Annotated in this window: 47 protein-coding genes (1 of these 47 running past the window's edge); 38 read left to right on the top strand and 9 right to left on the bottom strand. The window is 65.2% G+C overall.

All coding sequences use genetic code 11. The features are described from left to right. A protein-coding gene (gene gcvT, locus GNK13_RS12725) for a glycine cleavage system aminomethyltransferase GcvT (RefSeq protein WP_164102910.1) crosses the window boundary here: on the bottom strand, positions 1-30 show its start. The gene continues 1,104 nt to the left of window position 1, outside the view; the window shows 30 of its 1,134 coding nt (coding positions 1-30); the start codon lies at positions 28-30; its stop codon lies beyond the left edge, outside the window. A gap of 284 nt (positions 31-314) precedes the next feature. On the opposite strand from gcvT, the gene GNK13_RS12720 reads away from it, so the two are divergent. Then, positions 315-1,343 (top strand): zinc-dependent alcohol dehydrogenase family protein, encoded by a 1,029-nt coding sequence (locus tag GNK13_RS12720; RefSeq protein WP_164102909.1) that lies wholly within the window; start codon positions 315-317, stop codon positions 1,341-1,343. On the opposite strand, the gene GNK13_RS12715 is transcribed toward GNK13_RS12720, so the two are convergent. The 3 genes from GNK13_RS12715 to GNK13_RS12705 form a co-directional block, all read right to left on the bottom strand. Then, positions 1,330-1,842 carry a CbtA family protein gene (locus GNK13_RS12715; protein ID WP_164102908.1) on the bottom strand — a complete coding sequence of 171 codons (513 nt, stop codon included), beginning with the start codon at positions 1,840-1,842 and terminating at the stop codon, positions 1,330-1,332. The two genes, GNK13_RS12720 and GNK13_RS12715, sit on opposite strands and share 14 nt — an antisense overlap. Positions 1,843-1,925: 83 nt before the next feature. Next, the gene (locus tag GNK13_RS12710; RefSeq protein WP_164102907.1) at positions 1,926-3,539 is read right to left on the bottom strand and encodes an OprO/OprP family phosphate-selective porin; all 1,614 of its coding nucleotides are present in this window, start codon (positions 3,537-3,539) and stop codon (positions 1,926-1,928) included. Positions 3,540-3,864: 325 nt separating this feature from the next. Continuing rightward, on the bottom strand, positions 3,865-4,863 hold the full coding sequence (locus tag GNK13_RS12705) for a ZIP family metal transporter (protein ID WP_164102906.1): 999 nt from the start codon (positions 4,861-4,863) through the stop codon (positions 3,865-3,867). 315 nt (positions 4,864-5,178) lie between these two features. Here GNK13_RS12705 and GNK13_RS12700 point away from each other — a divergent pair, with 315 nt between their 5' ends. Continuing rightward, complete coding sequence (locus tag GNK13_RS12700) at positions 5,179-5,655, top strand: Fur family transcriptional regulator (protein WP_164102905.1); 477 nt, start codon at positions 5,179-5,181, stop codon at positions 5,653-5,655. Positions 5,656-6,047: 392 nt separating this feature from the next. Beyond that, on the top strand, positions 6,048-7,538 hold the full coding sequence (locus GNK13_RS12695; RefSeq protein WP_164102904.1) for a phospholipase D-like domain-containing protein: 1,491 nt from the start codon (positions 6,048-6,050) through the stop codon (positions 7,536-7,538). Positions 7,539-7,727: 189 nt separating this feature from the next. On the opposite strand, the gene GNK13_RS12690 is transcribed toward GNK13_RS12695, so the two are convergent. Continuing rightward, on the bottom strand, positions 7,728-8,267 hold the full coding sequence (locus GNK13_RS12690) for a fused DSP-PTPase phosphatase/NAD kinase-like protein (protein ID WP_164102903.1): 540 nt from the start codon (positions 8,265-8,267) through the stop codon (positions 7,728-7,730). A gap of 96 nt (positions 8,268-8,363) precedes the next feature. On the opposite strand from GNK13_RS12690, the gene GNK13_RS12685 reads away from it, so the two are divergent. The 7 genes from GNK13_RS12685 (at position 8,364) to GNK13_RS12655 (ending at position 17,095) form a co-directional block, all read left to right on the top strand. Next, complete coding sequence (locus GNK13_RS12685) at positions 8,364-9,203, top strand: NYN domain-containing protein (RefSeq protein WP_164102902.1); 840 nt, start codon at positions 8,364-8,366, stop codon at positions 9,201-9,203. 118 nt (positions 9,204-9,321) lie between these two features. After that, positions 9,322-9,969 (top strand): HAD family hydrolase, encoded by a 648-nt coding sequence (locus tag GNK13_RS12680; RefSeq protein ID WP_164102901.1) that lies wholly within the window; start codon positions 9,322-9,324, stop codon positions 9,967-9,969. A gap of 30 nt (positions 9,970-9,999) precedes the next feature. Then, on the top strand, positions 10,000-11,592 hold the full coding sequence (locus GNK13_RS12675) for a Ppx/GppA phosphatase family protein (protein ID WP_164102900.1): 1,593 nt from the start codon (positions 10,000-10,002) through the stop codon (positions 11,590-11,592). 423 nt (positions 11,593-12,015) lie between these two features. Beyond that, positions 12,016-13,266 carry a protein-L-isoaspartate(D-aspartate) O-methyltransferase gene (locus tag GNK13_RS12670; RefSeq protein ID WP_164102899.1) on the top strand — a complete coding sequence of 417 codons (1,251 nt, stop codon included), beginning with the start codon at positions 12,016-12,018 and terminating at the stop codon, positions 13,264-13,266. A 198-nt stretch (positions 13,267-13,464) separates the two neighbouring features. Further along, entirely contained in the window at positions 13,465-14,757 is a 1,293-nt protein-coding gene (locus GNK13_RS12665) for a TIGR03000 domain-containing protein (RefSeq protein WP_203329044.1), read from the top strand. A 566-nt stretch (positions 14,758-15,323) separates the two neighbouring features. Further along, the gene (locus GNK13_RS12660; RefSeq protein ID WP_164102897.1) at positions 15,324-16,076 is read left to right on the top strand and encodes a hypothetical protein; all 753 of its coding nucleotides are present in this window, start codon (positions 15,324-15,326) and stop codon (positions 16,074-16,076) included. Further along, entirely contained in the window at positions 16,073-17,095 is a 1,023-nt protein-coding gene (locus GNK13_RS12655) for an HTTM domain-containing protein (protein ID WP_164102896.1), read from the top strand. Before GNK13_RS12660 ends, GNK13_RS12655 begins: the two co-directional genes overlap by 4 nt. A gap of 242 nt (positions 17,096-17,337) precedes the next feature. Here the strand turns inward: GNK13_RS12655 and GNK13_RS12650 are convergent, their stop codons facing one another. Then, positions 17,338-18,543 (bottom strand): 2,3-bisphosphoglycerate-independent phosphoglycerate mutase, encoded by a 1,206-nt coding sequence (locus GNK13_RS12650; protein WP_164102895.1) that lies wholly within the window; start codon positions 18,541-18,543, stop codon positions 17,338-17,340. Positions 18,544-18,788: 245 nt separating this feature from the next. Here GNK13_RS12650 and GNK13_RS12645 point away from each other — a divergent pair, with 245 nt between their 5' ends. Genes GNK13_RS12645 through GNK13_RS12635 form a run of 3 tightly spaced genes read left to right on the top strand, consistent with a single transcriptional unit; the run spans position 18,789 to position 21,572 of the window. Continuing rightward, on the top strand, positions 18,789-20,207 hold the full coding sequence (locus GNK13_RS12645; RefSeq protein ID WP_164102894.1) for a glucose-6-phosphate isomerase: 1,419 nt from the start codon (positions 18,789-18,791) through the stop codon (positions 20,205-20,207). A gap of 4 nt (positions 20,208-20,211) precedes the next feature. Then, positions 20,212-20,883 (top strand): tetratricopeptide repeat protein, encoded by a 672-nt coding sequence (locus GNK13_RS12640; RefSeq protein WP_164102893.1) that lies wholly within the window; start codon positions 20,212-20,214, stop codon positions 20,881-20,883. Then, the gene (locus GNK13_RS12635) at positions 20,880-21,572 is read left to right on the top strand and encodes a metal-dependent hydrolase (protein WP_164102892.1); all 693 of its coding nucleotides are present in this window, start codon (positions 20,880-20,882) and stop codon (positions 21,570-21,572) included. Before GNK13_RS12640 ends, GNK13_RS12635 begins: the two co-directional genes overlap by 4 nt. 166 nt (positions 21,573-21,738) lie before the next feature. On the opposite strand, the gene GNK13_RS12630 is transcribed toward GNK13_RS12635, so the two are convergent. Further along, complete coding sequence (locus GNK13_RS12630) at positions 21,739-22,050, bottom strand: Rieske (2Fe-2S) protein (protein ID WP_164102891.1); 312 nt, start codon at positions 22,048-22,050, stop codon at positions 21,739-21,741. Positions 22,051-22,140: 90 nt separating this feature from the next. Here GNK13_RS12630 and GNK13_RS12625 point away from each other — a divergent pair, with 90 nt between their 5' ends. From GNK13_RS12625 to proS, 21 genes are all read left to right on the top strand, one after another. Beyond that, complete coding sequence (locus tag GNK13_RS12625; protein WP_164102890.1) at positions 22,141-23,976, top strand: TIGR03960 family B12-binding radical SAM protein; 1,836 nt, start codon at positions 22,141-22,143, stop codon at positions 23,974-23,976. Then, positions 23,973-24,926 carry a cation diffusion facilitator family transporter gene (locus GNK13_RS12620; protein WP_164102889.1) on the top strand — a complete coding sequence of 318 codons (954 nt, stop codon included), beginning with the start codon at positions 23,973-23,975 and terminating at the stop codon, positions 24,924-24,926. The genes GNK13_RS12625 and GNK13_RS12620 overlap by 4 nt, the downstream gene beginning before the upstream one ends. Positions 24,927-25,241: 315 nt before the next feature. Beyond that, positions 25,242-27,824, top strand: a complete 2,583-nt coding sequence (locus tag GNK13_RS12615; RefSeq protein ID WP_164102888.1) for a tetratricopeptide repeat protein — start codon at positions 25,242-25,244, stop codon at positions 27,822-27,824. A 33-nt stretch (positions 27,825-27,857) separates the two neighbouring features. After that, positions 27,858-28,400, top strand: a complete 543-nt coding sequence (locus tag GNK13_RS12610) for a hypothetical protein (RefSeq protein ID WP_164102887.1) — start codon at positions 27,858-27,860, stop codon at positions 28,398-28,400. A gap of 80 nt (positions 28,401-28,480) precedes the next feature. After that, the gene (locus tag GNK13_RS12605) at positions 28,481-28,936 is read left to right on the top strand and encodes a HAMP domain-containing histidine kinase (protein ID WP_164102886.1); all 456 of its coding nucleotides are present in this window, start codon (positions 28,481-28,483) and stop codon (positions 28,934-28,936) included. A gap of 7 nt (positions 28,937-28,943) precedes the next feature. Beyond that, the gene (locus tag GNK13_RS12600) at positions 28,944-29,357 is read left to right on the top strand and encodes a flagellar basal body rod protein FlgB (RefSeq protein WP_164102885.1); all 414 of its coding nucleotides are present in this window, start codon (positions 28,944-28,946) and stop codon (positions 29,355-29,357) included. A gap of 58 nt (positions 29,358-29,415) precedes the next feature. Continuing rightward, positions 29,416-29,841: a flagellar basal body rod protein FlgC gene (flgC, locus tag GNK13_RS12595; protein WP_164102884.1), complete on the top strand. Its 426-nt coding sequence runs from the start codon at positions 29,416-29,418 to the stop codon at positions 29,839-29,841. Between the two features lie 5 nt (positions 29,842-29,846). Beyond that, positions 29,847-30,224, top strand: a complete 378-nt coding sequence (fliE, locus tag GNK13_RS12590; RefSeq protein WP_164102883.1) for a flagellar hook-basal body complex protein FliE — start codon at positions 29,847-29,849, stop codon at positions 30,222-30,224. A 5-nt stretch (positions 30,225-30,229) separates the two neighbouring features. Further along, positions 30,230-31,882 (top strand): beta-cystathionase, encoded by a 1,653-nt coding sequence (locus GNK13_RS12585; protein WP_164102882.1) that lies wholly within the window; start codon positions 30,230-30,232, stop codon positions 31,880-31,882. A 104-nt stretch (positions 31,883-31,986) separates the two neighbouring features. Beyond that, positions 31,987-33,285 carry a FliG C-terminal domain-containing protein gene (locus tag GNK13_RS12580; RefSeq protein ID WP_164102881.1) on the top strand — a complete coding sequence of 433 codons (1,299 nt, stop codon included), beginning with the start codon at positions 31,987-31,989 and terminating at the stop codon, positions 33,283-33,285. Between the two features lie 117 nt (positions 33,286-33,402). Beyond that, positions 33,403-34,023 (top strand): FliH/SctL family protein, encoded by a 621-nt coding sequence (locus GNK13_RS12575; protein ID WP_164102880.1) that lies wholly within the window; start codon positions 33,403-33,405, stop codon positions 34,021-34,023. Next, a complete protein-coding gene (locus GNK13_RS12570; RefSeq protein ID WP_164102879.1) occupies positions 34,020-35,378 on the top strand; it encodes a FliI/YscN family ATPase in 1,359 nt (452 codons plus the stop codon). Before GNK13_RS12575 ends, GNK13_RS12570 begins: the two co-directional genes overlap by 4 nt. Positions 35,379-35,380: 2 nt before the next feature. Next, the gene (fliJ, locus tag GNK13_RS12565; protein ID WP_164102878.1) at positions 35,381-35,860 is read left to right on the top strand and encodes a flagellar export protein FliJ; all 480 of its coding nucleotides are present in this window, start codon (positions 35,381-35,383) and stop codon (positions 35,858-35,860) included. Continuing rightward, complete coding sequence (locus GNK13_RS12560; protein ID WP_164102877.1) at positions 35,857-36,522, top strand: hypothetical protein; 666 nt, start codon at positions 35,857-35,859, stop codon at positions 36,520-36,522. Before fliJ ends, GNK13_RS12560 begins: the two co-directional genes overlap by 4 nt. 81 nt (positions 36,523-36,603) lie before the next feature. Next, positions 36,604-38,490 (top strand): flagellar hook-length control protein FliK, encoded by a 1,887-nt coding sequence (locus tag GNK13_RS12555; protein ID WP_164102876.1) that lies wholly within the window; start codon positions 36,604-36,606, stop codon positions 38,488-38,490. 184 nt (positions 38,491-38,674) lie between these two features. Continuing rightward, positions 38,675-39,109 carry a flagellar hook assembly protein FlgD gene (locus tag GNK13_RS12550; RefSeq protein ID WP_164102875.1) on the top strand — a complete coding sequence of 145 codons (435 nt, stop codon included), beginning with the start codon at positions 38,675-38,677 and terminating at the stop codon, positions 39,107-39,109. 71 nt (positions 39,110-39,180) lie between these two features. Next, a complete protein-coding gene (locus GNK13_RS12545; protein WP_164102874.1) occupies positions 39,181-41,619 on the top strand; it encodes a flagellar hook-basal body complex protein in 2,439 nt (812 codons plus the stop codon). Between the two features lie 163 nt (positions 41,620-41,782). Beyond that, positions 41,783-42,157 carry a GntR family transcriptional regulator gene (locus tag GNK13_RS12540; protein ID WP_164102873.1) on the top strand — a complete coding sequence of 125 codons (375 nt, stop codon included), beginning with the start codon at positions 41,783-41,785 and terminating at the stop codon, positions 42,155-42,157. A gap of 13 nt (positions 42,158-42,170) precedes the next feature. Beyond that, on the top strand, positions 42,171-43,100 hold the full coding sequence (locus tag GNK13_RS12535; RefSeq protein ID WP_164102872.1) for an ABC transporter ATP-binding protein: 930 nt from the start codon (positions 42,171-42,173) through the stop codon (positions 43,098-43,100). Between the two features lie 264 nt (positions 43,101-43,364). Then, positions 43,365-45,791 (top strand): hypothetical protein, encoded by a 2,427-nt coding sequence (locus tag GNK13_RS12530; protein WP_164102871.1) that lies wholly within the window; start codon positions 43,365-43,367, stop codon positions 45,789-45,791. 85 nt (positions 45,792-45,876) lie between these two features. Continuing rightward, positions 45,877-47,394 (top strand): proline--tRNA ligase, encoded by a 1,518-nt coding sequence (gene proS / locus GNK13_RS12525; protein WP_164102870.1) that lies wholly within the window; start codon positions 45,877-45,879, stop codon positions 47,392-47,394. A gap of 277 nt (positions 47,395-47,671) precedes the next feature. On the opposite strand, the gene holA is transcribed toward proS, so the two are convergent. Together holA and GNK13_RS12515 are read right to left on the bottom strand one after the other, a co-directional pair. Further along, positions 47,672-48,712 (bottom strand): DNA polymerase III subunit delta, encoded by a 1,041-nt coding sequence (gene holA / locus GNK13_RS12520; protein ID WP_164102869.1) that lies wholly within the window; start codon positions 48,710-48,712, stop codon positions 47,672-47,674. 259 nt (positions 48,713-48,971) lie between these two features. After that, the gene (locus GNK13_RS12515) at positions 48,972-51,035 is read right to left on the bottom strand and encodes a hypothetical protein (RefSeq protein ID WP_164102868.1); all 2,064 of its coding nucleotides are present in this window, start codon (positions 51,033-51,035) and stop codon (positions 48,972-48,974) included. Between the two features lie 307 nt (positions 51,036-51,342). Between GNK13_RS12515 and mnmG the strand changes: the two genes are divergently transcribed. The 4 genes from mnmG to GNK13_RS12495 all read left to right on the top strand — a co-directional run bounded on the left by mnmG (position 51,343) and on the right by GNK13_RS12495 (position 57,562). Next, a complete protein-coding gene (gene mnmG / locus GNK13_RS12510; RefSeq protein ID WP_164102867.1) occupies positions 51,343-53,211 on the top strand; it encodes a tRNA uridine-5-carboxymethylaminomethyl(34) synthesis enzyme MnmG in 1,869 nt (622 codons plus the stop codon). A gap of 486 nt (positions 53,212-53,697) precedes the next feature. Beyond that, positions 53,698-54,285, top strand: coding sequence for a response regulator (locus GNK13_RS12505; protein WP_164102866.1), 588 nt, complete (start codon positions 53,698-53,700; stop codon positions 54,283-54,285). 23 nt (positions 54,286-54,308) lie between these two features. Then, entirely contained in the window at positions 54,309-55,862 is a 1,554-nt protein-coding gene (locus tag GNK13_RS12500; RefSeq protein WP_164102865.1) for a sensor histidine kinase, read from the top strand. Positions 55,863-55,894: 32 nt separating this feature from the next. Further along, positions 55,895-57,562: a Na+/H+ antiporter NhaC family protein gene (locus GNK13_RS12495; RefSeq protein WP_235935105.1), complete on the top strand. Its 1,668-nt coding sequence runs from the start codon at positions 55,895-55,897 to the stop codon at positions 57,560-57,562. Positions 57,563-57,671 lie beyond the last annotated feature (109 nt).

The following is a 57,671-nucleotide window of genomic DNA, read 5'->3' as shown; positions in this document are numbered from 1 at the left end:
GAGCGGCGTCTCGGAGAGAGTCTCGGTCATAACCGGCCAAATTGCATGAGTGGGGCGCGCAGATTGCTCCGGGAGGCCACTCGGAGGGATCCACCCGGAGGGCCCCTGCACGGCCCAGGAGAGATGCTGACTTGTCAACGATCGGTGCTCGTCGGGCCGGTCCCCGATCGGGGCCGCTTCAGGAAATGCCCGCGGCGCCCCCATCTTAACAATCGTGCGATCCGCTGAAAGGCGTCAGCAGCCCCGCCCTCCGGAGCCCCTCCAGAGGCGTCTCCCCTCTCGCTCAACCTTCCTCACACCCCCAGGGCCGCCCCATGTTTCGCTACGAACTCGCCTCGGCGACCGGACTCGACGGACTCCGCAAAGTCGACTTCGAGCCCGCTCCCCTGGGGCCGACCGAGGTGCGAATCGCACCGCGGGCGTGGTCGCTGAACTTCCGCGACTTGGCGATGCCCCGCGGCGGCTATCCGGGAAACCGAAAAATTCAAACCGATCCACCGCTGGTCCCGCTCTCCGATGCAGCGGGCGAAGTGGTCGAAGTCGGCGCTGCGGTTCGGCGGTTCGCGGTCGGCGATCGCGTCTGTCCCTGCTTCTTTCCCGACTGGGTCGACGGGGAGTTGGAGGAATCGCAGCTCGCTTCGGCACTCGGTGGCGCGGCCGACGGCGTGTTGGCGGAAACCGTGCGTCTGCCCGAGCATGGACTGGTGCGGATGCCCGCGAACCTCTCCTTCGAAGAAGCCGCTTGCCTTCCCTGTGCCGCGGTGACTGCCTGGCAGGCCTTGATGCTGGCTCGCCTAACTCCGGGGCAAACCATCCTGACCCTCGGCACCGGGGGCGTTTCGATCTTCGCCCTCCAGATCGCCAAGCTGGCCGGAGCCCGCGTGATCATCACCAGCAGCAGCGACGAGAAGCTCGAGCGGGCCCGCGAGCTCGGCGCCGACGCCTGCATCAACTACGCCACCCATCCCGACTGGGACGTGCCGGCGCGAGAGTGGACCGGGGGGGTCGGAGTCGACAACGTGATTGAAGTCGGCGGGGCCGGGACGCTCGAGCGGTCCCTGCGAGCGGCTCGCGTCAGTGGAGCGGTCAGCCTGATCGGGATCCTGACCTCGCCCGAGCAGAACCCCTCGCCGATGCTGGCCCTCTTCAAAAGGCTGACGATCCAAGGCATCTATGTCGGCAGCCGAGTGATGTTTGAGGCCCTCTGCCGGGCGATCGAAGCGGGCGACCTGCATCCGGTGATCGACAAGACCTTCGGATGCGAATCGGTCGACGACGTCCGCGCAGCGTATCAGTACCTCAAGAGCGGCTCCCATTTCGGCAAAATCGTCATCGCCCGTTAGCGGCGGTCGGTTCCGCTTCTTCCAGGACTTGCATCCCCGGCGCCAATTCGCACCCCGCCTCCCGCAGCGCATCGCGACAGCGGGGACAGATCACCACCACGTCCCATTTGTACTCGCAGACCTGCCGCTCCCGCGTCTCGGTGGTCAGGACGTTGACGGTCCGGATCCGGCCACACTTCTTGGGGCGGCACTGCCAGGGAAACGTCACTGGCGGAATGCAGATGTCCTTGCACTCCACGTCAAAACATTCCGTCTCCTCGGTCTCGGTGCTGACGGTCAACTGGCAGCGCTTCGGTGCACAGCAGGCACAGGAGGGTTTGGCGGGGCGGTGGGTCAATCCGTGATGGGCCAATCCGTGATGGGCGAATCCGTGATGGGCGAATCCGTGATGGGCGAATCCGTGATGGGCTAGGGCGTGGGGACTGCCCGCCAGCGTTTGCTGGGCGAATACAAATCCGCACAGAAGGAGCATGCCCGAAGCGAGGATGCGAAGCGTCATGGTCGTGGACTCCCGTCGAAGGAGAGGCGTCGAGTCGTGGGGGGAAGGATGAAGCGAAGGACCGCGGTCGTGGCACCGGCGGCTCACCAGTCGAGCATGAACCGCGAGCCGAAGATCGCGTAATCGCCACCGCTGAAGGTCTCGCCCAGCACCGGATCGAAGACCGGTTCGCGGCTGTCGATCGTGCCGAGGACCAGGTTCGTCTGGACTTTCGAGTACGGCGTCCAGTGCCAGTTCAAGCCGAACGTGACGTTGTGGCCGATCCCGCCTTCGATGTTGCTGTCGGTCAAATCGAGATAGCTGTACCGGGCGGCCACTTGCCACGCTCCCCAGCCCTTCCCGGTGCCCCCGCGGCAACGGTCGACGAGGAAGAAGTTCTCGTGCGGGACGACCCGCTCGATCGTGCCGCTCTGGCGGTCGTAGGGGATGAACTCGCCGGTCAGGAAGTAGGAGGCATAGATGTAGCCGCCATGGAACGCGAGATCATCCGCCGGGCCGGCAACCGGGTCGCGCTGCAGGAACGTCGCCAGGTACTCGCCGGTGACCTGCAAGCTGCCGATGTTGGTGATCGATTCAAAGCCGACTTGCTCGAACCACTCGGCCCCGGCGATCCGGCCGGTGTCGAGCCAGCGGGCGTCGGACCGCGCCTCGGGACGCGTCCGAAAACGGGCTTCGTTCTCATTGCTGTCGGCATCGGTGGCATCGCCATCGGGACGCGCGACGGAGCCGGCGAACCCCAGGTGCTGGTATCCCCGGCCGCCGCTGATCTCGTCGTACCAGGGAACGAGCACCAGCCGCCCATAGCCGCCCATCTGCATCGAATCGCCGATCAGCCGGCCGGTGACTGCGGTGTTCTCGAGGCTAAAGATCCCGTACTGCCAGTTCACCGTCTCCGCATCGTTGTACCCATACATGCAGAGCCCGATGCGGCGGGCGTCTTCGTTGAATGCTTCGACAGCCATCGGCCGCTCGGCAAAGACGTTGAAGCGGCTGCTATTGAGGTGGTCGAGGCCGATCGGACGCTTTTGATTGCCCAGCAGCAACATGTGGTTGTTGGGCAGATCTTGCCAGCCGATGTAGACGTCTTTGTATTCGGGCTCGGAAGGCTCGTTGAAGTCGATTTGAAGCCGGAACAACATATTGGCGGGGACTTCGCCGTAGAACTCCAGCCGGACTCGGCGGAACGCCCAGCGGTCTTCTGGATCGGTCCCAAAATCGTCCGCCGCTGGATCGCGGTTCTCCAGGTAGTTCACTCCCTGGCTGTCGTCGGCAAAGTTCCAGTAATCGAGGTGGATGCGACCGGTCATCCCCCACGACGATTTCTTCGCCGCCGCGGCCGCCGCCTCTTCCTCGGCTTCGTCCAGTTCGCTCCACCGCTCTTCCATCTCGCGGAGCCGCTCGCTTAGCGACTCGAGCGTCTCGGCGTCGTCATCCTCGCCCGGCTGGCCACCGAGTTCCAGTTCGGGCCGCTCACCCAAGCCCGCACCCCCTTCCTCCTCAAGGGCTTCTTCGGTCGGAGGCGTTTGCACGGGTGCGGGGGATTGCAGCCGCGCTGCGGCGCGGACGACCGGCACCGAGCGATCCGACTCGATCAGCCCGTCGGTCCACGGCGACGGTTGGTCGGCGAAGGCCGCCGAGCCGCTGGCCACGCACAGTAGCGCGAGCGCCATTCGACGCACGCGGGTGCGCCCGAACATATACGACATCCTTGTCTTCCAATGCGATCCGAGTTGACGTCGCCGCGCCCGCATCCTTGCGAGTGCGCGTGAACATTGACTGGCGGAGATTCCGACCGCGACAAATTTCTCCGGAGGCCTCGCGATCGAAAAAGTCTATCGGCGAGCCGCCAGAGTCAGTGGCGGAGGATTTGCCAGAGGACGAGTCGCGGTGCCGGTTGGAGTCGCTCTGGAGCGGTCCTGACGATTGTGCCACCGGGCCTCCTGCGACCATCGGCTTTCACGCCACACGACTCAATGAAGATTGCGTGAAGATGCCGATTCCACTCGTTCGTGCAGTCAGTACTCAGTGATGCTCGTGCCCCGCATGGTCGTGGGCTTCGTGCGAGTGGGGGCCATGGGAGTGCTGATGACCCGGGAGATTCTCGATCCCCACGGCCAGGGCCACGCCGAGCAGCAACGCGGCGGTCAGCTTGCCGCGGTCGTGATCGTGGAAGTGGACTTCCGGGAGGAGGTCGGCCAGGGCGATGCAGATGAAGAACCCGGCCGAGACGCCCAGTCCCAATCCGAGCACGATCCCGTCGAGGTGGAACTGCGTCGCCCCGAACCAAAACAGCAGCGCGCCGGCCGGGCAGGCCAAAGCGAAGATGGCATTGACCACGCCCCGCTGCCGCGGCGACCAGCCGTGCGTCTGCATCACCGAGGTGATCGCAAAGGCGTCGAGCGGCTTGTGGAGCGCGACCGCCAGGAACGTGCCCAGCCCGGCCAGCCCCAGCCAGTCGCCATGCTCGGCGTCGGCCGTCACGCTGGCCCCCAGCGCCACGCCATCCATCAACGTGTGGAGGCTGAGCCCGAACACGAGCCCCATCCAGCCGAGCGGCCGGCCCGCATGCCCGTGTCCGTGTCCGTGCCCGTGTTCGTGCCCGTGTTCGTGCCCGTGGTGATCGTCGTGCCCGTGCCCGTGCCCTTCGAGTTCGCAGAGGTGCCGGTGCTGCTCTTCGGCTGCCAGCGCCGGATCCTCCGGGGCCTCGGCAATCGTCGCCGCCGGGTCGACCGCCAGCGGCGCGTCGCCATGGTGGTGCACATGGAACGCGCGGAGCAGCAAGAACATGAAGATCATCCCCGAGAGCACCGAGCCGCCCGACCAGGCCGCCGAGCCGAGAGTCTCAAAGGCGTGCGGCATCAAGTGCAGCATCGAGATGCCCAGCATCAACCCGGCTACGAAACTCATCAGCAGCTGCGTGCGGAGGTGGGTCATCCGCACCAGGGCCGGCAACCAGCCTCCCGCCATCGAAGCGGCAGCCACGAGCAGGCAGTATCCAATCAGCAGCGCGACAATCCACATGGGTCTGGTCGAAATTCGGAGGAGCGGGAAGTGAAGATGCAAAGCGTACGTATTTGCAGAACGATTGCAAGAAGGCGCAGCGGCGATTAGAGTGGAGCCAGGCGCCTTTCGCTCCGCATCGTTGACTGTTATCAGCCGCCACGCGCTAGCGTCTGGTTCTTGCCGCGTAATTGAAAACCGGGGGCCAGGCTCTGTTAGAAAACCCTGAGCCGACGGCGCTAGCCGCGGGTTCCTGCAGCGGAACGTCCGGGGCTGCGAGGCCGGAGGCTAGCGCCTACGGCTCAAAAGCGGGTTCCTGCCGTGAGGATCGATTCCATGAATGACGCCAACGCCGCCGGCGGCCGACAGCCAGCCAGTCCCTCCGAAGCCCGCTCCGCTGCCCGCGAAGACATCCGGGCCCGTGGGCTCCGGGCGACCCCGGCTCGGATCGCCGCCCTGGTCGAAATCCGCCGAGCGGCCGCGCCGCTGACTCACGCCGAGCTGGCCGAGCGGCTGGCGGCGAGCGGCGTCGATAAAGCCACCGCGTTTCGCAATCTCAACGACCTGGCCGGAGCCGGGTTGCTCCGCCGCTCCGAGCTGGGGGATCACCTGTGGCGGTTCGAGGCGACCGATCCGCAGCAGGAAGAAGGGGAGGGGCATCCGCATTTCCTGTGCGTCGATTGCGGCAGCGTCACCTGTCTGGGCGACGTGCAATTGACCGCTGGCAGCCGCCGACGGAGCGCAGCGGTGGGGACGATCACCGAGATCCTGCTGCGGGGATACTGCCACGACTGCGGCCCAGCCGCCGGGTAGCGCAGTCGCCTTTCGCTCTGACGCCACTTTGGATTCGTTTGCAGCAAACCGGGTCGCGGAAAAATCGTTTAACGGCAAGCCGAAGGCGACTGTGTTTAAAAAGCAGTCGCCTTCGGCTTGCCGTTAAACGACTTTGGGATCAACTGCTCGGCACTGCTGAGGTTATGACGATTCCGTATGAGAGCGTGGCGCTATCCAACTAGGGCGGCGCAATCGGCGGAAGCCGCACGACCCGGGTGGAAGTGGCGAAAATGGCTCGGCCGCCTGCGGCTTTGCACGATTCGCGTGGTGGCCGTGGCCGATCTCCCCTGCTGGCTCCTCAGCATGAACGAAGCCCGGAGACACGGATGGGGCGAGCGGCGAGAATCGGCGCGGCAGGGCAAAGCGGAGAAGTGACACTCCGGTGCCGCTCGGCCGCGGGTTGCCTGCTGCAAGTCGCTCGGTCCCTGCTGTTTGCCGGACTCTGGCTGGCCGGGGTGTGGCTGGCCGCGGTTCCCGGCTCCGCCCGCGCCGACGCCTTTCGCGTGTTGCCCGAAAACCGCCAGGCGCTGCAGAGCCGCATCGATCTGATCCAGCAGGCCGAGCGGGAGATCGTCTGCGTCTACTACGCCGTCGACACTGGCCGCGTTCCGGCAGCGATTTTGGCGCTGCTCCGCGACGCCGCCCAGCGGGGCGTCCGCGTGCGGCTGCTCGTCGACGGGCTGATCTCGCGCGTCCCGTATGAGCTCGAAACCTATTTGATCTCCACCGGCGTGGAGATTCGTCGCTACCATCCCCCTCGCGTGCTGCGGCCACTCTGGCTGAACCGACGGCTGCACGACAAGCTGCTGATCGTCGACGGCGAGCAGATGATCATTGGTAGCCGCAACTTGAAGGACGAGCACTTTGGGCTGAACGAAGTGAACTACGTCGACTGCGACGCCTATGTCCGCGGGTCGGCGGCCGCCCATGCCCAGCGTTACTTTGAGTGGCTCTGGCAAACACCTGACGTGCTCCCGGCGAGCCCCCGCGATAGATGGGGGCTTTCGACCGTCGACGATTTGCCGATCCTCAATGGGCGGTCGCCACAGGAGGATCGAGCGACACTTGTGGGTCGAAGGGGAGAACATGACGCGTGGTCGGCGCGGTGGCGAGCCGCCCGCACCCCGGACGATTTTCGCCGCCTGCTCGACCTCGCGGTGGAAACGCTCGTCGTCTGCCACGGCGTCGGTCTGCACACCGGTTATGACTGGTCGCGTTCCGAAGGGTGGGGGATGGGCGGGGCGGTCCACGGCGTGGCGATCGCCGTGCTGCACGACACCGACACGCAAAAGTGCGGATTCGGGATTCAGCAAGCGATGCTGGAGCTAATCGCGCAGGCGCAGCGCTCGATCTGGATCGAGACCCCTTATCCGGTCTTCACCCCGCCGATCCTCGAAGCGCTGCTGGCGGCCCGAGAGCGGGGCGTGCAGGTGGTGTTGCTGACCGGATCGCTGTCGAGCACCGATCGCCCGGCGACCTATGCGGCCTACCAAAATCTGAAGGGCACGTTGCTGCGGGCCGGCGTCGAGATTTGGGAGTATTTGGGGACCGACCACCTGCATAGCAAATCGATGGTCATCGACGACTGCATCGCGGTCATCGGCAGCTACAACTTTGACCCCCGCTCGGAGTACCTCAACCTCGAAGTCTCGATCGCGGCCTACGACCCGGCTGCCGCTGCGGCGCTCAAGGCGACGATCCGCGAAGAGCTGCTTCAGGCGACGCCGGTCGAGAAGGCTCGCGCGTTGCCGCAAACCACTCGGCAGCCCACCGATCCGTACGACTCGCTGCAGCTGGCTGCCGAGCGAGCGAAGATGGAACTGACGCGGCTGTTCGTCCCCGCGTTCCGCTGGATGCTGTAGGGCGGGGGGCGTCAGGTCGGTCAGAAAACTTGAACGTCACCCTCCCCCCGGGAGGGTCGCGAGGAACGAGCGGGGAGGGTGATGCGAGACTGGGGGCCTCCACGTGGCGAGATTCAGCGAGCCCTCCCCGGGCCTGAGAGCCCGACCCTCCCGGGGGGAGGGTGCGGGTGGAGACCTACTCTGACGGCTCTAGAAGCAGCGGACGCTCCGCCAGAAGTAGCGGTCGAGGTCGCGGAGCAGGGGATTGAATTCTTGCTGTTCCATCGCGGCATAGGCGGCCTCGGGACTCCAGCCCAGATGGCGGACGCGGTAGAGGGCGATGATCAATCCGGTGCGGTCGCGTCCCAGTTGGCAGTGGAGGTAGACCGGACGGTCGGCGCAGGCAGCCAGCAGCTGGAGGACGCGCTGCGGGGCATCGTCGTGGGTCGGATAGAAGCCGAGCGGGATTGCGTGGTAAGCGATCCCGTACTGGGCGGCGAGCGCCTGCTCGCGGCGGCTGTCGCGGGGGCGGAATTTCCGCATGTCGACGATCGTCTGAACCCCGAGACACCGCAGTTGCTCGAAATCTTCGGCCGCGGTCGGTGCGGTGCCGGTGTAGATCCCGGGGGCTTGCTCCTGGGCATCCAGCTCCGCGCGTGCCGGCGTGGCCAGCCCCCAGGCGACGAGGCCCACGAGGCAAGCGGTGATCGAGAGGGGGCGAGTTGTGGCGAGGGGGCCGTTGCGTCTCACGGTTCTTTACCCGATCAAGGCATTTCTGGAACATGGGCGAAGCGACTGCGGTCGAGAAACTCTAGGACACCCTTCACGCACAGGAAATTTTCCAAGATGTCATCCGAGCCGCTGATCGCCGTTTTCGTCGACTTTGAGAATCTCGCGATCGGAGCTCGCGAGATGCGGGGCGGCGATTTTCAGATCCGCTTGGTTCTCAAACGCCTACTCGAAAAAGGGCGCATCGTCTTCAAGCGGGCCTACTGCGATTGGCGGAACTACGCCGACGCGGTGCGCGATTTTCATTCCCAGGGGATCGAGCTGATCGATATCCCGCAGACAAAAATGAGCGGCAAGAACAGCGCCGACATTCGGATGGTCGTCGACGCCCTCGACCTCTGCTACTCGAAGCAGCACATCGACGTCTTCGCCTTGGTCTCGGGTGACAGCGATTTTTCGCCGCTCGTTTCCAAGCTCAAGGAGAACAACAAGCGGGTCCTCGGCTGCGGGATCAAAAGCTCGACGTCGAACCTGCTGATCGCCAACTGCGACGAGTTCATTTACTACGACGACTTGGTCCGCGTGGCGTCGAAGAGTCGAGCCGCCCAGAGTCGGGCGGCCCAAAGCCAAACGCCCTCCGCTCCGGCGACTTCGGCAGCGTCCGAGCGCGGGGCCACCGAGCGGCCTGCCAAAAAGGAGCCTCCCAAGCGACCCAAGAAGCAGCAGGCGGTCGACCAATTGCTCGAAGTCCTGCAATCGGTCGAACAGGATTACGACATCGTCTGGGGGTCAGCGCTGAAGCAGGCGGTTCGCCGTGTCTTTCCGGGGTTCAACGAAGGTTATTACGACTACGCCAATTTTTCCGAGTTGCTCGAGGACATGGCCGCCGACGGTCTGATCGACATCGACTACGACGCCAGTCGGGGAAATTACCAAGTCCGCAGCCGGCTGCGGTGAAGCGGTCGCGGCTGGGGGAGAGCGCGCCGTGGCTGGGGAGAAGTGGCGGGGTGCGGTATAACACCGCTCGGCCCGGCGCGTCGCCGCCCGTGGGGGCCCCTGCAGGAACCAGTTCGGAATGACGATGGAGAGTTGCATGAGCGGTCCGGCGATCGAGTACGTTTTTTTCGACCTCGGCAATGTGCTGGTGCATTTCGATGCGGCCATTGCGTGTCGGAATATTGCGGCCCTGGTCGAGCGCGACGAACGGCAAGTTTTCGAGGCGCTCTACGGCTCGGGTCTGGAGCTCGGCTATGAGCGGGGGGAGCTGGACGACGAAGGGCTGGCCGAAGCGTTTCGGCGGTCGCTCGGCGTCCGCTGCGAGACGGCCGATCTGCTGCGGGCGATGAGCGATATGTTCACGCCCAACACGGCGATCGAGCCGGTGATCGCGAGCCTCGAAGCGGCCGACGTCCCGGCCGGGATCCTCTCCAATACGTGCGCCGCCCATTGGCAGTGGATCCTCAGCCGGCGTTGGCCGGTTGCCCAGAGCTGGTTTCGCGATGCGGTGCTGAGCTATGAGATCATGCACATGAAGCCCGAGCCGGAGATCTATCGAGCGGCCGCCGAGGTGGCTGGGGTTCCGCCGGAGTCGATCTTCTTCACCGACGACCGTCCCGAGAATGTCGCTGGAGCACGCCGGGCAGGGTGGCGGGCGGAGCTCTTCGTCGACGTCCCTCGCTTGACCCGGTCGCTTGCCGAAGCGGGGCTATCGCTCTTCGTCTGATGGTCCCTTTCCTTCGACGCTCCGTGAATCATGGCTGAACTGTCTCCCCCCGCCGCTGGCGCCGCCAACCGCGACGCGTCCCCCGAACTGCCCCCGCGGACCGTGGGCGTGATCGATATCGGGGCGACCAGCATGCGAATGGCGATCGCCGAGATCCGCGGCGACGGGAGCGTCCATCCGCTCGACGCCCTCGTGCAGCCGGTCAGCCTCGGCAAAGACGCCTTCACGACCCGCCGCTTTCGCCGCAGTTCGATCGAGGAGTGCGCGCGCGTCCTGCAGTCCTACCAACGCGTGCTCCGCGAGTATGGGATCGCCGCCGATCAGCTCCGCGTCGTGGCGACCAGCGCGGTCCGCGAAGCCACCAACCGGCTGTCGTTCCTCGACCGGATGTACATCGCCACCGGGATCCAAGTCGAAGCGATCGACGAAGCCGAAGTCCACCGGATCACCTACATGGGGATCCAGCCCCATCTGGACCGCGATCCGGCCCTGGCTTCGGCCAAGGGAGTGGTCGTCGAGGTCGGCGGGGGGAGCACCGAGATGCTGGTCATCCGCGGCGGCAACGTGCTGTTCTCCGATACCTACCGCCTGGGCTCGCTGCGGTTGGCTCAGACCCTCCGCTCGCTCGGCGCTCCGGCGAGCAAGCGGCGGGCGTTGATGGAGAGTCAAATCCGCCGGACCGTCGCCCGGATCCGCGAGGAAGTCCGCGTCGACACGCGGATCGAACTGATTGCGATCGGCGGCGACATCCGCTTCGCCGCCCGCCAATTGCTCGGCGACTGGGATCCCGACACGCTCGCGCGGCTCGACGTGGCCGGACTGCAAACGCTGGTTCCGCAGGTGCTGCGGCGGAGCGTCGACGAGCTGGTCCAGCGGTACGGGATCAGCTTCGCCGAAGCCGAGACGCTCGGCCCGGCGCTGCTGACGTACTTGATGCTGGCCCGCGGCTTCGAGCTGGACCAGATTCTCGTCTCGGGGACCAATCTCCGCGACGGACTGCTGCACGATATGGCGGCCCGCGAGGGCTGGACGGCCGAGTTCCGCAACCAGATCGTGCGGAGCGCGATCAGCCTCGGCCGCAAGTTCGAATTCGACGAGACGCACGCCCGGCACGTCGCCCATCTGGCCAGCAAGCTGTTCTTCGAACTCAGCGACGAACACCAACTCGACCACCGCTACGAGGTCATCCTGTTCGTCGCCGCGCTGCTGCACGAAGTCGGATTGTTCGTCAACGTGCGGAGCAATCACAAGCACGCGATGTATCTGATTCGCAACAGCGAAATCTTTGGGCTCAGCCGCCAGGATCTGCTGATCGTCGCCCTCCTGGCCCGCTACCATCGCCGCGCGTTTCCCCAGCCGAGTCACGAAGGGTACGGCACGCTCGACCGCGACCAGCGGGTGGTCGTGGCCAAATTGGCCGCCATCCTGCGGCTGGCCATCGCGCTCGATGAATCGCGAAGCGGCCGCGTCAAAGAAGTCCGCTGCCGCCGCGAACGCGAGCGGATGGTGATCCAGATCCCCGCGGTCGACGACGTCTCGCTCGAACAGCTGGCGATGCGGCAAAACGCCGGCCTGTTCGAAGAAGTCTTCGGCGTCGCCATCCTCCTCCGCTCCGGGAAATGAGAGCCGGGAGCCGGTTTCCGGTTTCCGGTGTCCGGTGTCCGGGCGCCGGTAATTGAGATCTGAGATTTGAGATTCTGAACCCAGGCATCCGCGCTCTCTGCGCCATCGGCGGTTTAATCTCCCCGGCTCCCGGCTCCCGGCTCCCGGCTTCCGGCTTCCGGCTCCCGGCTTCCGGCTCCCGGCTCCCGGCTCCCGGCTTCCGGCTTCCGGCTCCCGGCTCCCGGCTCCCGGCTCCCGGCTCCCGGCTTCCGGCTCCCGGCTTCCGGCTTCCGGCTCCCGGCTTCCGCCTCTCGCTTCTCGCCGCTCCCCAAACTTTTCCCGCTCCGGTCGCTTGCGCGGGTGGTAGGCTTAGCGAAAGGTTGCCGGTGAACCGCGAGCTGCGCGGTCGGCGGAAGTCTGCCTGGCAGAGCGAGGGTAACGACGATGGCAGTGAGTCGCATTTTGTGGGCGATCGGAATGGCGGGATTGATTTTGCCTTGGGGTTCGGCGGCAGGGGACGAGTTCGCCGCGGCTCGTGAGCGGTTGGTCCGCGAGCAGATTGAGCCGGCCGGAGTCCGTGATTCGCGGGTCCTCGAGGCGATCCGAACCACGCCCCGCCACGAGTTCATTCCCCGCCGGTTCTGGGACCGAGCGTACTACGACATGGCCTTGCCGATCGGTGACGCGCAGACGATCAGCAGCCCTTTTACAGTCGCCTCGATGACCGAGGCGATCGACCCGCAGCCGACCGACAAGGTGCTCGAGATCGGTACCGGCAGCGGATATCAGGCGGCGGTTCTCAGCCCGCTCGTCGCCGAGGTCTACACGATCGAGATCGTCGAAGCGCTCGGGCGGCAAGCGGAACGCGATCTGGAGCGGCTCGGCTACGCGAACGTCCACGTCCGCATCGGCGATGGATTTCAGGGCTGGCCCGAAGCGGCACCGTTCGACGCGATCATCGTCACCTGCAGCCCCGAGGCGGTTCCCCAGCCCCTGGTCGACCAGCTCCGCGAAGGAGGCCAAATGGTGATCCCGGTCGGCGAGCGGTACCAGCAGACGCTGTATCTGCTGACCAAACAGAATGGCGAAATGGTGCGGACCGCCCTCCGCCCCACGCTGTTCGTGCCGATGACCGGTTCGGCCGAGGCGGCTCGCACCAAGCTGCCCGATCCGGCCAATCCCGAAATCGTCAACGGCGACTTCGAGTCCCGCGGCGGCTCGAGCGACGCGATCCCCGGCTGGTACTACGGGCGGCAGTTCACCCTGGTCGCTGAATCGGAGCGGGCGGCCGGGGAGCGGGCGGCCGCCGGCAAAGCGAACGCGCGGGAAGCGAATCAGTTCGTGCGGTTCGAGAACGAGACTCCGGGCCGCAACGCGCACCTCCTCCAAGGGCTGGCCCTCGACGGGCGAGCGGTCTCCCGCGTGCGGCTCGAAGCGCGGGTGCGGACCCACGAGGTGGCCGCCGGCGACACAACGGACCAACTCCCCACGCTCGCGATCAGCCTCTATGACGCGCAGCGACGTGAGCTCGGGATGTACTGGATTGGCACATTTCGCGGCACACGTGACTGGCGCACCCAGGACCGGGTGTTCCGCATTCCTCCGCAAACCCGCGAGGCGATCGTCCGCATCGGGCTGTTTGGAGCCACCGGAAAAGCGGATTTCGACGACGTTCGGCTGACCCCACTCCGCTAGCAGCATGGCCGCCCGGCGGCGGGTCCTAGTGGGGGGAACGCTCTTTGCAGTACTACAATCCCATTCCCCGCCCCGTATTACCGGAACTTCGCAGCTTGCCTGATCGACAGAAATTGCCCAGGCTAGTTGATCGGCCGCTGCCGTCCGCTATCTTTAATTTCGGTTCAGCACAGTCGCTTTCAATGCAAGCAAGGAGAGATGGCAACAATGGTTCGACAACAGGTGGTCGCGTTCGGCATGGCGCTGGTCCTCGGGGCCACGGCCGGAACGTCTGAAGCAGGCTGGGGCTCCCTCGGCAGTTACGGCTCCTTCGGGGGAAGTCACGGTTCCTCTGGGGGAGGGTACGGATCTTCAGGATATGGTTCTTCGGGGGGGTGGCACAGCTCGAAGTACAGCGCCTACAGCTCCTATGGCAGCAGCGGTGGGTATGCCTCGAGCGGCTACAGCTCCTACTACGGCAGCAGCGGCGGTTCGCATGGCAGCAGCGGCTACACGCAGGGTCGGCGGCACCACGGGCTGTTCGCCCGGCTGCACGCTCGCAAGGCGGCTCGCCGGGCAGCGCGAGCTTACGCCAGCAGCGGCGGGTCCTACGGCAGCAGCGGGTACAGCTCCTACGCGAGCAGCGGCGGGTCCTACGGCAGCAGCGGTTACAGCAGCTACTCGGTTAGCTATGGCTCCTCGGGCGGTTACGGCTCCTCGGGCGGTTACGGCTCCTCGGGCGGCTACATGAGCTACTCGCACGGCAGCTCGGGCGGTAGCTCCGGTGGCGGCGTCTACTACGGCAGCGGCATGCCGGTCTACGACTCGGCTCCGGTCTACGACTCGGCGCCGGTTTACGAAGCGGCTCCGGGCTACGAAGCGGCTCCGGGTGGCCAGCGCGATTCCGATCTGGCTCCGGTCCCGGCCGATGAGCCGGCCGAGGGTGAAGCGGCTGCGGACGGCCAGATCGAAGCGCGCGTTCATGGCGACGCGGCGATCCTGACCGTTTCGGTTCCCGCCGAAGCTCGCGTTTTCGTCAATGGCGAAGCGACCGAGAGCACCGGTGAAGTTCGCCAGTTCCTCTCCCGCGGACTGCGGGAAGGGTACTCCTACACCTACGTCGTGCGGGTCGAGCAGACCGTCGATGGCGAAACGATCTCGGACGTCAAGAGCGTGCGGATGCGGGCCGGCTCGGAAGAGCGGATCGCGTTCGATCTTCCCGCCGCCGAGGAGAAAATCGCGGCCTCGACCGATGAAACGATCCTGACGGTGAACGTTCCCGAAGACGCTGAAGTCACTTTGGCGGGGAACAAGACCAACATCGATGGCGCTGTCCGCACCTACCGGACTGCCCAGTTGGCTCCCGGCCAAGTCTGGGATAACTACACCGTCCGCGTCTCGGTTCGCCGCAACGGTCGCGAGCTGAGCAAAGAACAGACGATCGCCCTGCGTGGCGGCAGCCGCGAGAACCTAACGTTCGAATTCAGCGAAGCCGAGTTGGCCAGCCGCTAACTCCGCTCCCGTCACTCCGCTCTTGGGGACATCCCCGCAGCGGAACCATGCTGGTTACGACCCAAATCCCCGCGATGGAATCTTCCTTCGCGGGGATTTTTTATGGTTCGGAACCCCCCTCGCCGCCGAGTCCCTTTGAGTGGTCCGGGACCGATTGGGCTTGCTGGACAGCGCCACTTTGGATTGGTACGGCTTGCGGAAAAATCGTTTAACGGCAAGCCGCAGGCGACTGCTTTTTAAAACACAGTCGCCTTCGGCTTGCCGTTAAACGACTTGGTAGCCAACTGCTGGGCACTGCTGACTTGATGGCAATTCAGCGTGAGAAAGTGACGCTGACCAGCTAGGCTTTGTCAGAAAACCCTGAGCCGACGGCGCTAGCCGCGGGGGCTGCAGCGGAAATCCTGGGGCTGCGAGGCCCGAGGCTAGCGCCTACGGCTCACCCGAGGCTAGCGCCTGCGGCTCACCCGAGGCTAGCGCCTACGGCTCACCCGAGGCTAGCGCCTACGGCTCAAACGATTGAAATCACGGCCCTCCCAGGGGGGAGGTTGTGGGGTGTGGAAAGACCGATGCCTCTCGAGAAACGTTCCGATGGTACGCACCCCACGCGGTGGTGGCGGCTCGCCCTCAGCGTCTTGATCATCGGCCATCTATGGGCGGTGATCGGACGACCGATCGAATTCGCCACGCAAGGCCCGACCGGTCCGAGTCCGGCTGGGTCGCTGTTTTATGCTCCGGTCCGCGGGTACAGCGAGGCGGCGTTTCTCAATCACGGCTACGCCTTCTTCGCACCGAACCCCGGGCCGAGTCATCTGATCCGCGTCGAAGTTCCAAGCGAGGAAGGGGAGCCGCGGAGCTACCTGTATCCCGATCTGAGTCGCCAGTGGCCGCGGCTGCTGTACCACCGTCATTTCATGCTGACGGAATTCTTTCACAATACCTATCAGCCGGCTCAGATCCCGCCCGAGTTGGCCGAGGACCCAATCGTGGTCGAGCGGTGGGCGCTCGACCGCCAGCGGCACGAGGCGATTCGAGGTTCGATCCGCCGGCATCTGCAACGCGCTCACGAGAGCAACGAGCTGACGTTCCACCGCGTCGAACACCAATTGGCGGGCCTGCCCGAATTTCTGTCCCAGCAATTGCGGCTGGACGACCCGCAGCTGTACATCGATCTTCCCGATGACGAGCCGGAGTTCCGCCTCCGGCTGCGGAGGGACGAGCCGACAGAGCCCCAGGCTGGATCGCTGCCTCGTTTTGGAGCTCCGCCCCAAGGTGACGAGGCCCGCCCGATGCGCGGCAATTTTCCAGGGAGTGGTCGATGAACGCCGTCGCTCAATGGTTTCGCGACAGCATTGCGAGCTGGGACCGGTTTTGGTTCACGCCGCGGTTGCCCCACACGCTGGCGGTGATTCGCATCGCCACCGGCGCGATGTTGCTCTACACCCATCTGGTGTTGGCCAGCGATCTGCTGTCGTTTTTGGGCCCTGAGGCGTGGATCGACAACGCGACCGCCCGCAGTCTGCATGACGGAACGTTTGGTCCGGACGATGCCGGTTGGAGCTATCTGTGGTCGATCGATTCGGCCGCTGGGCTTTGGCTGCACCAGCTGCTCGCGATTCTCGTCTCGGCCTGCCTGATGCTCGGGTTGGCGACTCGCCTCACCGCGCCCCTGGCGTGGTTCATCCAGTTGATGATCGTGCACCGGCTGACCGGTGCGCTGTTTGGGCTCGACCAGCTCACGACGATGCTGGCGATGTACTTGATGCTGGCACCGTGCGGCGCGGTGTATTCGCTCGATGCCGTGATTCGCCGCCGGATGCTAAAGCGGCGGGGCACGCTTTCACCGCGTCTCGGGTGGTGGTTTCCCGAGCCGCGTCCCACGGTGGCGGTCTGCGTCGCCACGCGGCTGGGGCAGCTGCACCTGTGCGTGATCTATCTGTTCGGCGGGCTTTGGAAAGCTCGCGGCGAGATGTGGTGGGATGGCACGGCGCTGTGGTTTTCGGCGGCGAATTACGAGTACCAGTCGCTCGACCTGACCTGGGTCGCGCACTATCCGGTGCTCTTCGCCGCAGCGACGCACCTGACGATTTTCTGGGAGACTTTTTACTGCGCCCTGGTCTGGCCGCGGCTGACCCGTCCGTTCGTGTTGGCCACGGCGGTCGCCATCCACGGCGGGATCGCTCTGTTTTTGGGCATGATCACGTTTGGACTGATCATGATCGTCGCCAACGGGATGTTCCTCGAGCCGGAGTGGACCCGCCGCCTGCTCCGCCGCCGGGGAGGGGGGAGCGAGGAAGCGTCGCCGGAGGAACGACGCGTCGCACACAGCCCGAGGGGCTGAAACAAACCAGCCCAGGGCAGAGCAACGCGGCGAAGCCGCATCGCGCCGCCCTGGGTTTTAAGACGCGTATCCAACGCAAAGCCCTGCAAGGGCGAAACAGGGTTTGTCGGTGCGCGGAGGCTTGTGGCGCCCCGTTGGGGCAGACGACGGGGGTGGGGAATCCTGGACCCAGGGCGTCGCTCTGCGGCTCCGCCGCGGCGCTGTGCCCTGGGCTGGATTGTCGAGGCCCCTTCGGGGCAATTCTACGCCCCGTACTTTCCCAACCGGTCGGCGTTGGCGAGGGCCAGCGGCATCAGGTATTTGGCTTCGAAATGCCCCAGCCCGCCGGTGATGCAGGTCGCTTCGCCGAACGTGGTGTGGGGATCGGGCCGGCAGCAATCGCTGACCAGAAGGGTCGGCACCGGGTGCCAGGAGTGGCTCTTGAGGAACGCCGGCGTGCTGTGGTCACCGGTGACGATCAGCACTTGGGGGCCGAGCGCTTCGATCTGCGGGATGACTTCGTCGAGCTGTTCGATCCGCTTGACTTTCTCGTCGAAGTTGCCGTCTTCGCCGGTGCTGTCGACATACTTGAAGTGGATGAAGAAGAAGTCGTAGTCGTCCCAGTTCTGCTTGAGCACATCGATCTGGTCTTGCAGGGTCTGGGCCTGGCCGACGATCTCCATCCCGACGAGTCGGGCGAGGCCTTTGTACATCGGGTAGACGGCGATCGCCGCGGCCCGCAAACCGTAGACGACTTCGTAGCTCGGCAGGTGCGGTTTGGCCGCAAAGCCCCGCATGGTGTGGAAGTTGGCTTTGGGCTGGTCCTTGAGGATCTCGCGGGCCTGGCGGAGGAATTCTTTGGCGACCTTGGCGGTCTTTTCGCTTTCCTTGTTGCGGGCCACCGGGGTCAGCGGAGCGACGCCAGTCGCTTGCGGATCGGTATCTTCGACGTCGCCGCCGAGTCCTTCGCCGCGGAAGACGACCACGAAGCGGTGTTCCTTGACCGGCTCGACAAAAATTTCGACGCCGGGGATCTGGATTTGGCGGAGGCTGATCGCCACCGGCGCGCTCTCTTCGGTGGGGATCCGTCCGGCGCGGCGATCGGAGATTTTGCCTTCGCTGTCGAGCGTACAGAAATTGCAGCGGACGGCGACGTCCCCTTGCTGCAGCTCAAAACCGATCCCGGTCGCTTCGAGCGCTCCGCGGCCGATCTGGTACTGGATCGGGTCATAGCCGAACAAGCCGAGGTGGCCTGGTCCGCTACCCGGCGCGATGCCCGGTTTGACCGGAATGCTGGCTCCTTGGACGCCGCGAGTGGCCAAGGCATCGAGATTCGGCGTCTTGGCGGTTTCCAGTTCGGTCTTGCCGCCGGGCGTCATCGGCAAACCGCCCAGGCCATCGGCGACCAGCATCACGATTTTCGAATCGTTCTTGATCATCAGCTGGCGAGTCAGATCGTGCATGTCCATCAGAATGACACTCGGTGGATTGGAGGGTTCGATTGGGGAGAGAGTTGGCAGCGCTGAATGATAGGTAGCGCTCGGTTTAGCAAATTGGCGACTCTCTCAACAGGGTCTAAGGGAGCGAACGTGTTCAGCCGGGGGAAGGTTCGCTATCCTTCACCCGGCGGCCCTTGACCCCGAGGCGGTGCATCTCTTGGGGCAGAATTCCCGCGACTCCACACACCTTCCCTCCTGATAGAAGCGGCGAAACGATGGAATTGCTGAGGTTTGATCCTTCTGGAGCAATCAACGCGGACTACGGCGTGAGCGAAGCGGAACTCGGGGAACTCCATCCCCGCTTGGCGGAAATCCGCGACGACGTGGTCGAGTTGGATCCCGAGCAATACGTCTCCGGCAATATCCCGCTCGACAAGCAACCGCTCGACGCCCGTTTCAGCTGGTTGCCGAGCGAGATCCTGCGGCAGTACCGGGAAGACCCGCAGGGGAGTGAGCTGGCACGCATCTTCAAAGTCGCCAACGGGTTGCACGACCGCGTCGACGCGGTGGCAGTGCTCGGGATCGGTGGCTCGTACATGGGCGCCCGAGCGTTGATGGATGCGCTCTGCCATCCCTACCACAACGAACTCTCGCGAGGCAGCCGGGGCAGCAAACCGCGGATGTACTTTGAGGGCAACAACGTCGACAACGACGCATCGCGAGCCCTGCTCGAGCGGCTGGCCGCCGGCGGCTACGGCGACGATCCGGCCGAGCAGCGGTGGGCGATCTGCGTGATCAGCAAGAGCGGCGGAACGATGGAGACGGCCGTCGCATTCCGCCAGTACCTGGCGGCGCTGGAGTCGGAGCTGGGCGGTGCGGCTGCCGAGCTGCTGCCCCAGCTGGTCGTTCCGGTGACCGGCGAGAGCGGCAAGCTGCACGATCTGGCCACGGCGATTGGCTGTGAAGAGATCTTCTCGGTTCCCGATGGCGTCGGGGGGCGGTTCAGCGTGCTCTCGGCCGTGGGACTGCTGCCAGCCGCGATGCTCGGAGTCGACTGCGTGCAGCTGCTTGAGGGAGCGATCGCGATGAACGAGCACTTCGCCTCGGCGGCTCCCGAAGAGAACGTGGTTCTGCAGTACGTCGCGGTCAACCATCTGCTCGAGAAGAACCGCGGGGCGACGATCCGTGTGCTCAGCACGTGGAGCAAATCGCTCGAGTCGATCGGGCTTTGGTACGATCAGTTGCTCGCCGAATCGCTCGGCAAGGAAGGGCTCGGGGCAACGCCGCTGACGACCGTCAACACTCGCGATCTGCACTCCCGTCACCAGCAGCACCAGCAGGGTCGCAGCGACAAGGTCTTCAACAACTTGATCACCCGCGATTATCGCAGCGACCCGCTCGCCGTCGGCAAGAGCGAGCGGAATCAGGACACGCTCAACGACATCGCCGACAAATCGCTGCCAGATATCATGTCGGCGGCGATCCAGGGCACCAACGATGCGCTCCACGAAGATCAGCGGCCGACGACCAATCTGGTCCTGCCGTCGATCAATCCCCACACGATCGGCCAACTGCTGCAAATGCTGATGCTGGCCACGGTCGTCGAAGGTCGTCTGCTGGGGATCAATCCCTACGGACAACCGGGCGTCGAGCAGTACAAGAAAAATATGAACAAGAACCTCGGCCGGAGCTAATTCCATGCGGCGGCAAGCAGCATTCGTTCTGTTCTGCGGACTGGCCCCACTCCTCGTTGCTGGACCAGGAGCAGGCGGCGTGCAGGCCGCCGAGCCTCCCTCGGTCGACGCGTTGCTCGATCAGGGTGTGGCCGAGCTCAGAGCAGGGCGGGTCGAAGCAGCAGTCGCGGCGCTCGACCGCGTCGCCGAGCTCGATCCGCCCTCGATGCCGTACCTCTGGCAACGTGGGATCGCCCAGTATCTGGCGGGGCAGTATCGCGAAGGCCGCGCGCAGTTCGAAGCGCACCGCCGAGTGAATCCGCGGGATGTCGAGAACGCCACCTGGCACTTTATCTGCGTCGCCGCGGTGGACGGATTCGAGGCGGCGCGGAAGGGGATCTTGCCGGCACCGGGAGACCGCCGGGTGCCGATGCGCGAGATCCACGCCCTCTACGCCGGCACGGGAGACCGAGCGGCGGTCGAGGCAGCCGTCGATGCGCTTCCGGCTGGCTCGGCGGGGCGTCGCTCGGCCCGCTTCTACGCCGACCTGTATCTCGGATTGTTGGAGCACGCCGAAGGGAACGCTGACGCAGCGGCAAAGCATCTCAAGGCGGCAGCGGCGGTCCCCGAACAACACGTGATGGCCGATGTCGCTCGCGTCACCTACCAGCGATTGGTCGAAAAGGACTCAAAATGAAATTGACTTGGCTCTCCCACGGCAGTTGGCTGATCGAGATCAATCACCACCGCGTGCTCCTCGATCCGTTTCTGACCGACAATCCGGCTGCGGAGATCGCGGCCGACGAGATCGAGAACATCAGCCACATCCTGGTCTCGCACGGACACCTCGACCATGTGGCCGACGTCGCGTCGATCGCTCGGCGCTGCGATGCGACGGTCGTGGCCAATTTTGAAATCGCCAACTGGTTCGCCAAGCACCACAAGGTCGAAAGAACGCAGCCGATGAATCTCGGCGGCTCAGTGGCGCTCCCCTTTGGCCGCGTGCAGCTGACGCCGGCCCTGCACAGCAGCGGTTTGCCCGACGGATCGTATGGCGGCACCGCCGGCGGGTTCTTGATCGAGACCCCTGAGGTGCGGGCATACTTCGCCTGCGACACGGCGCTGTTCAGCGACATGCGGCTGATCACGCGGGGCGAGATCGACGTCGCGGTGCTCCCGATCGGGGACCTGTTCACGATGGGCCCGGTCGAGAGCATCGAGGCGATCCAGATGATCGAGCCCAAACAAGTGATTCCGGCGCACTACAACACCTGGCCCCCGATCGAACAGGATGCCGAGCACTGGGCCGAGCGCGTGCGGGAGTCGACCGAAGCCGAACCGGTGGTTTTGGCGGTCGGCGAGTCGATCACAATCGCAGGGAGTTAGGGCCCCTGCTGCGTCACCCTCCCCCCCGGGAGGTCAAATCAGCCGCCGGACGCTAGCCCCCGGTTTCCACAGACGCGGCAGAAACCGGACGCTAGCGCGTGGCGGCTGATTGAAACAACGGTCGGCGAGAATCGCTGGTTGACCCGCCCAGAGACGCCCCCCTCTTTCAATCTTTCGCGCGGACTTGCACTTCGTCGCCGACGACGCGGACTTCGAAGACGTCGACCTTGGTCCGCGGGTTGTCTTCCCAGGTGCCGTCTTTGATGCAGAACCGCCAGGCATGCCAGGGACAGGTGACCGTGTCGTCGTCAACGTGCCCCTCGGCCAGCGACGCTCCCATGTGGGGACAGAGGTCGTCGATCGCAAAAAACTCCTCGCCGCGACGAAAGACGGCGACCATTCGCCCGTCCACGGCGAACGCCTGCCCGCGACCTTCGACGAAGTCGCTGACTTTGCCGACGGTTTCGAAATCACTCATACTTGCCTCTTGGTAGGATCGGTCTATTCCGCGAGGATAGCGTACCGGTAAGAGGAGAGGCGAGAAGCCCCAGCGACCCGGAGAAGCAGGATGATCAATCACCAACGACTCGAGCTGCTGCAGCGTAAAGTCTTGGCCAAGGTGCAAACGCCCGCCCAGTACGTCGGTGGCGAACGGAACATCGTTGTCAAGGATCACCGCGAGGTCCGCGGCAAGCTCTGTTTGGGCTTTCCCGACGCCTACACGATCGGGATGAGCCACCATGGATTGCAGGTCCTCTACTCGCTGATGAACCGCCGTTCGGACTGGGCCGCCGAGCGCGTCTTCTGCCCGTGGCCGGACATGGAGGCTCAGCTCCGCGAGCACCAGATTCCGCTCTACAGCCTCGAGACCTTTACCGCCCTCTCGGAGTTCGACCTCCTCGGACTCTCTTTGCAGTACGAGATCAGCAGCCCCAATGTGCTGACGATGCTCGACCTCGGAGGGATTCCGCTGCACAGCACCGACCGCACGCTCCGCGATCCGTTGGTCGTCGCCGGTGGTCCTTGCTGTCAGAACCCCGAGCCGATGGCCGACTTCTTTGATGTGATGGTCTTTGGCGACGGCGAGCCGGCGCTGCCCGAGCTGTGCGATCTGTGGCTCGACGTGCGGGAGCGGCGGCGAGCGGCCGACGGCGGCTATTTGGAAGGCGAGGCGGGGCGGCGGCAGCGTGAAGAAGCGGTCTTCGAAGTCGCCCAGCGGCTCGAGTACGCTTACGTGCCGCGGTTTTATTCGCCCGAGTACCAGAACGATCGCGTGGTGGCGCTCAACCGGACCCGCAGCGGCGTCCCGGCCACGATCGCCCCGAGCGTGATCCGCGACCTCGACGGCATGCGGCTGCCGACCCGTCCGATCGTTCCCTACGTCGAATGCGTCCACGACCGGATCGCGATCGAGATCATGCGGGGCTGCCCCCACCTCTGCCGCTTCTGCCAGAGCACGGCAATCAAGCGGCCGCTGCGAATCCGGGAAGTCGACACGATCGTCGATGCGGCGCTGGAGAGCTACGAGAACAGCGGGTTCAACGAGATCAGCATCCTCTCGCTCTCGAGCAGCGATTACCCGCACTTCGAGCCGCTCGTCCGCCGGTTGCACGAGGTCTTCAAGCCGCTCGGCGTGAACATCAGCGTCCCCAGCCTGCGGGTCAACGATCAACTCCGCTCGTTGCCCCAGTTGCTCGGCAGCGAGCGTCGCCGCTCCCTGACGCTCGCTCCGGAGGTCGCCCGCGACGACATGCGGGAACAGATCCGCAAGAAGATCAAGAACGAAGACTTGATCGAGGGCTGCCGGTCGGCGTTCGCGAACGGATTCGACTCGGTCAAGCTGTACTTCATGTGCGGGCTGCCGGGCGAACGGCAAGTCGACCTCGAGGGGATCGTCGATCTGGCCGAAGCGATCGCGACGGTCGGTAAGGAAACCACCGGCCGCTACGCCCGCGTCACGGCCAGCGTCTCGAACTTCGTCCCCAAGGCGCATACGCCGTATCAGTGGAACGCGATGCAGCGCCGCGAGTATTTTCGCTGGGCGCACCAGTTCATGCGGGACCGACGCCGGATCCGCAGCGTCTCGGTCAAATGCCATGACGTCGAGACCAGCCTGCTCGAAGGCGTGCTCAGCCGCGGCGACCGGCGGACCGGACGGGCCATCGAGTTGGCTTGGCAGCGGGGAGCACGGATGGATGGCTGGACCGAACACCTCGATCCGCAGCGGTGGTGGCAAGCGGTCGCCGACGCGGGGATCGACGTCGAGCGGCAAGTCCACGAACCGTACCAGTTGATGGACAAGCTCCCCTGGGACCACGTGAACGTCAAATACGGCCGGGGATACCTGGAGAAGGAGCAGGAGCGGGCGACCGTCCAGTTGGCCGACCTCGCGTCAGCCAAGTGAGCTCGCCACCAGCCGGCGACCCCGCAGCTGGTGACCCAGGAGGTGGGGGCCGCTGCGAGGTCTCGCTCGCCAACCGGCGGCGGGTGTATCGCGATGCGACCCGCGCGGCCGGGGTCGGGCTGGCCGCCAACGTCCTGCTGCTGGTCGCCAAGCTCGCCGGAGGCCTGTTCACCGGATCGGCGGCGCTGCTGGCCGATGCGGTCAACTCGCTCGGCGACGTCGCCAGTTCGCTCGTCGTTCGCGGGGGGCTGTGGGTGGCGCAGCGCGAGGAGGACGAGGACCATCCCTATGGTCACACCAAAGCGGAATCGATTGCCGGGTTGAGCGTCGCACTGCTGGTCACCTTTTCGGCCGTCGTGCTGGCGGTCGAGACGCTGCGGCAGTTCACCTTGCACGTCGCCCCGCCGCGATCTTCGGCGATCTGGATCGCCGCGGCTTGCGCGGTGACCAAGGAATCGCTCTACCACTACACTCGCCGCGCCGCCGCACGGCTTGGCTCCTCAGCCCTCGCCGCCGCCGCCTGGGATCATCGCAGCGACGCCCTCTCCTCCGCCGCGATCGCGCTCGCCCTGTTCGTCGGCTATCGCCTCGGGCCGCAGGGCTGGGCGGTCGATCCGCTGGCGGCGCTCGTGATGTGCCTGCTGCTGGTCTACGTGGGGCTGAAGATCTATTCGCGGACCGCTGCTGAATTGATGGATCAGCAGGCCGACGCCACGACCGTTGCAGCGATCGAGACCGCGGCGAAGGGACCTCGCGAGGTCTGTGGCGTCGAGAAGCTGCGGGTGCGAAAGAGCGGATTGGAGTTCTTCGTCGAGATTCATGTCGAGGTCGACGGGCATCTGACGGTCGACGAAGGGCATCGCGTGGGGCACGAAGTCAAAGACGCCGTGCTCCGCCAGTTCCCCCGGGTCCGCGATGTCCACGTCCACATCGAACCGTTTCACCCCTGAGCTCTTTACGCCGAAGCGCCTTTTGTGCTAGCTGGTTTGACTGGGTGGTTCTGCTTCTGAGCCGTAGGCGCTAGCCTCGGGCCTTTGAGCGGTTTAGCCGACGGCGCTACTCCGCTAATTCCGTCACGCTGTTGAACGGATCGAGCCTGGCGGGACGCCCCTGCGGCACAGCGTCATCCCGCGGTACGCACCGGAATGAGCCCGAGGCTAGCGCCTACGGCTCAAGGGACACGAGAAATATGGGCGATGGATAAACAGTCCCCGAAGATAGCGACAGAGTCGCGGGGCGGCTCTCGGCTCGCGCGGGCACTCACCATGGCCTGCTTGGGAGCGATTGGGATTGCCGCTGCGGTCGGAACGGTCGGAGTGCTCTACCGCTGGTTGCAAAGCGGGCCGGTCGATGCTGCCGATCGGGTTCGACTCGGATTTGCCGAATACGTTGCCGGCCACTACGACGTGGCGCGGCGGCTGGTCGAGTCGCTCGAGGTCTCTCCGGAGGAAGCCCCAGAAGTTGCCCAAATGTGGCGGTTCTTGGTGGGTGCTACCGGCGTGCGGCTGGCGAGCGAAGCCCCCGAGCCCGACCTCGTGCGACGCGAAACGGCCCTCGCAGTGCCTCATCTCGAGTGGAATGTCGAACATGGCTTTCCGCCGGGGCGGAAGGCCGAGGGCCAGCGTCTGCTCGGCCTCGGGCTGAGCACCCTCGGCCGCTTTGCCGAAGCGGTTTCGCCGCTGAGCGAAGCGATCGCGGCAGACCCAACGCTGGCCCGCGAGCTGTTGTTGCCGCTGGCCGAAGCCAAGCTCCGCAGTCCCGCAATCGACGCCAGCGACGCCCTGCCCGACATCGATCGCTTGCTCGCGCTGCCCAACCTCGAAGGCGATCCCGAAGCGCAGGCTCAGCTCCTGCGAGCTCGAGTCCTCACCGCCATGGGCCGCTGGAAAGACGCCGATGCGACACTCGAGGCTCTGGCCGAGCGAATCGCGAGCGAGCGGGCTCTGGGCGAAGGAACTGCGGAGGGGGAAAGCCAGAATCAAGGGGCCGCGGGCGATCGAGAATTCGCCGACGCGGTCGAGCAGGCGAAGGCCGAGCGGCTGATGGCCGAAGCCGCCTCGCTAGCGGGCGGCGGAATATCGGGCGGCGGAACACTGGGCGGCGGAATATCGGGCGGCGGAATATCGGGCGGCGGGGGTCCTCCTCCAGCGGCGGTCGAATTGTGGAACCGGGCGATCGCGATCCTCGAGGAGATGGACCGCCGGGGGGATGACGAGCGAGGAGCCGAAGCCCGCTATCTGGCCGGCTGCGCGCTCCGCAGTGCTGGGCGGGCCGCCGAGGCGCTGGAGCTGTTCAACAGTCTCCGCTTGAATCGCCACCAGACGGCCGAAGCGGTCAGCTCGGGAGTCGAGGAACTGGAGATGTTGGCCGAAGCAGGCCGGTTCGCCGAGGCGGTCGAGGTCGCGGAGAACATCGTCCGCGAGATCGGCGACCCGCTGACCTACGACACCAAATGGCTGACCCTGCCGGTGCTCAAAAATCGGATCACCGTCGTCGTGGATCAGATGCGGGCGGCCGGTGCCTATGCCGAAGCCATCGAGATCGCGCGCGAGCTTCCTCCGGTGTTCGAGGAATCGGAATCGCTTCGGATCCAGGGAGATGCCTATCGCGAATGGGGCGAAGCGGCTCTGGCCCGGTCGACCGCGCGCGCCGCCGACGACGAGCAGGAACGCTCGGAGGGCCGCGAGGCCCGCGAGCATTTGCGGCTGGCCGGCGAGGCGTACGCCAAAGCGGCCGAGCTGCACTTTCTCGATCGGTCCTACGTCGATCTTCTCTGGGAGGCGATCGAATCGTATCAGGCTGGCCGCGAGTTCAAGCGTTCGCTGGAGTTGCTCGAAGACTACTTGCGGTACGAACAGCGAACTCGGAAAGCTCGGGGGCTGATCGCTCAGGGGCGGGCACTGCTGGCGCTCGATCAACCGCAGGAGGCACTCCGTCCGCTGGAGGCTTGCATCGGCGAGTATCCCCGCGATCCGCTTCGTTACGAAGCCCGCTTGCTCGCCGCCGTCGCCCAGTTGGCCAACGGCGCAACCGCCGCGGCTCGCCAATCGCTCGAACAGAACCTGTTCGACGGCCAGCTCGCGCCGAGCAGCCCCGTCTACCGCGACGCGCTCTTCATTCTTGGCGAGTCGCTGTATCGGCAGGCCCATCGCGAGTACCTCGAGTTGACCACACCGACGCTGGTCGGCAGCCGTTTGAGGCCCGGCGACCAGCCGAATCCGGACACCATCGCTCGGTTCACCGCCAACCAACAGTTGCTTGAGGATGCGATTCTGCGGCTCGATCAGGCTGCCTATCGCGATCACAGTTATGAAAATCTCAAGCGGAGTCGACGGGCGACCTATCTGGCCGCCGAGGCGCGGCGGATGGCGGCGTTTTGGCCGAGCATCGTCGCCGGGGATCCCGAGACGCTCGAATCGGCCCGCCGGATCCTGAACCAACAGCGGGCGGCGCATTTGAGCGAAGCGCAGCAGCGGTACCGGGAGCTCCGCCAGCAACTGAGCATCCTCGACCAGCGGGAGGAGCTGGAACCGTGGGAGCGATCGATGCTTCGCAATTGCTTCCTCGCCGAAGCCGACATGTGGTACGAGCTGGGGAAGTTCAGCGAAGCGGCCGAGGCCTACCAAAACATCTCCCAGCAGTTCATGAACGAGCCGGTCGCCCTCGAGGCGCTGCTGCGGCAGCGGCAGTGTTATGAGGAGCTCGGACGCGGTGCCGATGCCGCGCGCGTGCTGCAGCAAGCGACCCGATTGCTCCAGCGAATCCCGCCGGAAGAAGACCAACAGTTGGCCGAAACGACGCGGTACGACCGCGACGATTGGCAAGCCTTGCTCCAGTGGCTGCAATAGTCCAGCCGCTGCACAAACTCGAGAGGATGCACGATGTCCACGTTTGAACACCCAGCCCCCGCTTCAGCCCCCACGGCGGGCGGCCAATCGGAGCGGTCGATGACGGCGGCCGAAACCGAGCGGATGGCCAGGCTCGTCGGCGAGCGACGCGACTTGCTGGCTGAGATCCTTGCGGTCACCGGCCGCCAGGAAGCAGCGATCGAATCGGGGTTGGTCGAGAGTCTGATGGGGACGCTCAACGAAAAGCAAACCCTGGTCGACCGGCTGCGCGTGCTCCAAGAGCAACTCAAGCCGATGGCCGAAGTCCCCGCCGAGTGCCGCCAGTGGTCCAACCCGGAGGCTCGCCAGCGGACCCGAGACGCGATCGCCGATTCCGAACGGCTGCAAGCGGAAATCCTGGCGATCGACCAACGCTGCGAGCAAGCGATGCTCCAGCGGCGGGATGAATTGTTCGCGGCGATCGGTCGGACCACCGGGGCGGCGACCGCGGCCCGGGCCTACGCCGCAGGCGGGAGATCGGCCGCTGCGCACCGCTCCGGGAGCAGCGGTGGCTCGCTCGACTTGGCCAGCGGCTGACGGATTCCTCTTGCCACCAGCGGCCCGGAGCGAGTACAGCCATCCCTGATGGTCTTACTCGGTTGTGGAGCCGCCTCGGCATGAACCAAAATTCGAAGAATTCGAAATCGTCCCGTCCCGTCCCGCTGGGTAAGCCTGCCCCGCTGGGCAAGCCCGTCCCGCTTCGCGAGCTGCTGAGTCAAGCGGCCCGGACGGCGATCCTCGACGCTCCAGTCCAGCTGGAGGTCGACGTTCCGGCCGGCGCTCAGTTTTCGGTCGACGCGGGGCGGCTGACCGAGCTGGTCACCGCGATGGTCCGCGGCTCGCTCGCCTGTCTTCCGGCTGGCGGCGAAATCACGCTGACGCTCTGGCAGACCGCCGGGAGCTGCGAGATCGAAGTCGCCGACAACGGCCCGCCGATCGAGTCGCGCCCGCGGCGGTTGCCGATGGTCGCCGCCTCGCTCGGCGCCGAATTGCTCTGGCAAAACTGCCCCCAGGGAGGCGCCGCCGTCACGGCCACCCTCCGCCGCCCGCAAGCCCTCCGCGAAGCGGCGTAGAGGCGAGATGATCCAGGGACTGTTTCAATCGACGACGCTTCCGGCGCTCGAGCAGACGACCGCATTTGCGGCGCGGCGGCACGAGTTGCTCGCCGGGAACATCGCCAACGTCGACACTCCCGACTATCGGGCCCGCGATCTCTCGGTCTCGAACTTCGAACAGTCGCTGGCCGCCGCCATCGATGCCCAGCGGAATCCGGGGGAGCTGCCACCGCTCGCGTCGCCCGGCGGGGCCGCGGACGATCCGATGGCAGGCCCTCGCGCGGCGATGGAGACGCTGGTCTACCACGATGGCAGCGACGTCAACCTTGAGCGGCAAGTGACCGAGATGTCCAAGAACCAGTCGCTGCACAACATGGCGATCTCGCTGATGCGCCACCAGTTCAGCGTCCTCCGCGCGGCGATCAGCGAGCGCGTGTGACGCCCCTTTTCAGCTTCGTTTCTCGTGTCCGTTCCGTTTCTCGTAAGGGATTTCTGCGATGACGATTCGAGCGATCGATATCAGCACGTCGGCGCTGATCGCCCAACGCACGCGGCTCAACACGCTCTCGGGAAACATCGCCAACATGTCGTCGCTCGTCAACGAAGCGGGCGAGGCCAAGCCGTATCAGGCTCGCCAAGTCGTGCTCCGCACCGACGACGTCAACCGCACCGCTTCGGGGGCTGCGGGCGTCCGCGTCGACGAGATCGTGACCGATCAGTCCGATCCGCTCTATCGCTATCAGCCGGAGCATCCGCTGGCGATCAAGGAGGGCCAGTGGAAGGGGTATGTGGCGTATCCCAACATCGATCTCAGCACGCAGATGGTCGACGCGCTTGAGGCGACGCGGGCCTACGAGGCGAATGTGGGCGTGATGGAGATCACGAAGAACTTGGGCCGTGAAACCCTCAGCATCATTGCCTAAGCCGCATGCTCCGACCGATCCAGTTCCCTTCGACGCTCCGCCCACCGCAGCCGCCCGGTTTTCGCGGCGAGGGGGGGCTCCGCAGCCAGTTGGGGCTGGAACTCGGTCCGACCGCTCGCGTTGGCGGAGCGGAAGCGACGGGCAAGTCGGGTGCGCCGACTGCCCCTTCGATGCTGGACTTGCTGGTCGATCAGGCGAGCCAAGTCAACGAGATGCAGCACGACGCCGACAGCATGGTCCACGAGATGTTGACCGGCGGGAACGTGCAATCGGCCGAGGTGCTGACCGCCGTTCAGAAGGCCGACATGGCGTTTCGAACCATGCTCCAGGTCCGCAACAAGTTGCTTGAAGCGTACCGTGAAATCATGCAGATGCAGGTCTGATCCCGATGAATCAGTGGCAAGAAACCGTCAACAAACTCCGCGACTCCTTCCTGCAAATGCCGCTGCCGACGCGGGTCATCGGCGTCGCCATGGTGGCGGTGATCGCGATCGGCCTGTGGATGCTCTCGGCCAGCATCGGGAGCGAAGACTCCTTGGAGCGGCTGTTCGGGGGTGAAGTCCTGACCGACGACGAGATCACCAAGATTCAGGCGGCGCTGAGTGCGGCGGAGCTTCGCGATTGGCAGGTCGAACACAACCGAATCTCCGTCCCAAGCCAGTACAAAGACCGCTACATTCGGGCGATCAGCGAAGCCGACGCACTGCCGCTGCACACCCGCACGTTCGTCGATGATGTTCAGAAATCAACGGGCCCTTGGGAGCTGAACTCCCACCGCTTGGACCGCCAAGCGCACGCCAAGGAACGCGATCTCGGTCGCCGCATCGCGGAATTTCCCTCGGTCCTGCGGGCGTCGGTCGAACACAGCGTGCTCGACAAGGGGTTCGCGGGCAACCACCGGCAATCGGCCAGCGTCGTGGTCAATCCGGTCGGGAGCGATCCCTTGCCCCCGCACATGATTCGCAAGATCAAGGAGATGGTCCGCGCCAGCTATGCCGGGATGGAGGCCGACGACGTCGTCGTGACCGACGTCAATGCCCATGGCGTGGGCGAGGAGGACTCCGACAGCCCGCTCTTTCAGGCCCGCGTTCGTTGGGAGCAGTTTTACTTTCGCAAAGCCCATCAGGTGCTGGCCGGTTTTGGTCCGCTGAGCATCGATGCGACCGTCGAGATCGATCCGACGATGGATTCCGAAACCGCTTCGCTGCAGTACGACGCCCAGCCCACGACGCTGCAGGAGCAATCGGCCCAGCTGAGCATCGAGAGCTCGCGTCCGCTCCCCGGAGGCGTTCCGGGGGTGGCCAGCAACGCCTACGGCAACCGACCGGCGGCGATCGATCCCGCACCGCCGCAGACGAGCAAAACGACGCAGCGCAACGAGGCGCTCAAAAAAGTTGCCGGTGAACAGTACGAGATCTCCCGCACCGCGTCGCTGCAGCCCAAGCGCCTTTCGTTCTCGGTCGGTGTTCCGGAGAGCTACTACGAGAAGATTTGGCGCGACGATTTCTTCCGCTCCAATCCCGAGGCTTCGGCCGCAGACCTCAAACCGATGACGCCCGAGGACCGCGGCCGCTTGAAGCTGGCCACGGTCGAGGAGATCAAGACCGCGCTCTCGCCGATGCTGCTTTCGGTCTCGGCGGGCGAAGATCCCTTTCCGCTGATCGAAGTCTGGGACCACCGCGATCTTCCCGAGCCGGCGGTGGAGGCTCCCACGACGGCTGCCCAGACGCTCACCTGGCTGGCCAATTCGTGGCAGACGCTGGCCCTGTTCGGGCTGGGCGTGCTGGCGTTGTTGGTGGCCCGCGGGGTGGCCAAAGCCGGTCCGGGGCTGCCGCGTCCCGACTTCGAGGAAGGGTTTGGACTGGAGATTCCCAAGCCGGCTCCGGCCGAAGAGAATCCGCTCCCGGTCGACATGCCGCCGAGTCCACGGCTGACCGTCACCGGCCAGCACCTCAAGGACGAATTGAGCCAAGTGGTGGGGGCTAACCCCGAGGCGGCCGCGAGCGTGCTCCGCTCCTGGTTGGATGCGTCGGCCGCCTGATTCATCTTCGCGCCGCGGGCTCCCCCGGCGTATAAGGAGGCGGGCCTGTCGCCATCACGGAGGATGGCAACGCCCCCGGTTCCACCGCTCCGTGCTGTGTCGCGATGGTCGCTACGCAACGAACTTCCGAAACCTCGCTCCGTCGAGCGGCGATTTTGCTGAGCAATTTGGACGCTGAAAATCGGCGACGATTGCTGGCCCATCTGCCCCCGCAAGAGGCGGCCCGAATCCGCGCTGCGGCTGCCGCACTCGCGGATGTCGATCCGCTGGAAGTCCGTCGCACCGTCTCCGCGTTCGTCGGCCGCGTCTCCGCCACCCAGTCGCCCCCAGCGCAGCCCGCTCAAGCGGCCGCGCCACCGCACTCCGAGAACGCTTCCCGAGAACCATCCGAAGCTGCTTCGGAAAGCTCCGCCGGATCCGCCTCCGCAGGATCGCCCACCGCGGACTCGGGTGGAGGTTTGAAGTTTCTCAACGATGTCTCCGACGCGACGCTGCTCCGCGCGATCGGGGCCGAACATCCGCAGACGATCGCCGTCGTGCTCGCTTCGCTCGATCCCCGCCAGGCGGCTCGCTTGCTGCGACAGCTCGCTCCGGAGCCGAGGGGCGAAGCGATTCGCCGGCTGAGTCGCTTGGAAGAAGTCCCTCAAGATGTGATCGACGACATCGGCCGACACTTGCGCGGTTTGATCGGCACGGTCGACCAGGTGGGCCGTGGCGAAGGGCACCGCTTGCTAACCTCGATCTTCAGCGCCCTCGACGCCGAGGACCGCCAAGCCCTTGGCGCGGGCTTGGGCGACGCCGATCCGACCGTCGCCGCCGCCTTGGCCGAAGCCGCCAAGCGGAACCCGGCGGCGAGGCCACCCGCTTCGGACTCGCTGAACCGAACCGCCGCGGCCAGACTGCAACCGGAGAGCCCGCAACCGGAGAGCCCGCAACCGGAAAGTCCGGCGGCCGACTCGGAACGGGCCGTTGATGCTGAGCGTGGGGCTGCTGACCGTGGGGCAGGGGAGGGCGACGACTCGGCACCGCGGATCCTGCCGCTCGCCAACCACCGCCCCCCCGACTCACGCCAGTTGCCCGACTCACGCCAGTTGCGGGACGGCTCCGCTGAGTGGCCCGAGATCGCCGAGGCCAACGCGCTGCTGGAACGTCTTCCTCCGGAGCAGCTGCGGCAAACGCTGGCCGAACTGACGGCCCGCGAAGCGCTGCTGACGCTCTGCGGCTTGCCCCCCCGGAGCGTGCGTCGGCTGCTCCGCACGATGCCCCGCCGTTCGGCCAAGGAAGTCCGCCAGCGGCTCCGCGCGATCGGCCCGTTGGAGCTGAGCGAGATCGACCAAGCGAAGCGGAAAGCGGCTGCGGTCGCCGCTGGCTCGGCTTACCCCACCCCCGCAAAGGCTGCCTAGCAAAGGTGTCCTGACCTCCTTTCCTCGGACCTTCCTTTTTCGGAAACGGCTGTGGCGAGCGTTTTAAAATCATCGGACCCTCAGGACGCAGCCCGCTCGACGCGGGAATGTTCGGGGGTGGCCAATTTCAACCTGGATGATTTTGCCGCTGCCGGTGCCCGCCATCTGCGCGCGGCCGAAGCCGAAGCGGCTCGGCTGTTGGAGGTCGCTCGGACGGAAGCCGAAGCGATCAAGAAGCGGGCGCATGCCGAAGGTCGGGCCGCCGGATTGGCCGCCGGGGCCAAGGAAGCTGACGCGAAAGTCGCTGCCGCGGTCAAACGCGAAGTCGCAACGCGGATGCCGGTGCTCGAACAGACCGCTCAGCAGATCGGCACGCTCGAAGAATCGTTCTTGGAGGAGTTTCGCGCGACGCTCGTCGCCACCGCGCTGGCGGCCGCCGAGCGGGTCGTCCGAGCTCGGCTTGAGTCCGAACCGGCCGTGGTCGTCCGCTGGGCCGCCGAAGCCGTCCAGGCCGCGAAGACAGCCCGGCGGCTGGTGATTGCCGTCCACCCCGAGACGCTGGCCGCCCACGGCGAAGCGCTCGAGCAACTTCTCTCCTCCCCGGGGTTGCCGGAGGATTCACGGATCGAGCCCGATGAGTCGGTTGAGCCGGCCGGAGTCGTCGTCCGCCGCGACGGGGGAACGGTCGATCTGCAACTGAACGAACAACTCACTCGACTCGCGGAACTCCTCGCATGACCACCTCCGCTTCGGTTTCGTCGCATCGCTTGCCCACGGCCGCGGCGCTTGCCCGCTCGATGGCTGCCGGACCGCTGGCGCGGATCCGCGGCCGGGTTGCTGGTGTGGCGGGGGGCTCGATCGAAGTCGAGGGACTGAGCGCGGCGGTCGGCGCGCTGTGCCGCGTCGAGGCTTCCGGTGGCGAGCGGTATCTGGCCAAGGTGATCGGCTTTCGCGGCGACCGTCCGGTGCTGGCGATGCTCGACGAAGCTCGTGGGTTGGCCGCTGGCGACGGCGTCGAAGTGGTCACCGATGGAGTCACCGTCGCGGTCGGGCCGAGCCTCTGTGGACGGGTGATCGATGCCCTGGGACGGCCGCTCGATCGCCTGCCGCTGCCGAGCGGGCTGACGCGGACGCAGGTCGATGGCGACGCGCCTTCGTCCCTGGACCGGCCGACGATTCGCGAACCGCTCGAGACGGGCGTCCGCGTGATCGATTCGATGCTGACCTGTGGCATCGGCCAGCGGCTGGGGATCTTTGCCGGCTCGGGGGTCGGCAAAAGTTCGCTGCTGGGGATGCTGGCCCGGGGTTCTTCGGCCGACGCGATCGTGATCGCGCTGGTCGGCGAACGGGGACGCGAGGTCCGCGAATTCATGGAGGAAGCGCTCGGGGAAGAAGGTTTGCGGCGGAGCGTGTTGGTCGTCGCGACCAGCGACCAGCCGGCGACGATGCGACTGCAGGCGGCGTGGACCGCGACGGCCGTGGCTGAATCGCTCCGGGACCAAGGCAAACACGTGATGCTGTTGATCGACTCGGTGACGCGGTTCGCGATGGCCCAGCGGGAGTTGGGGTTGGCGGCGGGCGAGCCTCCGACGACGCGTGGCTACCCACCGAGCGTGTTTGCGATGATGCCCCGCTTGGTCGAACGGGCCGGCCGCACCGAGCGCGGCGCGATCACCGCTTTCTATTCGGTGCTGGTCGAAGGGGACGACACCAATGAGCCGATCGCCGACACGCTCCGCGGATTGCTCGACGGCCACATCGTGCTCTCTCGACGGCTCGCGGGCCAATCCCACTGGCCGGCAATCGATCTGCTCGAGAGCCTCAGCCGACTGCAGCCGCAGCTCGTCTCGCCCGAGCATCGGCAGGCGGCGACAACCATCCGCCGCTGGATCGCCGAGTACGAGAAGCACGCCGATCTGATCGCCATCGGTGCCTACCGCTCGGGCTCCAACGCCGAGCTCGATAAGGCGATTGCGATGCGGGGAGCGATCCGCGAGTTCCTGACCCAGCAGGCCGAGCAGCGGCATCCGGCGAAGTTGACCGGTCAGCTGCTGCTCCGCTTGGCTGCCGGCAACACCGACGGGATCGCCTGAACATGGCTCGCTTTGCCTTCCGCTTCGAAGCGATCTTGAAGCTCCGGCACAACGAGCGGGATGCGGCCCGGCTGTACGTCGCCGAGGCGCAGCGGGCGCTGGACATCCTGGATGAGCGCATCGCCGAGCTGCAGCAGGACCGTCAACGGACTCGGGAGGAAGCGGGCCGAGCGATGGTCGGCCACGTGACGGTCGAGCAACTGCTCAGCCGCGGGCGCTACGATCTGCAGCTCGACGCCGAGCAGCGCGATCTGGTGATGCAGCGGCGACAGATCGAGGTCGAGGTCGAACGCCGCCGGCAGCGGCTGACGGTCGCCGAACAGGAATGTCGCAAGCTGGAACGGCTCCGCGAGATCACGGCCGAACGTTTTGAGGCCGAACAACTTCGCGTTCAACAAGACGCGCTCGACGAGCTCGCAACCCTTCGCGCGGCTCGCCGCGGCACGGCCGGCTCAGGCTCCACCTGGGAGAAAGAATCATGATTTGGAGAGTTTTGACCGGCTTCTGCGTGGCAACCGTGCTGACCCAGATGCTCGTGCTCGGAGTGCTCGCCGCCCGCGGTGCCCTGAATTCCGAATCCGGCTTGAAGATCGTCGCCTTGGCCAATGGGATCGATATCAGCGGCGACCAGTTGCGGACCCTGCTCGAAGAATCGCAAACGGTCGAGACGCCGAGCTTCGAAGAAGTGCTCGAAAAACGGGCTCAGCTGAGTTTCGATAGCGACGTTCGCTTGCAGTCGCAAATGAGCTTTCATCAGGAGCTGCAGCGGATGCTGCGTGAACTGCAGGAGAAGGAGCAGCGGTTCGATATCCGCCGCGAGGCTTTCAACAAAAAGCTCGCGGAACTCGAGCAAGGGGCCCGCGACGAGGGCATGCAGGAAGTCCAGCGGACGCTCGAGGTCCTCGACCCGGCCCAGGCCAAAGCTCAACTCGTGATGATGTACGACGACGGAGAAATCGATACAGTCGTCAATATCGTTCAAGCCATGCCAGCCGATAAACGAAAGAAGATACTGGGCGAGTTTGCCGGTCCGGACGAAACCGAGAAACTCTACGAAGTGCTTCGCCGTTTGGGCGAAGGCGACCCCAAGCAATCGTTGATCGAGCAAGCACGCCAGGATCCGGAGGGACAGCCCACCGGCTAAATCCTCCCGCGGCGCCCCACCGGTCGACAGTGCTGGGGGCCCAACGACGTTGGGGCGGGGCGATTCCTAAGGGGGGCGTGGGTGGACGTTCAACGCAATCGAGACGCAGCCGGTTGGACGGCCCAGTCCGCTCGGCCGCGGCTGAGTGCTTCTCCGGGAGCAGGCTTCGCGACGGCTTCGTCTTCGCTGGTCGGTGGAGCGTCCGAGGGCGGCCTGCTGGCCACGTTCGACGCGATCTTCCGCCAGACCCTTGGCCCTGAGCCCGCGTCGCTCGACGCCGCGACTCCCGCCCCGTCGAGCGTCCCTGCGGCACCTGCCGACTACGCCGCTCCCAAGCCTTCCGGTCCATCGGCCGCCTCGTCATCGCCCACCGCTGCGGCGAGCGACGATGAGGAGCAGGACGACGACCGGCGAGCCGAACCTTCGGCCGCGACGCTCGATCCTCAGGCACTGCCGCCCAGCGAAGCCGCGGAACACGCCGCCGCCGACGACGACGAGCAACTCGAAGCCGCTGACGTGGACCCCGCCGCGGCCAAGTCAGAACCGGCGAAGCAGGGGGAGCTAGAACGGAAGGGCGCGCTGGGATCGAAGGGCGAGCCGGAGCTGAAGGGCGAGCCGGAATCGAACGACGAGCCGGAGCTGGCGAAGGGTTCGGTCGCTCCACTTGAGGCTGAGGCGGCGGAATCGGCTGGGGATGGCTCGGAACCGTCCGCCCACTCGCCACAGGACCCCGACGCCGCGGAGGAGGAGGTCGTCGCCGCCGCGCAGACCTCGCCGCTTGCCGGCGCTACCCCACCGCCGACTCCCACTGGAGATGCTCCGCCGCAGGAGCCGGCGGTCGACCAGCCATCCGCGGCGCTCGAGGCAACAGGCCAGGCGGGTGATTCGCCCGAGGGCCAGGAAGGCGAGCGGGTCCGTCCCGCGACCGAGCAACCGCTGCCGGCTGCCGTCAGCCCCACAGGGGAGCCGAGTGCCGCCGCGGTCGAGGCCAGCGATCCGGCCAGTGCCGAGGGTGAACGGCCCCGCAGCGAAGCATCGCAGCCGGTGGTGGAGGCGAGTCCGGAGAACAGCGCGGCAGACGGAAGCTCTCACGGCGGCCGCGACTCGGGCAACCGTGACGAGAACCGGCGGCACGAGCGGAGCGGCGACGACCAGCGCCCAGCGGGTGGCCAGCGGAACGCCGACTCGGCCTCGCGAGATCGGGCGATCGATCAACTGGTCTCCCAGATGAAGCCACTCGAGAGCACCGCTGAAGTGCCGCCGCCTCCCTCTGTCGGGACGCCGTCGAGCGGAGCCTCGCCACAGCCACTCGCCGGTGCGGCGGCCGCCGCCGCTCCGCCCGCGGCAACATCCGCCGCGGCCAAGGCCGAGGGAGTCGAATCGACCGCCACGAGCGGAGATCGGTTGAGTCTCGACGGGGGCGAAGCCCGCCGGAGCGTCGGCAGCGTCAAGGGAGAAGCGGGCGAGGGACGCGTCCAGGGCGGTTCGAACGCCGACCGCGTGCGGCTCGTGCAACGCGTCGCCCGAGCCTTTCAGCGACTCGGTCCCGAGGGCGGACGCGTGCAGGTGATGCTGCACCCGGCGGAACTCGGCAGCGTTCGGCTCGATCTGCGGATCGATGGCCAGCGGATGGAGGGCCGGATGACAGCCGAGAGCGAAGCCGCTCGGAGTGTGTTGCGAGAACATCTCCCTGAGCTGCGGCAACGTCTCGCCGACTCCGGGCTGCTCATCGAGCGGTTCGAGATCGAAGTCGATGGCCGAGCCGAGGGGGAGGGGCGGAGAGGAGGCGAAGCGGCTTTTGGGCAAGGAGAGCGGCAAGGGCAGGGGAGTGGCGAGCGTTTGTCCTGGCAGCGCGGCCGGCAGAGCTCCGTCCCGCTTGGTCGACCCGCTGCCGCGGCTCCGGCAACCGCCTCAGCAGCGTCGCCCAGCCCCTTCGCGCCCCGGACCAGCCTCGATTTTGTGGCTTAGTCGCCTTTCGCACCGCGAAAGTAGCGCTGCTGTGCTCCTTGGTTGGAGCGAAAGGCGACTCTGGGCTGCGCTACTTTCGCGGAGCGAAAGGCGACGATGGGGCAGCCCGCGGCTGAACTGGCGGCCGAGGAGCTGGAGACGCTAAGCTCGGCCGGTCCCTGCGATTCTTATAGGAGTGGTTCGAGTGTCACGGATTGATGGTAGCACTGGCGCTGCGGCGAGTTCCGGTTCGTCGAGTCCCGGCGGCAACGGGCTCAGCGACATCGACATGGATTCGTTCCTGAAGCTGCTGATCAGTGAGATGCAGAACCAGGACCCGATGAATCCGATGGACAACGCGCAGATGATTCAGCAGATCAGCCAGATCCGCGAGATCGGAGCGACGAATCAGCTGACCGACAGCTTGTCGAATCTGACTTCGAACCAGCAGATGGTGACGGCCAGCAGCCTGATCGGCCGCGAGATCACCGGGCTTGGCAGTGCCGGCGACGTTACAGGCGTCGTCGACCGAGTGACAGTCGAAGTCGACGAAGATGACAAGAATTTACGAACCGTCAAAGTTCACGTGGGTCAACAGACGATTGATATGAAGAACATTCGTCAGATCAATTCGGCATGATGCTGATCACCGGCCGCAGAGCGTCGCTTGCTTGCGTGCGGTGATCGATCACCGCACGGGAGCACAAATCGATGGGTCTCGCTTCAGCGCTTTCAACTTCGTTGACCGGTTTGACCGCTGCGGAAACGCAGATCGACGTCATCGGCAACAACTTGGCAAACGCTCAGACCGCCGGTTTCAAATCGTCACGGGCGGTGTTCGCCTCGCAGCTGCTGCAAACGATGTCGCTCGGCTCGTCCCCGACCGAGACCACCGGCGGGACCAACCCTCGGCAAACCGGCCTCGGGGTGCAAGTCGCCGAAACCGCTCTGAATTTCAAACAGGGCACGATCGAGATCAGCAGCAGCGACTCGGATCTCGCGATTCAGGGAGACGGATTCTTTCAGGTTCAAGGCTCCAACGGCGAGCGCCTCTACACGCGGAACGGGATCTTCAAGCTCAATAGCGACATGGAGTTCGTCAACTCCACGGGCCAGCGGTTGCTCGGCTATGGCGTCGACGAAATGTTCCGCATCCAAGAGACGTCGCTGACCTCGCTGACCGCCCCGATGGGCTCGGAAAGCGTCGCGAAGGAAACGAGCGTCGTCACGCTCGAAGGCACGCTGACGCCCGAAGGGGAGGTCGGCACGGTCGCCGAGGTCATCCAAAGCGTCAAACTTGGCACCGAAGCGGTGCCGCGGCCCGAAGGCGAGAACGTCTCGATCGCCACCTCGCCGATCACGCAGGCGACTGCGGTCACCGTCAACACCGCCGGTGCGGGCACCCTGGCCGCGGGGACGTACCAGTACCGGATCGCCTACGTCGACTCCTCCGGAAACGAAGCGGTTCCCAGCGGTGCGATCTCGGCCACCGTCGGGGCCGGAGGCCGAATCGAGCTGGCGAACATGCCGGCCGCTCCAGGTAGCGGTTCTTATCCAGCAATTAACGTCTACCGGACCGACGCCGACGGCACCGAATTTAACCGAATCGGTACGGTCGCCCCGGGCGGCACCTTCGTCGACGACGGCTCGGTGGCCCCCACGGCCACCGAGCTCAACATGGACACCCTCAGTGGTAACTACACCTACATGGTGACCTACCACAAAGCGGGGGAGCCCGAGAGCCGACCGAGCGTGATGATCGGTCCGCGGAACGTGGTCAATAGCCGTGTCCAGTTGAGCGACTTTCCCACCCCTCCGGTTCCGCCGCCGCTCGGTGGTTTTCCAGCCTACGACGAAATCCGCATCTATCGCAACTTAGCGAACGACCAGAACAACTTCTACTTGGTCGACACGGTCAGCCCTGATGAGACGTTCATCGACAGCAAGACCGACGCGGAAATCTCGGACCTCGAGGTCAGCGGCAACCAGCGGCTCGACATGGATGGGCCGACGATCAGCAACAACACGCTGTTGGTCGATGTGCTCAAACGAGACGGGTTGCGATACGAAAAGGTCTTCACCGAAGGAACCCTCAGCTACGAAGGGAGCAAGGGGGGCCGCTCGCTCGGCAAGACCACGTTCGAAGTGACCTCCACCTCGACGATCCAGGATTACATCGACTTCATCGAAGAAGCCTCCGGAATCCAAATCGTTCAAGGCGACTCGGCGAATCCGATTCCCGTCTCAGAAAATAACATTCAGGGCGAAACCGGAAACCTGGTTCCCGGCGGTTATATCCATAACGGATCGATCCGCATCGTCAGCAACAACGGCGAAGACAATGCGCTCGAGATCGACCTGACGGCGTTCCGGATGGAAGACAAGTTCGGCAATGTGACGGTCCCCAACTTGGCGTTCGGGTCGGTTCAGGAAGCCGTCGGGACCAGCGCCACGACCGACTTCCTCGCCTACGACACGCTCGGTGTGCCGATCAACGTCCGCGTCACGACCGTGCTCGAACAGCGAACCGACTCGTCGACCGTCTACCGCTGGTACGCCGACAGCCCTGGTAACCAGCCCCTCTCGGGCACCGACATTTCGGTCGGCACCGGACTGGTCCGCTTCGATGGCAACGGCAACTTCGTCTCGGCGACCAACAGCACGATCAATATCGCCCGCAACGATTACCCGAGCGCCTCGCCGCTGCAGTTCGACCTCGATTTCTCCAGCGTCTCCGGCTTGGCCGCTTCCAAAGCTTCGCTCGCCGCGACCCGCCAGGACGGTTCGGCTCCCGGTATCTTGACCAGCTTTGCCGTGGGTGACGATGGAAAGATCCGCGGGATGTTCAGCAACGGTGTGACCCGCGACCTCGGCCAATTGGTGCTCGCTCGATTCGCCAACCCGGTCGGTCTCGAGCAACGCGGCAACAACCTCTTCGCCCAAGGCGTCAACACCGGCCTGCCGGTCGAAGGCGCCCCGGGTGAAAACGGGATCGGGACGGTCGTCGGTGGAGCGCTCGAACTGAGCAACACCGACGTCGGTAAGGACTTGGTCGACCTCGTCCTGGCCAGCACCCAGTACCGAAGTAACAGCCGAGTCATCACCGCCACGCAGCAATTGTTCGACGAGCTGCTCAACCTGCGGCGGTAGAGGGCGGAGTACTGAGTAGTGAGTAGTGAGTAGTGAGTACTGAACGGGCACTGAACCCCGGGGGCTGGCTTGCCGGCGCTCGGGGTTTTCTCTTTTTTACTCGCTTGACTTCCGCACGCCCTGTCCGTACTATCGTTCTAGTACACCAGAGTGAGCGAGTGCGATGCGATTCTCGATCGATACCAGCAACGGCGTCCCGATCTACGAGCAGATCGTCCGGCAGGTGACGTTTGCGGTCGCCGAAGGGGTTTTGGTTTCGGGCCAGATGGTTCCCAGCGTGCGGCAGCTGAGCACGACGCTGGCGATCAATCCCAACACGATCGCTCGCGCGTATCAGCAGCTGCAAAGCGACCAAGTGCTCGAGTCGCTCCGCGGCCGTGGGTTGGTCGTCCGCGCCGACGCGGCGCCTCGCTGCGACGCAGCTCGTCAGGCGATTCTCGCCGACCGACTTCGCAGCGTTCTCTCCGAGGCCCTGCACGCGGGTCTCAGCACTGAGCAGCTCCGTGAGATGTTCGAACAGCAGATACAAAACCTGTGAGGAGGTGCTTTCAATGCAACCGGTGATTTCGATCCGCGATCTCAAGAAGCACTACCGCGATTGCAAGGCGCTCGACGGCGTCAGTTTCGATGTGCCTCCGGGAGTCGTGTTTGCCCTGCTTGGGGAGAATGGCGCTGGCAAGACGACTCTGATCAAAACGCTGACCGGGTTCGTTCGTCCCGATGGTGGCTCGGCGACGGTGCTCGGCAAGGACTCGAGCAAATACTCGCTCGAGATTCGTCGCAAGATCGGTTACGTCTCCGACGCGCCGGCGCTTTATGACTGGATGCGTCCCGACGAGATCGGCTGGTTCACCGCGGCGTTCTATCCCGAAGGATTTTTGCAGCGCTATCATGAATTGATTGCGCACTTCGAAGTTCCTGGCGGCCGTAAGATTCGCCAGCTCAGCAAAGGGCAGCGAGCCAAGGTGGCTCTTGCGCTGGCAATCGCCCATGAGCCCGAGTTGCTAATTCTCGACGAGCCCACCTCGGGGCTCGACCCCGTGGTCCGCCGCCAGTTTTTAGAAAGCATGGTCGACCGCGCGGCGACCGGCCGCACGGTGCTCTTGAGCAGCCATCAAATCAGCGAAGTCGAGCGGGTCGCCGATTGGATCGCGATCTTGCATGAAGGGAAACTGCGAATCTTACAACCACTCTCGGAACTCAAAGAGTCGGTGGCGGATGTCACGGTGACGCTCGCCGACGCGATGGTCGAGATTCCTTTGCCGAGCGGAGAAGTTCTGAGTCAATCCCGCAGCGGCAGGCAGTTGCACATGATGGTTCGAGATTTCACCGACGAGGATGCCGCGGCGATCCGAGCGGCCGCGGGCGTGGTGTCAATCGACCGCCGGCATCCGAGCCTGGAAGACATTTTCGTCGCCTGCACCCACGGCACACCGCCCGCGGCGGAACCGTCCGTGAATCATGCACGGCAAGTGGTTTAAGTCGTCGCGCGGGCGTTAGCCCAGCCGCGTAGCGGCGAAAGAGAATAGCCAGGGGCGTGAGCCCCTGGAGCCAGAGTCAATGCGTAGTTGGAATCCCCAGCGGGGCGGCATAGCGATGAGTGTCGGAATTATGTCGCCCCGCTGGGGCTGGTGCGCGTGATTCGTTGCGTTTCCTGGGGCTGACGCCCCAGGCTATTGTATGTCGCCGCTACGCGGCTGGATCTTACAGATCCCTCACCCCAGCCCTCTTCCCCAAATCCTCCCATGTCCCGATCACCCATCTTGGCTCGATTGTTGTGGAAAGACGGCTGGGTGATCTGGCCGCTTGCGCTGGCGTTGTGTGGGATCGCGGTCTTGCTTTATTTGCTCGTGCCACTGCTCCCGGGAAACCATTCACCGATTTATTCCGCGTGGTTGCTTCTGTTTCCCAATTTGTTCGCCCTGGGGGCTCCACAACTGCAAGTGGGGCAAGAGGAGGAGAGCCGGACTTTTTATTGGACTCGTTCGCTGCCGATTCCTTGGCGAACGGCCTTTGCGAGCAACGTGCTGACGGCAATCCTCGGTCTGGCAACAGTCTGGATCGTGTGTGGGCTGGCAACCTATTTGGCTTATCGAAGTGGTGACTTTTCGACTCAAAGTTCTTTTGCCTACCAAGGGATGTGGTCCGCGGATCTTTACCGCGTGATCACGTTTTCGGGGCTGCTGCTCGGACTGGGCTATCTCTGCTCTTGGTATTTCCGTTCGCCGATCGTCGCTCTGATTGCGGTCGTCCCAATCGCGTTTCTCTCAGTGGGGCTGACGCATCTGGTAAATGGTTGGGTTGCAGATTTGCTGTTGGGAGATTCTTCGGCGGATGAATTGCGCCTGGAGATTCTCCTGATCGGGCACACCAACATCGTGCTGACGATCGTTTATGCAGCGATCGCGGCTTATCTCGCTCGCCGCCGCTGGACAATGCCTGAGAACGAGGGGGGGCGAACTTCCCCGGCTTTCGCACCGACTGCCTATCGCCCGGCGCCGCAGTTAGCGCTCTTCAAACCCTCCCCCACGACCGCGTTGCTTTGGCAAGCGGCTCGCCAGTCGTCGCTGGCGGTTTTATGCGTGGTGGGAGTGTTGCTGTTGAGTTTGGTCGCGGTCGTAGTGATCGGCCACTACTCGCTTTCCCATGATTTCTCCGTCATGGTCTCGGGCGTCGTGCTTTTTGCGATCGCTGTTCTGGGGACGGTCACGTTTGGAGGAGATCATGCGCGGGAGCGGCATCGCTTTTTGGCGGAGATTGGGCTGGGGCGTTGGCAAGTGTGGTGGACGCGTCTGCTGATTCCATTGCTAGTTGCCGTGCCGGCGATCGCGGTGTTTTGCGCGGCGGTGTTTCTGGTTGAGAATCCGCGGGAGTCGAATGCGACCATCATCGTGGTGATGATCGGCTTGGCCGCCTTTGGCATCAGTCAGCTGATGGGAATGTGGATCCGCCGCCCCGCGGTGGCGGTCGGACTCGGGTTGATGTTGTTTGTTATCGCGATGCTTCTCGGCTTCTTCTACGAGGCGTATCCGTCTTTCCTCTGGACCGGTTGGCTGGGGATCGCCGCGTTGTTCTTGGCCAGCTTGAGCATGTGTCGCCGCTGGATGGATCGCGACCGCGGAGCGGTGTATCACGGCGGGATGGTCGGCTGGTTGGGCACTGCCGTGGTGGCGATGCTGCTGCCGATACTCGCCGTCCGCTGGTGGACGACGCCGGCGGCGATGCCCGAGTGGCGGGAGCGGACGCTCGCGGCGGCGGCGAGGGTGGTCGATGCGCAGCCAACGATGGGCAACGTGAGGTACATCAACGTCAATTATCGCTCGTACTACCCAGGTCCCACGCTTCGTCAAGATTTGGAGCGACTGCAAGAGGCATTCGCGGAAGCAGCCGACGGCGGTCAGATGTTCCCGATTGGCTACGATTTGCCTCAGGTCATGGACGGGTTGCTTGAAGCGGCTCGAAGTTCAGCACCTCGGGACACCGTCAGAGGTCCTGTACCTGAAGTATTCGCCCATATGGAATCGACCGGCGGTTCGGAGAAGTGGTACGCGGATTTGCTCTCCTTTGCACTCACTTCGGTCGAGCGACTGCCCGAGCTGCGGCATGTGTTGCGGGACGCTGATTTGGCGGATCAGTACGAACAGATCGTAGTTGCAGAGCTGGAACGTCCCGAATCACGTCAGATTCTCGGCGAGGACCGCTGGAGGGAGTTCGTGGGCCGGTTGCGGACGATCGACGAGCGAAGAGAAGATCGCCGCGCGGCGCTCCTGGCCAGCTATTGGCACTATGTCGCGGAAGACCGCAACAATCCTCTTCAGCTCAGCCTGGGAGGATACAGCCGCTGGTCGTGGAGGACTCAGGCCCTCGGTTGGGAACGGTGGCGGGTTCGCCGCTGGATGGAGTTGGCGACGCGGATCAGTCTCGAGCAGCTCGAGTCGGGAGTGCCGAGGCCCAGAAGTCCCGAGGAGCGAAAGCGGATGGAGGCCTGGGCGGAGGCGTTCGACGACCAGGAGACCGTCCGCTATCTCCAGCCGACTCGCTACTGGAACACCGGGCTCGACCGAAGGGTCGAGGCGCTGCGGGAATTAGGCCGCAGGGCGCCCGCCGCGGGGTCCGACCGATCGGGTCGTGCGGGGGAACCCGAGGCTAGCGCCAACGGCTCAGGGGGGTAGTACTTCAGCCACCTCGTGTTCTCCTGGGGTTTATCGCTAGAATCCGCGGTTCCGTCAAACGCGATAACCCCAGGAGCAGCGGTCGATGGCGAAAGCCCCGAAAAATGCGATCTCGCCAACGCGTGGTGAAGATTACCCCGAGTGGTACCAGCAGGTGATCCGAGCGGCCGATATGGCCGAGGTCTCACCGGTGCGAGGCTGCATGGTGATCAAACCCTGGGGCTACGCCTTGTGGGAGAACATGCAGCGGGTCCTCGACGACATGTTCAAGGCCACGGGGCATCAAAACGCGTATTTCCCGCTGTTCATCCCGATGAGCTACCTCGAGAAAGAGGCTCAGCACGTCGAGGGGTTTGCGAAGGAATGCGCGGTCGTCACCCACCATCGGCTCGAGCCGGACGGTAAAGGGGGGCTGCGGCCGGCCGGTCCGCTCGAAGAGCCGCTGATCGTGCGGCCGACGAGCGAGACGATCATCGGGGCGACCTACGCCAAATGGGTCCAGAGCTACCGCGACCTGCCGATTCTGATCAACCAGTGGGCGAACGTCGTCCGCTGGGAGATGCGGACGCGGATGTTCCTGCGGACCGCCGAATTCCTCTGGCAGGAGGGACACACGGTCCACGCCACGAGCGAAGAGGCGATGGAAGAGACGATGCGGATGCTCGACGTTTACGCCGACTTCGCGGAAAACTGGATGGCGATGCCCGTCCTCAAGGGTTTCAAGACGCCCGCCGAACGCTTCCCCGGAGCAGTCGAAACGGTTTCGATCGAGGCCATGATGCAGGACCGCAAGGCGCTGCAGGCCGGCACCAGCCACTTCCTCGGCCAGAATTTTTCGCGAGCTCAAAAGATCCAGTTCCAGGACCAAGCGGGCAACATGCAGTTCGCTTGGACGACCAGCTGGGGCGTCTCGACGCGGCTGGTCGGGGCGCTGATCATGAGCCACGCCGACGACGACGGGCTGATCCTGCCACCGAAGCTGGCACCGGTCCAAGTGATGATCATTCCGATCTTCCGCGACGATGCGCAGCGGTCCGAAGTTCAGGAGTACATCGAACGGCTCCGCGCCGAGATCGGTTCGCTGACGTTTGCCGGCAGCCCGATCCGCGTCGACGTCGACACCCGCGACATGCGGGGGGGCGAGAAGAAATGGCAGCACGTCAAACGGGGCGTGCCGCTGCGGTTGGAGGTGGGTCCCAAGGACATCGCCAACGACTCGGTGTTCGTCGGCCGCCGCGATCAGCCGCAGTCGCAGTCGATGCCCCGCGGCGAGCTGGTCGCCTCGCTGCCGGAGATCCTCCAGTCGATTCAGCAGAATCTGTTTGAGCGAGCGCTGAAGCTCCGCGAGGACAACACGCGGGTGATCACCAGCGAAGGAGAGTTCCGCGAGTTCTTCACGCCCAAGCAGAAGGATGGCGAGCCCGAGATTCACGGCGGCTTCGCCCTTTGCCACTTTGCTGACGAAAAAGACCTCGAACCGCTGCTCAAGGAGCTGAAGGTCACGCCCCGCTGCATTCCGCTAGGCCAAGAGAGCACGCCGGGCAAGTGTTTCGCGACCGGGAAGCCCACCGAGAAGCAAGCCGTGTTCGCCAAGGCGTACTGAGTACTGAGTACTGAGGACCCAAGCCCGAAGGGTTTTGCACAATACAGCCCAGGGCAAAGCGAAGCGGCGAAGCCGCGTAGCGACGCCCTGGGTCTCGGTCCAGCAACCGGCATCCAGCCCTGTAAGGGCCCTACAGAATTGTATCGCCCTTGCAGGGCTTTGGGTGGGTGTCGCGATTTCGTACCCAGGGCGTCGCTCTGCGGCTTCGCCGCGTTGCTGTGCCCTGGGCTGGTCTGTTAAGGCCCCTTCAGGGCCCGGCTTGACCGCTCCTCGTCGCTCACCCCTTCGCTAACTTCAGAAAGAACTCTTCGAGCACGAGCCGATCGGGGCCGGTGGTGCTGTGGGTTCCTTTGAGTTTGAGGTCCGCCTCGAGTAGCCAACCGAGGATCTTGCGGCCCCGCTCGCGGCCGAGCAGCCGCAGTTGACCTTCGACTTTCTTGAGCTCGAACGGCCGGTAACCGGCGGCCTGCAGAGCGGTGGCCATCGGCATTCGGCGGCCGGTTCGCTCGGCGTGGTCGATCGCCGCAGTCGCCAGCCCGAGTCGCCGCATCGACCAGGCGATTTGCGGCAAGAGGGCAATCGGTTGCTCGCCGCTGGCCAGCATCCGGTCGAGCTGCCGCAGCGCCTCGGCGGCATTGCCCGCGGCCGCGGCGTCGATCGTTTCCCAGGTCGTGTGAGCGCGCCATCCGCCGACGATGTCGCGGACCATCACGTCGCTGATCTCGCCGCCGACTTCGGCGTACAAGGCGAGCTTGGCGGTCTCGGTGTCGAGCATCCCGATGTCGGTTCCCACCAGGTCGACCAGCAGATCGGCCGCCGCTCCAGTCAACCGGCACTGGTGCCGCGGAGCCACGGTGGAAGTCAAGAACTTTCGCAGCTTCGTGAGGTCCGGTCGCTTCGATTTGCCGCTGCCAGTCGGCACCGCGCAGTGCACCACCAAATGCTCTTTGTCGGCCGATTTGTAGAGCCGCGTGTTGGACGGAAACGACTGCACTTCAAGGAACAGCCGGCCGGCGGTCGATGGCCGCGCGACGTAATCCTCCAGCTCGGGACGAAACTTTTTGACCAGCGGATCAGCCCCACGGACGATCAACACCCGACGCTCGCCCGCGTCGAACAGCGACGCCGTGCTGACTTCGTCCCGCACATCCCGCCAGACCGCCGACTCTCCGTCGACCGTTTCGGCGTCGCCGTGGCGAGTCAGCTCCCGCAATACCCAGCCGCGCAGCGTCGCGTCCTCGCCGAATAGAACGACGACCGGCGGCAACGTCGCTTCGTCCGGAGGCGCTGCGAGGAGATCAAAAGCTTCGACGGGCATCGGAACAGGGCAGGGGGGAGCGGGAGGACCAGGGGCTGCCAATATTCTGAGAGATGGCAGGTCCGGAACCTACCCCACCTCGTGAGGTTGTGCCGCCCCATCAGGGCTTGGCGCACTGGTGCGCTCCGGTACCCAGGGCGGCGCTCTGCGGCTTCGCCGCGGCGCTGTGCCCTGGGCTGTGATGTTCGAACCCTTCGGGCTGAGGGTGAAGTACCGCGCAGAAGCGTCTGGCCTCCGAAATCCGTTTCATCAGCCCACGTTACTGGGCGATGGGCTGGAAGCCTCGGATGCGGGCTTTGGGAGCGAGTCCTTGGACGGCGACCGGCGTGTCGCGGGCTTGGACCCCCACGTTGCCGGCTCGGTCGACTCCTTCGATCCGCAAGAATATCTCGCGCGGCAGCCGCGGGTCGGCCGGCCAGGCATAGCGGCCGGTGGCGTCGAGTCCCGTGGCGATCGTCGTCCAAGGGCCGCCGGGATTGCCGCTGAACGAGAGCGTGACGGGGCGGGAGGCGGGATTGTCGTCGCGGTAGGAGTACTCGATGACCAGCGCGCCGGCCTCATCCCCTTCGCCGTAGCGGGCCGCCAGCAAGTGGACTTCCGGAGCGGTGTCGTCGACGCGGACGTAGATATCGGCCTCGTCACCCGGCTGCGGACGGTGGCTGGTCAAGCCGTTGCCGCCGACCACGACGATGCAAAAACCGTACAGCCCTGAGTTGACCGTTTCGATGTCGAATGGGCTTTGGCGGTCCGGATCCGCTCCCCAGTTGCTCCAGGTTCGGCCGCCGTCGCTCGAACCCCACAGTTCCACTTCGTCGATCCCCTTGGACCCCACCGATTCGACTTCGTAGTCGAGACTGAACTGACGCGACCGGCTCTGGCGGATCTCACTCTCGTCGATCGAGATCCCAGGGACGCTCGCCGCGGGCCCCGACTGGAATGTTCCGGGCTGGTCTTCAAGGTTGGGTTGGGCTTGATAGTTGGGCTGGTCTTGATAGCCGGGCTGGGCTTGATAGTTGGGCTGGGCTTGATAGTTGGGTTGGGCCTCGTAGTCGGGTTGGGCCTCGTAGTCGGGGCGGCCGGTGCGGTAGCCGCCGTCGCCGGGCAGTGGGGCAGCGTTCGATGGGGGAGCCATCGAGGGGCCTTGAGGGACGGACCGCGTGGGGTACACCGCGTCGGGTTCGCCTGCTGGGGTTGGCAGCGTCTCGATGCTGATCGGTCGCATTGCGCTGCTCGGAGGAACGGGGTCCAGTCCGCGGTAGCTGCTCGCGGCGCGGTCGGCGTCGCTATAGCCACCGGCGTAGGGATTCGCCGTGGATCCCTCTGGAGCAACCGCTGCAGGCGCGGCAGCCGGAGCGGGGCTGGGGGGAAACGCCCGTGAAGGACTCACCATGGCGTAACCACCGTCGAGAGCTCCGGAGGCGGCCGAACCCACCTGCGGCATTCGCGCCGGAGGATTCGCCAGCGGGCTGCCTGCGGGAAGGCTTGGGGCGACGTTGCTGGCGAGGTGGGCAGGGGTTCCCGCGATCCGCGGCCGCTCGACTTGTTTTACGACGTCGGCTTGGTTCCCGGCTTGATCGAAAGCCACGACCCGCACGTTCAAGTATCGCCAATTTCCCGCCGGCACGAATTCGACTTGCCCCTGCCGCGAGCCATCGCCGCGGTCGGAGATGTTTTGGCTGGGCACCTCGACCGGGACCCACTCGGTGCGGTGGGTGTCGGTCATGTACTGGAGCTGGACGACGTTCGCTGCCGGCGCGGCATCGGCATAGACGAAGCTGACCCGGACTTGTCCGGTGGCGTCGACGTCGGCTTGAACGGTCAACTGCGGCCGCGTGGTGTCGACCGTCACGTGCAACTGCGGCGCGATCCGGTTTCCCGGCGGATGGGCGTTGCCTGCGACGTCGATCGTCCGGGTAGCAAACCAGTAGTGGCCGTCGTCCGGGGCGGAGAATTGAAAGTGCCGCCCGTTGGCCGGCTGGCGAGCGAACAGTTCCCACTGCTGGCCCTGGTTGCGGGAGACGAACAGCTCGACGTGAAGCGGACGCGAGCCGCTGGTGTCGACGCTGAACGGGATCTCGAACTGCCGCAGGTTCATCACCACGCCGGGCGTCGCCGAGCCGCTGGTCGCTTGCCCATCAATCCCGTACCCGCCCGTCCCGTACCCGCCCGTCCCGTACCCGCCGGCCCCGTACCCGCCGGGCATCGAACCGCTCGCATGAGCAGCGGGAAGGCGTGAAGCCGCGCCCGGACCCTGGGCGAAAGTCGCTGCTGGGGCGTAGACTGCGGTGACGGCTGCCAGAAGTGCTGTGAGTTTGGCATGCATGGCCGGAGCTCCGCAAAAGGCGTCGGTGGGTGCGGATCGCGAGCGACAAGCGCGGAACCACCTTTCAGCCATTCGGCCGGCCAAGTAACGGAACTTGAGGAAAAATCGTCGGGGGTGGGGAGAAATCGTTTAACGGCAAGCCGCAGGCGACTGTGTTTCTAGGCGACAGGGTTACAAAAAGCAGTCGCCTGCGGCTTACCGTTAAACGATCAGGGGGACGTTTTCGCGGAGTCTGTGGGAACCGGACGCTAGCGCGTGGCGGCTGATGAATAAGCGGCTGATGATTGAGTTGGAACGAGGACGCGGGATGAGTGCGATCGAATATCACTACGACGTGGTCGTCGTGGGAGCCGGACACGCGGGGACCGAAGCGGCTGCGGCTGCAGCTCGGCTCGGGGCACGCGTGGCGCTGCTGACAACGAACCTCGACACGGTCGGCCAGATGAGCTGCAACCCGGCGATCGGGGGCGTGGCCAAAGGTCAGATCGTCCGCGAAGTCGACGCGCTCGGCGGCTTGATGGGGCGAGCGACCGACGCCACCGGAATTCAGTTCCGGATGCTCAACTGCCGCAAGGGACCGGCGATGCACAGCCCTCGCGCCCAGGCCGACAAGCGGGGGTACCAGACCGAGATCAAACGGCTGATCGAGGAGCAACCGAACCTCGACCTCCGCCAAGAAGTCGTCGTGGACCTGCTGACCGAAGAAGCTCCCGCGGACGATTCGTTCGCCGAGAGCCAGTTGCGGCGGGCGAAGATCGTCGGCGTCGCAGTCGCTGGCGATGCGGTCTACCGCGCGCCGTGCGTGGTGCTGACCACCGGCACCTTTTTGAAAGCGGTCATGCACACCGGCGAAGCCCAGTCGCGTGGTGGGCGAGCCGGCGAGGGAACCACCGCTGGGATCAGCGGCGCGCTGCATCGGCTGGGGTTCGCCATCGAGCGGTTCAAGACGGGGACGCCGCCGCGGTTGTCGGCTCGCACGATCGACTTTTCGCGCACCGAACCGCAGCCCGGCGACTCCGATCCCGAGCCGTTTTCGTATCTGAACGACCGCATCGAGCAAACCCAACTCGACTGCTACATCACGCACACCAACGAGGCGGTCCACGATCTGATCCGCGCCAATCTCCATCGAGCTCCGATGTACAGCGGGCGGATCGAAAGCCGCGGGCCGCGGTATTGTCCTTCGATCGAGGACAAGATCGTCCGCTTTGCCGACAAGACCAGCCACCAACTGTTTCTCGAACCCGAAGGCCGGCAGACGCAGGAAGTCTACGTCAACGGGATCTCGACCAGCCTTCCGCGGGACGTCCAGGACGAGATGCTGCGGCACATCCCGGGGCTCGAGGCGGCGCGGATCATGCGCTACGGCTATGCGGTCGAGTACGACTACTGTCCGCCGACCCAGCTGCTCCCGCATTTGGAGACCAAACGGGTCGGTGGGCTGTACTTGGCCGGTCAAATCAACGGCACGACGGGCTACGAGGAAGCGGCCGGGCAGGGGCTCCTCGCTGGGGCCAACGCGGCGCTGGCCGCCGCCGGCCGACCGCCGCTGGTCCTCTCCCGCGACCAAGCCTACATCGGCGTGCTGATCGACGACCTGGTCACCAGCGGGGCCGACGAGCCCTACCGGATGTTTACGAGCCGGGCTGAATTCCGTTTGCTGCTCCGCCAGGACAATGCCGATCGGCGGCTGACGCCGCTGGCCGAGCAAGCGGGATTGGTCGGCGGCGAGCGGGTGCGGCGTCTGGGAGCGAAATTGGCGGAGATCGCCCAGGGACTCGAGTGGCTCGCGAGCGGACGCGTCGGCGAGCAGCCGGCGGAAAAGTACCTCAAGCGCCCCGAGGTCGAGTGGGATGAGATCGTCAGCCACGTCCCGGCCCTCGCCGGGCTCTCGGCAGCGGCCGCGCGGCAAGTGATGTACGACGTGAAGTACAGCGGCTACGTCGATCGCCAGCGAGCGGAAGTCGATCGCCATCGTCGGCTAAGCGAAAAGAAGATCCCGCTGAATTTCGATTACGCCGCGATTCGCCCGCTGCGAACCGAAGCTCGCCAGAAATTGTCGCAGGTGCGTCCCGCGACGCTCGACCAAGCCCGGCGGGTCAGCGGGATCACGCCGGCCGACGTGGCCCTGTTGCTGGCGCATCTCGACGCCAAAACGGCCGCGAAAAAAAGCTGAGCCGCGTGGGGGGCTAGAACCGCAGGACGCTGCACGCGGGTGTTTGATCGTTTAACGGCAAGCCACAGGCGTCGGTGTTTTAAAAAGCAGTCGCCTTCGGCTTGCCGTTAAACGAATTCCGCGACTGCTGCCCGGACTCTCTTCGTAACCTGTTGCGGTTGTTCAACTTGGCGCGAAAATATCAATCTTGACCGGTTGTGAGGGTTGGGTATAATTCCGGTGCTTTGGCAAGATCGGCAATCCGGGAAGGGGGCGGAGCTCCTCACCGCTTGCTTCACCCGCGCAAATTACCGCTGAAATGTGATCGTGCGGAGTTTGCGTGACTTTGCTAAACAAGCCACCGCTGGTCGCCGCGTTCCGGTTTGGTTGCCGGGGGCGAATGGGCAGCGAGTGGCCGGAGTACCCGCCGGCCAGAGGCAACGACCGTTGCTTGCTGCGGGTTGAATGGGATCCGGTCTTATCGTGCCAGGGAGGAGGATTACTGCCATGACCAAGAAAACGGTCTTCACTACCGGTGAAGCGGCCAAGATCTGCAAGGTCAGTCAGCAGACGATTATTCGCTGCTTTGACAATGGTTCGCTCAAAGGCTTTCGCGTCCCCGGAAGTCGCTTCCGACGGATTCCGCGGGATCACCTGTATGCCTTCATGAAGGACAACGGGATCCCAACCGATGCGCTCGAGAGCGGCAAGAAGAAGCTACTGGTCGTCGACGACGACGAGGATCTGGTGGAGCTGATCGTCGAGGGCTTCGTCCGCGATGGCCGGTTCGAGATCCGCACGGCGAACAACGGGTTCGATGCGGGGATGCAGGTCAACGAGTTCCGCCCCGACCTGGTGATTCTCGATGTGATGCTCCCCGACATCAACGGTCGGGAAGTGTGTCAGCGGGTCCGCAGCGATTCCTCGCTCGACGCGGTCAAGATCATCTGCATTTCGGGGATGGTCGAGCAGGACAAGGTCGATTCGCTGCGGAGTGCCGGCGCGAACGACTTCATGCAGAAACCGTTCGCGGTCGAGGACCTGCTGAACCGTGGCTGCGATCTGCTGGAGATGGAACGCGGCGTCACGCACTGAGCGGCGGTTGACGCGGGTAGGGCATGAGCCGTCGGGCAGCCAGCCCGGATCCGTCATCAGCCGCCGGACGCTGGCCTGGATTATTCATCAGCCGCCGGACGCTGGCCTGGATTATTCATCAGCCGCCGGGCGCTAGCCCCCGGTTGCTAAAGATGCGGCAACAACCGGACGCTAGCGCGTGGCGGCTGATAGCGCTGATCGTGTGGTGTCTCGCGGGCACCAGCGGCTTTTTGAGTGAAGGGACATCAGGGATGACGGTCTTGCCGGCGGTTCGATGGGGGGGAGCCGCTTGGCGGTTGCCCCTTGCACCGCGGTCGGCCGAAGCGCTCGCGGCGGTGCTGCTCGACGGCACCTCCGAAGCTTCCGCGGGCGGCGGACCGTTGGATCCGGAGCGTACGGTGGCGACGCTTGCCGGTCGGCTGCGGAGCGACCCGCCGCTGGCGATCTTCGCGGCGCTCGAGTATCTCCGCGCGGTTCCCTCGGCGGCCGCGACGGCGATCGAGCTCGATGAGCTGGCGGTGTGGCTCAGCGATGCGACCGAGCGGCTGTGGCTCGATGGCGATCGCGCGTTGGCCGCGGCCGAGCCGCCGACTCCCGCGGCCTTTTGCCGGTGGAGTGAACTCTACGCTCGCACGCTCTGCCAGCCGGTCGAACAGTGGATGGATGCGGCGGCCGGGTGGCTCGAAGTGGCTGGCCCGCAGGTTCCTGCGACTTGGCAAAACTCGTGGCCGCGGCTGGTCGACGCGGCGGAAGAGGTGGAGCTGGATGCCGAAGCGGAGGAGGCATTGCCGGAGGCGGGCGTTGCAGGTCCCGGCTACGGCGAAGGAAGCCTCGATCTCAGCCGCTTGGCGCGCACGCTCCGCGAGCACCGCATGCTTCGGGACCGGTTTGCGACGCGTCTGCAGGCGGAGAAGCTCCAGTCGCTGCGGCAGTTGGCTTATGGGCTGAGCCATGAGATCAACAATCCGCTGGCCAACATCAGCACCCGTGCTCAGCAGTTGGCCGAAGGGGAAGAGGATCCGCAGCGGCGACAGCGGCTCGAGCGGATCACCGACTCGGCGCTGCGGGCGCACGAGATGATCGCCGACTTGATGTACTTTGCTCGCCCGCCGCGACCGCGCCGCAGCCGCGTCGATGTCGCCGCGTTGGCCGCGATGGTCGTCGAGGAAGTGAGCCCCCAGTGCGAAGCGCTGAATATCGCGATCCGACTTCGCTGCCTGGACCAGCACAACGCGGCGGCGCTGACGGTTGACGCCGATCGCGACCAGTTGGCCGATGCGATCCGCGCGATGGTTCGCAACTCGATCGAAGCGGTGGGGACTTCCGGTGCGATCGACCTCCGCCTCTCGCGTCGCCCGAAGCGGCTGCGGATCGACGTGACCGACAGCGGTCCGGGGCTGAGCGACGAGGCGCGGCAGCACGCCTTTGATCCCTACTACAGTGGTCGCGAGGCGGGGCGCGGGCTGGGCCTGGGGCTGTGCCGCGTCTACCGCGTGGCCCGAACGCACGGCGGCGGGGCGGCGATCCTGAGCCTGGCGGTGGGCTGCCGAACGCGAATGTGGATCGCCGCTTCGTAACAAGAGGCCGCCTCGTTTCAGGGATGCGAACTGTGGACGACTATGGATGGCTCAGTCTGCTCCCGCCGCTGATCGCAATCGTGCTGGCGATTCTCACCCGCCGCGTCGTGCTCTCGTTGGGGCTGGCGATTTTGGCCGGAGCGATGTTGCTCTCCGCGGGCGCCCCCGGAGGCTGGTCGCTGGCCGGGACTTTGGATTCCGCGTGGAACGATCATCTGTTTCCGGCGCTCCGCGACGAGAGCCATCTGCAGGTGCTGTACTTCAGCCTGTTGCTCGGCGGGATGGTGGGGGTCTTGGCGGCCAGCGGGGGAATGGAAGCGCTCGTCCGCAGCCTGTCGCGGCGAGCCTCGCACCGTCGCGGCGGACAGGGGCTGGTCGGCGCGCTGGGGCTGGTCATCTTCTTCGATGATTACGCCAATACGCTGTTGCTTGGGACGACGATGCAATCGACCGCCGACCGGTTGCGGTTCTCGCGAGCGAAGCTGGCGTATTTAGTCGATTCGACCGCTGCTCCGGTCGCTGGGTTGGCGCTGGTCAGCACGTGGGTGGCGACCGAGATCAGCTTGATTGGCGAAGGTCTGGTTGCGGCGGGAGTGGCCGCGGACGTGACTCCGTTTGGCGTCTTTGTGAGCTCTGTCGCTTATCGGTTTTATGCAATCCTCGCGCTCGTCCTGGTCGCGCTGGTCGCCTGGAGCGGTCGCGATTTTGGTCCCATGTGGCGGGCGGAACAGGACGCTTGGACGGCTGCCGAGGCGGTGCCGGGTGGTGCCGCCGATGGGAGTTCTGACAAGAGTGCCGACAGAAGTGCCGAGGTTGTTCGCCCCGCGGACCGTTGGTTGTGGCTGGCCGCGGTCCTGCCGGTCGTCGCCTGCGTGGTGACGGTCGGAGTGGTGTTGGTCCAGACCGGCAGCCCGCATGCCGCGGCGGATCGGTTCGGCGTTCTGCGGTACTGGGGAGAGGTGATTGGCAGCGCCGATTCGTACGCGGCGCTCGTCTGGGGAGGGGGTGTGGGGCTCGGCGTGGCGCTGCTTTCGGGCGTCGTTGCGCGGCGGGCGTCGCTTGCGGAACTGTTAGGCGGCGCGGCGCGAGGGGCGGCGCATCTGCTGCCGGCGATGTGGATCCTGTGGTTGGCGTGGTCGCTGAGCAGCATGACCGAGGGAGTGACGATCGAGGACGGCAAAGTCGTGGCGGGGCCGTTTCTAGACACCGGCGGTTTTCTGGCCGAGGTTTTGCGGAGCAGCGGGATGCCGGGCTGGATGCTGCCGACGGCAATCTTTGTCACCGCCGGTTTCGTCGCCCTCTCGACCGGCACCAGCTGGGGGACGATGGCGATTCTGACGCCGCTCTCGGTACAGTTGGCGGTCGCTGCCGGGGGGGCGGTCGTGGGAGAGGCAGAGGTGCTCTCAGACGGCGGGCCGTGGCTGATCGCGGTGGTGGGAGCGGTCCTGGCCGGCTCGATTTTTGGTGACCATTGCTCGCCGATCTCCGATACGACGGTGCTGTCGAGCCGAGCGAGTGGGTGTGATCACATTCTGCACGTGCGGACGCAGCTGCCCTATGCGTTGCTAGCCGCTGGCGTGGCGATTCTTTGCGGCACGCTGCCGAGCGGTTTGGGAGCTCCGGTTTGGGCGTGTCTGCTCGCCGGGGCGGCGATGCTGGTCGCGGCGATGCGGTGGTTCGGTAATCCAGTCGAAGGCTAGCTGGACAGCGCCACGTTGGATTGGTTCGGAGCAGGACGGCTCGCGGAAAAATCGTTTAACGGCAAGCCGAAGGCGACTGCTTTTTAAAACACAGTCGCCTTCGGCTTGC

Origin of the sequence: Candidatus Laterigemmans baculatus, assembly GCF_010367455.1 — a bacterium.
Taxonomy (GTDB): domain Bacteria; phylum Planctomycetota; class Planctomycetia; order Pirellulales; family Pirellulaceae; genus Laterigemmans; species Laterigemmans baculatus.
This window is presented reverse-complemented; position numbering and strand designations above follow the sequence as displayed.

Bases quoted from the DNA above. Each gene is read 5' to 3' on its own strand.
- GNK13_RS12635 (WP_164102892.1), top strand. From the start codon at position 20,880: ATGAAATTGACTTGGCTCTCCCACGGCAGTTGGCTGATCGAGATCAAT.
- GNK13_RS12500 (WP_164102865.1), top strand. From the start codon at position 54,309: ATGAGCCGTCGGGCAGCCAGCCCGGATCCGTCATCAGCCGCCGGACGC.
- GNK13_RS12585 (WP_164102882.1), top strand. From the start codon at position 30,230: ATGAATCAGTGGCAAGAAACCGTCAACAAACTCCGCGACTCCTTCCTG.
- proS (WP_164102870.1), top strand. From the start codon at position 45,877: ATGGCGAAAGCCCCGAAAAATGCGATCTCGCCAACGCGTGGTGAAGAT.
- GNK13_RS12660 (WP_164102897.1), top strand. From the start codon at position 15,324: ATGCCTCTCGAGAAACGTTCCGATGGTACGCACCCCACGCGGTGGTGG.
- fliJ (WP_164102878.1), top strand. From the start codon at position 35,381: ATGGCTCGCTTTGCCTTCCGCTTCGAAGCGATCTTGAAGCTCCGGCAC.
- GNK13_RS12720 (WP_164102909.1), top strand. From the start codon at position 315: ATGTTTCGCTACGAACTCGCCTCGGCGACCGGACTCGACGGACTCCGC.
- GNK13_RS12515 (WP_164102868.1), bottom strand. From the start codon at position 51,035: ATGCATGCCAAACTCACAGCACTTCTGGCAGCCGTCACCGCAGTCTAC.
- GNK13_RS12675 (WP_164102900.1), top strand. From the start codon at position 10,000: ATGGCTGAACTGTCTCCCCCCGCCGCTGGCGCCGCCAACCGCGACGCG.
- GNK13_RS12530 (WP_164102871.1), top strand. From the start codon at position 43,365: ATGTCCCGATCACCCATCTTGGCTCGATTGTTGTGGAAAGACGGCTGG.
- GNK13_RS12545 (WP_164102874.1), top strand. From the start codon at position 39,181: ATGGGTCTCGCTTCAGCGCTTTCAACTTCGTTGACCGGTTTGACCGCT.
- GNK13_RS12685 (WP_164102902.1), top strand. From the start codon at position 8,364: ATGTCATCCGAGCCGCTGATCGCCGTTTTCGTCGACTTTGAGAATCTC.
- GNK13_RS12630 (WP_164102891.1), bottom strand. From the start codon at position 22,050: ATGAGTGATTTCGAAACCGTCGGCAAAGTCAGCGACTTCGTCGAAGGT.
- GNK13_RS12650 (WP_164102895.1), bottom strand. From the start codon at position 18,543: ATGGACATGCACGATCTGACTCGCCAGCTGATGATCAAGAACGATTCG.
- GNK13_RS12540 (WP_164102873.1), top strand. From the start codon at position 41,783: ATGCGATTCTCGATCGATACCAGCAACGGCGTCCCGATCTACGAGCAG.
- GNK13_RS12680 (WP_164102901.1), top strand. From the start codon at position 9,322: ATGACGATGGAGAGTTGCATGAGCGGTCCGGCGATCGAGTACGTTTTT.
- GNK13_RS12670 (WP_164102899.1), top strand. From the start codon at position 12,016: ATGGCAGTGAGTCGCATTTTGTGGGCGATCGGAATGGCGGGATTGATT.
- GNK13_RS12705 (WP_164102906.1), bottom strand. From the start codon at position 4,863: ATGTGGATTGTCGCGCTGCTGATTGGATACTGCCTGCTCGTGGCTGCC.
- fliE (WP_164102883.1), top strand. From the start codon at position 29,847: ATGCTCCGACCGATCCAGTTCCCTTCGACGCTCCGCCCACCGCAGCCG.
- holA (WP_164102869.1), bottom strand. From the start codon at position 48,712: ATGCCCGTCGAAGCTTTTGATCTCCTCGCAGCGCCTCCGGACGAAGCG.
- GNK13_RS12600 (WP_164102885.1), top strand. From the start codon at position 28,944: ATGATCCAGGGACTGTTTCAATCGACGACGCTTCCGGCGCTCGAGCAG.
- GNK13_RS12640 (WP_164102893.1), top strand. From the start codon at position 20,212: ATGCGGCGGCAAGCAGCATTCGTTCTGTTCTGCGGACTGGCCCCACTC.
- GNK13_RS12655 (WP_164102896.1), top strand. From the start codon at position 16,073: ATGAACGCCGTCGCTCAATGGTTTCGCGACAGCATTGCGAGCTGGGAC.
- GNK13_RS12580 (WP_164102881.1), top strand. From the start codon at position 31,987: ATGGTCGCTACGCAACGAACTTCCGAAACCTCGCTCCGTCGAGCGGCG.
- mnmG (WP_164102867.1), top strand. From the start codon at position 51,343: ATGAGTGCGATCGAATATCACTACGACGTGGTCGTCGTGGGAGCCGGA.
- flgC (WP_164102884.1), top strand. From the start codon at position 29,416: ATGACGATTCGAGCGATCGATATCAGCACGTCGGCGCTGATCGCCCAA.
- GNK13_RS12665 (WP_203329044.1), top strand. From the start codon at position 13,465: ATGGCAACAATGGTTCGACAACAGGTGGTCGCGTTCGGCATGGCGCTG.
- GNK13_RS12615 (WP_164102888.1), top strand. From the start codon at position 25,242: ATGGCCTGCTTGGGAGCGATTGGGATTGCCGCTGCGGTCGGAACGGTC.
- GNK13_RS12570 (WP_164102879.1), top strand. From the start codon at position 34,020: ATGACCACCTCCGCTTCGGTTTCGTCGCATCGCTTGCCCACGGCCGCG.
- GNK13_RS12605 (WP_164102886.1), top strand. From the start codon at position 28,481: ATGAACCAAAATTCGAAGAATTCGAAATCGTCCCGTCCCGTCCCGCTG.
- GNK13_RS12710 (WP_164102907.1), bottom strand. From the start codon at position 3,539: ATGTTCGGGCGCACCCGCGTGCGTCGAATGGCGCTCGCGCTACTGTGC.
- GNK13_RS12625 (WP_164102890.1), top strand. From the start codon at position 22,141: ATGATCAATCACCAACGACTCGAGCTGCTGCAGCGTAAAGTCTTGGCC.
- GNK13_RS12505 (WP_164102866.1), top strand. From the start codon at position 53,698: ATGACCAAGAAAACGGTCTTCACTACCGGTGAAGCGGCCAAGATCTGC.
- GNK13_RS12560 (WP_164102877.1), top strand. From the start codon at position 35,857: ATGATTTGGAGAGTTTTGACCGGCTTCTGCGTGGCAACCGTGCTGACC.
- GNK13_RS12715 (WP_164102908.1), bottom strand. From the start codon at position 1,842: ATGACGCTTCGCATCCTCGCTTCGGGCATGCTCCTTCTGTGCGGATTT.
- GNK13_RS12535 (WP_164102872.1), top strand. From the start codon at position 42,171: ATGCAACCGGTGATTTCGATCCGCGATCTCAAGAAGCACTACCGCGAT.
- GNK13_RS12610 (WP_164102887.1), top strand. From the start codon at position 27,858: ATGTCCACGTTTGAACACCCAGCCCCCGCTTCAGCCCCCACGGCGGGC.
- GNK13_RS12700 (WP_164102905.1), top strand. From the start codon at position 5,179: ATGAATGACGCCAACGCCGCCGGCGGCCGACAGCCAGCCAGTCCCTCC.
- GNK13_RS12645 (WP_164102894.1), top strand. From the start codon at position 18,789: ATGGAATTGCTGAGGTTTGATCCTTCTGGAGCAATCAACGCGGACTAC.